Source organism: Desertivirga brevis (assembly GCF_017355835.1).
On record NZ_JAFEWF010000004.1, the window covers coordinates 115,343 to 173,013 of the forward strand.

37 protein-coding genes (2 of these 37 running past the window's edge) are annotated in these 57,671 nt (G+C 41.6%); 36 read left to right on the forward strand and 1 reads right to left on the reverse strand.

Annotated elements, in window-relative coordinates; translation table 11 throughout:
* The 15 genes from J4N25_RS12495 to J4N25_RS12560 all read left to right on the forward strand — a co-directional run.
* A protein-coding gene (locus J4N25_RS12495) for an SLC5 family protein (RefSeq protein WP_207422546.1) crosses the window boundary here: on the forward strand, window positions 1-1,550 show its 3' portion. Its footprint begins 34 nt before the window's first position; only the last 1,550 of its 1,584 coding nucleotides appear in the window; its start codon lies beyond the left edge, outside the window; the stop codon is at window positions 1,548-1,550.
* A gap of 112 nt (window positions 1,551-1,662) precedes the next feature.
* The gene (locus J4N25_RS12500; protein WP_207422547.1) at window positions 1,663-2,427 is read left to right on the forward strand and encodes a DeoR/GlpR family DNA-binding transcription regulator; all 765 of its coding nucleotides are present in this window, start codon (window positions 1,663-1,665) and stop codon (window positions 2,425-2,427) included.
* 7 nt (window positions 2,428-2,434) lie between these two features.
* Window positions 2,435-3,847 carry an L-fucose/L-arabinose isomerase family protein gene (locus J4N25_RS12505; protein WP_207422548.1) on the forward strand — a complete coding sequence of 471 codons (1,413 nt, stop codon included), beginning with the start codon at window positions 2,435-2,437 and terminating at the stop codon, window positions 3,845-3,847.
* A 14-nt stretch (window positions 3,848-3,861) separates the two neighbouring features.
* Window positions 3,862-4,686, forward strand: coding sequence for a transketolase (locus tag J4N25_RS12510; RefSeq protein WP_207422549.1), 825 nt, complete (start codon window positions 3,862-3,864; stop codon window positions 4,684-4,686).
* Between the two features lie 10 nt (window positions 4,687-4,696).
* The gene (locus J4N25_RS26925; protein WP_255537107.1) at window positions 4,697-4,825 is read left to right on the forward strand and encodes a hypothetical protein; all 129 of its coding nucleotides are present in this window, start codon (window positions 4,697-4,699) and stop codon (window positions 4,823-4,825) included.
* A 46-nt stretch (window positions 4,826-4,871) separates the two neighbouring features.
* Window positions 4,872-5,837, forward strand: coding sequence for a transketolase family protein (locus tag J4N25_RS12515; RefSeq protein ID WP_207422550.1), 966 nt, complete (start codon window positions 4,872-4,874; stop codon window positions 5,835-5,837).
* A gap of 44 nt (window positions 5,838-5,881) precedes the next feature.
* Window positions 5,882-6,820, forward strand: a complete 939-nt coding sequence (locus J4N25_RS12520; RefSeq protein WP_207422551.1) for a D-ribose ABC transporter substrate-binding protein — start codon at window positions 5,882-5,884, stop codon at window positions 6,818-6,820.
* 3 nt (window positions 6,821-6,823) lie between these two features.
* The gene (locus J4N25_RS12525) at window positions 6,824-7,462 is read left to right on the forward strand and encodes a DUF2291 domain-containing protein (protein WP_207422552.1); all 639 of its coding nucleotides are present in this window, start codon (window positions 6,824-6,826) and stop codon (window positions 7,460-7,462) included.
* A 9-nt stretch (window positions 7,463-7,471) separates the two neighbouring features.
* Window positions 7,472-8,980, forward strand: coding sequence for a sugar ABC transporter ATP-binding protein (locus tag J4N25_RS12530; RefSeq protein ID WP_207422553.1), 1,509 nt, complete (start codon window positions 7,472-7,474; stop codon window positions 8,978-8,980).
* Between the two features lie 7 nt (window positions 8,981-8,987).
* Window positions 8,988-9,962, forward strand: a complete 975-nt coding sequence (locus J4N25_RS12535) for an ABC transporter permease subunit (protein ID WP_207422554.1) — start codon at window positions 8,988-8,990, stop codon at window positions 9,960-9,962.
* Complete coding sequence (locus J4N25_RS12540) at window positions 9,962-11,437, forward strand: FGGY family carbohydrate kinase (RefSeq protein ID WP_242695892.1); 1,476 nt, start codon at window positions 9,962-9,964, stop codon at window positions 11,435-11,437. Before J4N25_RS12535 ends, J4N25_RS12540 begins: the two co-directional genes overlap by 1 nt.
* Before the next feature lie 99 nt (window positions 11,438-11,536).
* Complete coding sequence (locus J4N25_RS12545) at window positions 11,537-13,123, forward strand: glycoside hydrolase family 43 protein (RefSeq protein ID WP_207422555.1); 1,587 nt, start codon at window positions 11,537-11,539, stop codon at window positions 13,121-13,123.
* Window positions 13,124-13,364: 241 nt separating this feature from the next.
* Window positions 13,365-16,523 carry a SusC/RagA family TonB-linked outer membrane protein gene (locus J4N25_RS12550; protein ID WP_207422556.1) on the forward strand — a complete coding sequence of 1,053 codons (3,159 nt, stop codon included), beginning with the start codon at window positions 13,365-13,367 and terminating at the stop codon, window positions 16,521-16,523.
* Window positions 16,524-16,540: 17 nt separating this feature from the next.
* A complete protein-coding gene (locus tag J4N25_RS12555; RefSeq protein ID WP_242695893.1) occupies window positions 16,541-17,968 on the forward strand; it encodes a RagB/SusD family nutrient uptake outer membrane protein in 1,428 nt (475 codons plus the stop codon).
* Between the two features lie 246 nt (window positions 17,969-18,214).
* The gene (locus J4N25_RS12560) at window positions 18,215-20,401 is read left to right on the forward strand and encodes an alpha-L-rhamnosidase-related protein (protein ID WP_207422557.1); all 2,187 of its coding nucleotides are present in this window, start codon (window positions 18,215-18,217) and stop codon (window positions 20,399-20,401) included.
* A 53-nt stretch (window positions 20,402-20,454) separates the two neighbouring features.
* Here the strand turns inward: J4N25_RS12560 and J4N25_RS12565 are convergent, their stop codons facing one another.
* Entirely contained in the window at window positions 20,455-21,222 is a 768-nt protein-coding gene (locus J4N25_RS12565; RefSeq protein WP_207422558.1) for an IclR family transcriptional regulator, read from the reverse strand.
* 259 nt (window positions 21,223-21,481) lie between these two features.
* On the opposite strand from J4N25_RS12565, the gene J4N25_RS12570 reads away from it, so the two are divergent.
* The 21 genes from J4N25_RS12570 to J4N25_RS12670 form a co-directional block, all read left to right on the forward strand.
* Window positions 21,482-24,616: a SusC/RagA family TonB-linked outer membrane protein gene (locus tag J4N25_RS12570; protein ID WP_207422559.1), complete on the forward strand. Its 3,135-nt coding sequence runs from the start codon at window positions 21,482-21,484 to the stop codon at window positions 24,614-24,616.
* A gap of 11 nt (window positions 24,617-24,627) precedes the next feature.
* Complete coding sequence (locus J4N25_RS12575) at window positions 24,628-26,169, forward strand: RagB/SusD family nutrient uptake outer membrane protein (RefSeq protein WP_207422560.1); 1,542 nt, start codon at window positions 24,628-24,630, stop codon at window positions 26,167-26,169.
* 310 nt (window positions 26,170-26,479) lie between these two features.
* A complete protein-coding gene (locus J4N25_RS12580; protein ID WP_207422561.1) occupies window positions 26,480-29,773 on the forward strand; it encodes a glycoside hydrolase family 2 TIM barrel-domain containing protein in 3,294 nt (1,097 codons plus the stop codon).
* Window positions 29,774-29,827: 54 nt separating this feature from the next.
* Complete coding sequence (locus tag J4N25_RS12585; protein WP_207422562.1) at window positions 29,828-30,988, forward strand: ABC transporter substrate-binding protein; 1,161 nt, start codon at window positions 29,828-29,830, stop codon at window positions 30,986-30,988.
* A complete protein-coding gene (locus J4N25_RS12590) occupies window positions 30,985-32,130 on the forward strand; it encodes a CaiB/BaiF CoA transferase family protein (protein WP_207422563.1) in 1,146 nt (381 codons plus the stop codon). Before J4N25_RS12585 ends, J4N25_RS12590 begins: the two co-directional genes overlap by 4 nt.
* Window positions 32,131-32,133: 3 nt before the next feature.
* Window positions 32,134-33,303 (forward strand): CaiB/BaiF CoA transferase family protein, encoded by a 1,170-nt coding sequence (locus J4N25_RS12595; RefSeq protein WP_207422564.1) that lies wholly within the window; start codon window positions 32,134-32,136, stop codon window positions 33,301-33,303.
* Window positions 33,287-35,623 (forward strand): extracellular solute-binding protein, encoded by a 2,337-nt coding sequence (locus J4N25_RS12600; protein ID WP_207422565.1) that lies wholly within the window; start codon window positions 33,287-33,289, stop codon window positions 35,621-35,623. Before J4N25_RS12595 ends, J4N25_RS12600 begins: the two co-directional genes overlap by 17 nt.
* Before the next feature lie 59 nt (window positions 35,624-35,682).
* Window positions 35,683-36,132: a MaoC/PaaZ C-terminal domain-containing protein gene (locus tag J4N25_RS12605; protein WP_207422566.1), complete on the forward strand. Its 450-nt coding sequence runs from the start codon at window positions 35,683-35,685 to the stop codon at window positions 36,130-36,132.
* Window positions 36,133-36,142: 10 nt separating this feature from the next.
* Window positions 36,143-37,459, forward strand: a complete 1,317-nt coding sequence (gene fucP / locus J4N25_RS12610) for an L-fucose:H+ symporter permease (RefSeq protein WP_207422567.1) — start codon at window positions 36,143-36,145, stop codon at window positions 37,457-37,459.
* Window positions 37,459-40,815 (forward strand): glycosyl hydrolase, encoded by a 3,357-nt coding sequence (locus tag J4N25_RS12615; protein ID WP_207422568.1) that lies wholly within the window; start codon window positions 37,459-37,461, stop codon window positions 40,813-40,815. The genes fucP and J4N25_RS12615 overlap by 1 nt, the downstream gene beginning before the upstream one ends.
* Window positions 40,816-40,851: 36 nt before the next feature.
* Window positions 40,852-42,888: an aceric acid hydrolase gene (locus J4N25_RS12620; RefSeq protein WP_242695894.1), complete on the forward strand. Its 2,037-nt coding sequence runs from the start codon at window positions 40,852-40,854 to the stop codon at window positions 42,886-42,888.
* Between the two features lie 88 nt (window positions 42,889-42,976).
* On the forward strand, window positions 42,977-44,221 hold the full coding sequence (locus tag J4N25_RS12625) for a ribulose-bisphosphate carboxylase large subunit family protein (RefSeq protein ID WP_207422569.1): 1,245 nt from the start codon (window positions 42,977-42,979) through the stop codon (window positions 44,219-44,221).
* Between the two features lie 376 nt (window positions 44,222-44,597).
* Window positions 44,598-45,971 carry a four-carbon acid sugar kinase family protein gene (locus J4N25_RS12630; RefSeq protein ID WP_207422570.1) on the forward strand — a complete coding sequence of 458 codons (1,374 nt, stop codon included), beginning with the start codon at window positions 44,598-44,600 and terminating at the stop codon, window positions 45,969-45,971.
* 78 nt (window positions 45,972-46,049) lie between these two features.
* Window positions 46,050-46,718 (forward strand): aspartate/glutamate racemase family protein, encoded by a 669-nt coding sequence (locus J4N25_RS12635; protein WP_207422571.1) that lies wholly within the window; start codon window positions 46,050-46,052, stop codon window positions 46,716-46,718.
* 4 nt (window positions 46,719-46,722) lie between these two features.
* Window positions 46,723-48,084, forward strand: coding sequence for a bile acid:sodium symporter family protein (locus J4N25_RS12640; protein WP_207422572.1), 1,362 nt, complete (start codon window positions 46,723-46,725; stop codon window positions 48,082-48,084).
* A gap of 3 nt (window positions 48,085-48,087) precedes the next feature.
* The gene (locus tag J4N25_RS12645; RefSeq protein WP_207422573.1) at window positions 48,088-49,518 is read left to right on the forward strand and encodes a sialate O-acetylesterase; all 1,431 of its coding nucleotides are present in this window, start codon (window positions 48,088-48,090) and stop codon (window positions 49,516-49,518) included.
* A gap of 84 nt (window positions 49,519-49,602) precedes the next feature.
* Window positions 49,603-51,930 carry a DUF5703 domain-containing protein gene (locus tag J4N25_RS12650; RefSeq protein WP_207422574.1) on the forward strand — a complete coding sequence of 776 codons (2,328 nt, stop codon included), beginning with the start codon at window positions 49,603-49,605 and terminating at the stop codon, window positions 51,928-51,930.
* 103 nt (window positions 51,931-52,033) lie between these two features.
* On the forward strand, window positions 52,034-53,089 hold the full coding sequence (locus tag J4N25_RS12655) for a nucleoid-associated protein (RefSeq protein WP_207422575.1): 1,056 nt from the start codon (window positions 52,034-52,036) through the stop codon (window positions 53,087-53,089).
* 466 nt (window positions 53,090-53,555) lie between these two features.
* Window positions 53,556-54,140 carry an LOG family protein gene (locus tag J4N25_RS12660; protein WP_207422576.1) on the forward strand — a complete coding sequence of 195 codons (585 nt, stop codon included), beginning with the start codon at window positions 53,556-53,558 and terminating at the stop codon, window positions 54,138-54,140.
* A 414-nt stretch (window positions 54,141-54,554) separates the two neighbouring features.
* Window positions 54,555-57,389: a TIM-barrel domain-containing protein gene (locus J4N25_RS12665; RefSeq protein ID WP_207422577.1), complete on the forward strand. Its 2,835-nt coding sequence runs from the start codon at window positions 54,555-54,557 to the stop codon at window positions 57,387-57,389.
* Between the two features lie 34 nt (window positions 57,390-57,423).
* Window positions 57,424-57,671, forward strand: partial view of a SusC/RagA family TonB-linked outer membrane protein gene (locus J4N25_RS12670; RefSeq protein ID WP_207422578.1) — the 5' portion only. It continues 2,881 nt past the right edge of the window; only the first 248 of its 3,129 coding nucleotides appear in the window; its start codon is at window positions 57,424-57,426; its stop codon lies off the right edge, out of view.

Sequence of the window (57,671 nt, forward strand, 5' to 3'; positions counted from 1 at the left end):
ACTATGCAATTGTTGTCGCTTATCTGGTGATATTAATTGTAATAGGTTACAGAGCGAGTTTCGTCGACAAGAAGAAAGACGATGAAACGCTCTTTTTAGCGAATAAATCTTTGGGGTGGCCGAGTATCGGCTTCAACATGTGGGGTACAAATGTAGGTCCATCCATGCTATTGGCCTTTGCAAGTATTGGCTACAGTACGGGTATTGTTGCTGTAAACTTCGACTGGTATGCATTTGTATTCCTTATGCTACTGGCTTTGGTTTTTGCTCCCAAATATCTGGCTGCCAAGGTATCAACAATGCCTGAATTTATGGGTAAACGTTACGGCGATTCAACTCAAAATATTCTTGCCTGGTATGCACTAATTAAGATTTTGATCTCCTGGCTATCACTGGGGCTTTTTGCTGGCGGCTTTTTGGTACGTCAGATCCTGGGAATACCAATGTGGCAATCTGTTATTGTATTGGTACTATTTGCCGGTCTGTTTGCTTTTGCAGGTGGATTAAAAGCAATAGCGAAGGTGAACGTGTTTCAAATGATCCTGCTTATCTGCGTTTCATTAACTCTTACCATTCTTGGTATAAGCAAAGTAGGGGGACTGGAAAAAGTGTACTCCAGTGTTCCTGCCGACTATTGGAATCTAATCCACCCAGCTTCTGATCCTAAGTATCCATGGCCAGCCATCTTACTCGGTTACCCGGTGGCCGCTGTAGCTTTTTTCTGTACGGACCAGGCGATGGTTCAGTCGGTATTGGGCGCTAAAAACCTTGAACAGGGTCAATTGGGGGTGAACTTTATAGGCTGGCTTAAGATCCTTTCATTGCCTTTGTTTATCCTTACAGGAGTGCTATGTTATATCCTGTTTCCAAATCTTAAAGATCCGGCAGAAGCGTACATGACCATGGTGACGAATCTTTTTCCTCCCGGCTTAAATGGTCTGGTGATCGTTGTATTGATTGCGGTGCTTGTAGGAACGATTGGTTCTTCTCTGAATTCGCTTAGCACAGTCTTTACAATGGACATTTATGTGAAGAAGATTAAGCCAACGGCATCAAATCAAGAAATTATTCGCACAGGCCGTATTACAATCCTTGCAGGATGTGTATTTGCTGTATTAATGGTTCTCGCTATCGATAACATCAAGGGACTGAACCTTTTCGATGTGTTTCAATCTGTGTTAGGCTTTATTGCTCCACCATTATCAGTAGTGTTCCTTTTAACTGTATTCTGGAAAAGGACAACTCGAAAGGCAGTAAACTTTACTTTATCTGCAGGGTCTATTTTTAGTCTGACAGTAGGAATAGTTTACCTGTGGATATTAACACCTGATAAATTCCCATTCTGGCCGCATTACTTGTTGTTATCATTCTACATCTTCCTGTTCTTATTACTGTTAGCAATGCTGATTTCCTTAACCGACAAAACTCCTCAGGTCTATATAGCAGACGAAACTGTTGTTATAGCAAAGCCTACTAGAAGAGTTAAAATAGCTTGGGCTGCCTTAGTCGTTGTTATGGTATTACTCTATCTGATTTTTACGGGGCATTAATGCCTTTTTTTATTATTTCCTTCGAATAATTTCGTTTATTAATTATTTCTTTTATTTTTGATATGTAATCATTATAACCGAAAATTGCTTTTCAACCAATTAGGAAAAGCTTATGCTTGCAAATCAAAGAAGAGATAAGATACTCGACCTGCTTAAAGAAGATGGGTCTGCAAAAGTTGCTGACCTTGCCCGGCTGTTCAAAGTAACAGAGGTGACCATTAGGCAGGATCTTGAGAAATTAGAAAAAGACGGACTAGTGCTTAGGGAGCATGGCGGTGCTTTCCTTAAAAATGTGGAGGATCAGGTGCGCACATTCTCGCTTTCACATCAGGATAATATGGACAAGAAAGAGCTGATTGCTATTAAATGTCTTGAATTTATTGAAAGTGGAGACACAATAATCCTGGATTCCGGTAGCACAACCACAGAAATTGCAAAAAAGCTGAAGGGTATAAAAAACCTTACAGTAATAACCAATGCACTAAATATAGCCTTGATGCTTGGTGCAGAGCCAGGCATTGAGGTAATAATGACGGGAGGTGAGTTTAAACCACCAACACTTTCTCTTACTGGTCAGAAGGCTGCGGATTTTTTTAGCGGCTTGAATGTCCAGAAGCTGTTTCTGGCAACAGCTGGAATATCCTTAAAAGCTGGGCTTACCTATCCCAGCATCAGTGATCTGGTAGTGAAAAAAGCAATGATCAATGCGGCCGATACTACATATTTGGTGGCAGATTCAACAAAGATCGGTAAATCATCATTAGCGAGCCTCGGTGCTTTATCTCTGATCAATTACATCATTACCGATGGGGGTATTGAAGATAAATACAAGAATTTATTCAGTGAAAACGAAATAGAGCTAATCATAGCAAGTTAAACCAAAAATGAAAGAACAAATTAGTTTAGGTGTTATTATAGGCAACAGGGATTTCTTTCCCGACAGACTGGTAGCCGATGCAAGAACGGAAATAATCGAAGAATTAGGAAAGCAAAATATAAAACCAATACTTCTGGAAGATTGGGAATCGAAACTCGGAGGTGTCGAAACCTTTCGGGATGCTCAAAGGTGTGCAGATCTGTTTAAAAAGCACAAAGAGGAGATCGTAGGAGTACTTGTTGTATTGCCAAACTTTGGAGACGAAAGAGGAGTGGCTGAGACGCTCAAACTAGCAGGATTAAATGTTCCAGTACTAATTCAGGCATATCCGGATGATTTAGACAAACTTGATGTTGCGCGCAGACGCGATTCATGGTGCGGAAAGATTTCGGTGTGTAACAACCTTTACCAATATGGTATAAAGTATACTCTGACTACAAAACATGTTGTCAGACCTTCTGATCCTTCTTTTCAGGAAGATCTTAAAAATTTTATCGGCGTTTGCCGTGTCGTTAAAGGTCTAAGAACGGTTCGTATTGGCGCAGTTGGTGCAAGACCTGGAGGTTTCAATACTGTTAGATATAGTGAGAAAATCCTTCAAAGACACGGTATCTCTGTAGTTACTGTTGATCTTTCTGAAATTCTTGGTTCAGCAAACAAACTGACGAAAGAAGATATCGTGGTACAGGAGCGCTTGCAGAAGATTACAAATTATGCCAATCCCGGACAAACTCCTTCGGATGCCTTAATCCAAATTGCAAAACTGGACGTAGTGCTACATGATTTTATGCAAGACAATTCTTTAGATGCAACAGCAATACAGTGCTGGACCTCGCTACAAAAGAATTACGGCTGTAACGTATGTACCAGCATGAGTATGATGAGTGAAAATATGTTGCCGAGTGCATGTGAGGTTGACGTTACCGGAACCCTTACCATGTATGCTATGCAATTGGCATCAGGTTCTCCCAGTGCGTTAGTAGATTGGAACAATAATTACGCCTCGGACGAAGAGAAGTGTGTTTTATTTCATTGCGGCAATTGGGCAAAGTCTTTCCTTCCCGACATTGAGATTAGTAATGCACCGATACTTGGTACAACCGTAGGTGTTGAAAATACTTATGGTGCCCTGGCTGGTCGTACGCCTGCAATGCCTTTAACCTATGGCAGGATCAGCACAGATGATACCCGGGGTGTTATTAAAGCATATTTTGGTGAAGGCGAATTGACAGACGATGCCCTGAACACTTTCGGCAACCGTGCAGTCGCCAAGATCAATGACCTTCAGGGACTGATGCACTATGTATGCAGGAACGGATTTGAACATCACGTGGTAATGAATGCATCCAGAACTGCTGCGGTGCTCAAGGAAGCTTTTGGTAATTATTTAGGCTGGGAGATCTACCAACACAACAACTAAAACTACATAGAGACATGACAGAGAGGGAACTTAAAGCTAAATCGGTAGAATATCGTAAAAACATACTTAAATACATTTATAAAGCTAAGGCCGGGCATACCGGGGGAAGTTTATCCTGTATCGATATCCTCAATGTACTTTATAATCAGGTTTTAAATGTAGGCCCTGATAATTTCAAGTCGCCCGACAGAGACCGGTATATTCAAAGCAAGGGCCATTGTGTTGAAGCGCTGTTTGTAGTGTTGGCAGATAAAGGCTTTTTTCCCGAATCAGATCTGGAAACGCTTTGCCAGTATAAATCACATTATATCGGTCACCCTACTCGAAAAGTAAATGGGGTAGAGCAGAATACCGGGGCATTAGGTCACGGCCTGCCTTTAAGTGTTGGCGCAGCTATTGCCGCTCGTCTGGATGAAAAAGACTACAAAGTCTTTACTTTGTTAGGTGACGGAGAATTACCGGAAGGTTCAAATTGGGAAGCTGCTTTAACAGCTTCTCATTACAAGCTGGACAATCTTTGTGCGATTATCGATCACAACAAGCTTCAGATAACGGGAAAGACCTCTGAGGTTTGTAATACCGATCCTATAGATGGGAAGTTCGAGAGCTTTGGTTGGGCTGTAAGACATGTAGATGGTAATGATATCCAGCAATTGATTGAAACTTTTGCAGCCATCCCTTTTGAGAAAGGCAAACCGAGTCTTGTACTAGCTCATACGGTTAAAGGAAAAGGGATTAGCTATATGGAGGACGTTTTGAAATGGCATCATGGAGTTCCCACTGCAGAGGAGTTTGAAAAGGCCCAGCACGAACTCGATGAAGCATTGACTTTAATTTAGAAAAACCTTCATGAGCAAGAGCTTACAATCGGAGGATGAAAGTACCCTGAAGGTTCTTTCTGTCCTTAAAGAACAAATTAAACTTTCAGAAAAAACCATCATGAGCAGAAGCTCACAAACGGAGGATGAAAGTTTTTGATAGTTCTTTCTGGCCTCTTAGAAACAATTATACTTTCATAAAAAACATGGAAATACTGACAGATAAAAAAGCAGGCGTAGGAATGGCCAATCTGGAAAAATTTTCAGAAACGCTTCAATCGCTAGCCGAAACAGATAAAGACATTATTGTAGTAACAAGTGACTCCCGAGGCTCAGGAAAGCTCGTGCCCTTTGGAAACAGGTTTCCAAAGCAACATATTGAGATCGGTATTGCTGAGCAGAACCTGGTGGGCGTTGCAGCTGGAATAGCCTCTGCAGGTAAGAAAGTGTTTGCTGTTTCTCCGGCTTGTTTCCTTACAGCAAGGTCGTTTGAACAAATTAAAAATGACGTAGCTTATTCAGATAATCCTGTAAAGTTAATCGGCATAAGTGCCGGAGTAAGTTATGGAGCACTGGGTTCTACCCATCATAGCTTGCACGATTTTGCGGCACTACGGGCAGTGAATAATATTATTGTAGCTGCTCCTGCAGATAATTACGAAACTGAGCAAGCTATTATCCAGGCCTCGGCCTTACAGCAACCAGTTTATCTCCGTTTCGGTAAGAAGAATGTACCAGACCTTCCTGGTCAGATAGAAGCTCCGTTTCTGTTCGGAAAGGGAAGGGTGATACGCAGGGGGGAAGATATTGTGCTGATCGGGACAGGTGAAACCGTTCAACCTGCACTTGAAGCAGCAGAGCAGCTGGCTGTAGATAATAATATTGATGCTACGGTAGTAAGCATGCATACCATAAAGCCTTTAGATTACGAGCTTTTAAGACAGTTGGCTGAATTGGGAAAACCAATTATCACTGTCGAAGAACACAGTGTATACGGTGGTTTAGGTGAAGCTTGTGCTTCATATCTTATGGAGAACAACTACAGAAACAAGTTTAAGATAATGGGAATTCCTGATGAGTATACTGTTACAGGCTCTCAGAACGACATTTTCAGACACTATGGGCTTTCTTGTGAAGGCATTGCAGCGGCAGCACTTAAGCTCTTGCAATAAATAAACACCAGAATTATAACCTTTTACTAACCAATCTATCCTCAATGAAGAGAATTATTAATATACTCTTTCTACTCGTGCTTATTGTGATTACGGGAGGATGTAAGAATCAATCTACCGAAAACACACCAAAGAAAGTGGCAGTTATCGTATCTACTCTCAATAATCCCTGGTTTGTAGTGCTTGCAGAAACTGCAGCAGCTAAGGCCAGAGCTTTGGGGTACGAAACGAAAATATTTGATTCTCAAAATAATACAGCTTTAGAGGCTGACCATTTTGAGAATGCTATTACATCTGGATACAACGCCATCCTGTTCAACTCTACCGATGCCGATGGTTCTATTGTCAATGTAATGAAAGCAAAAGAGGCTGGAGTTCCTGTCTTCTGTATGGATAGGGAAGTGAATTCTACAAAAGCTGCTACATCTCAGATCCTTTCTGATAGCTACTCTGGTTGCATTGCCATTGGGAAGTACTTTGTGCAGAGCCTGAAAAAGAAAGGCAATTACGTTGAGCTTCTAGGTCTGGTGGGTGACAATAATACCTGGGCCCGTTCGAAAGGATTCCACAGCGTCGTAGATAATTACCCTGGGTTGAAGATGGTAGCACAGCAGAGTGCAGACTTCGATAGAAACAAGGCGATGGAAGTGCTGGAGTCTATTCTTCAGGCTCATCCCGATATTGATGCTGTCTTTTGTGGCAATGATGCAATGGCAATGGGAGCCTACCAGGCTCTTGCGGCAGCTGGTAAGGCCAATAAGGTAAAGGTTTTTGGCTTCGATGGTGCTGACGATGCATTGCAGGCTATAAAGGAGGGTAAGGTAATGGCTACTGGAATGCAGTACCCTAAGATTATGGCAGAGACAGCAGCCCTATACGCTCAGGAATATTTTAATGGGAAACGGGATTTCCCCCAAAAAGTACCAGTTGCAGTTGAGATGGTAACCGGAGAAAATGTTCGTAACTATATTACTAAGGACTAAGCTATGAATAGAAGAAATATAAAATTACTTGTAGCTTTTGTTCTTGTTGCGGTAGTTGGATATAACTCTGTATATATCCGGAAGTTAAGCGAGGTTAAAGCTCAGGGAGTAGGAACAAAGTTCAATACCACCAAATACAGCAGAGAGTTCTGGGATAGCAAGCTTATTCCTAGCCTAGGAAACGCCATTGAGGTTAACCAGTTGATGCAGGAGATGCATGCGGATAAAGATAGAACTTTTAATACTTATGCTCACGCCTTAGGGATAGGAAACCTTCAATACTTTATGATTAAAGGAGAAGGCGAAGTGCTGGCGGTAAATGAAAATACGGTTACTGTAAAAACACAAGCAGGTGCAGAAACGCAGAACCTGCAAATAGAAACCGAATATGTTTACGGGAACGCAGTGAGAGACGCTTCGGGGCTATTGAATATGAATGCCTTTGATAATACTACTGAATTTAATGAAGTATCTGCCGGAATCAATAAGATCATTAGAGAAGAAGTTATTCCATCATTCAAGAAAACAGTTGCCGCCGGATCCAAGATAAGCTTTGTTGGAGCAATTGAATTAAACAAGAAGTTTCTGGATACCAGTAAAATTACACTTACACCTGTTCAAGTCAAGTTTTTAACTAAATAAAAAGCCTATATGCTTGTTGTAGAGAATGTAACCAAACGTTTTTCAGGCGTAACAGCTTTGGAAAATATAACACTCGAAATTCATGGAGGTGAAGTAACGGCAATAATTGGAGAGAACGGAGCAGGCAAGTCTACCTTAATGAAAATCTTGTCGGGAGTTTATCCTGAATATGAGGGCCGAATTATTTTCAAAGGAAATACAGTTCGCTTCTCAAATCCTAAAGAAGCTCAGGAATGTGGTATAGCTATCATCCATCAGGAGCTAAACCTTATCCCTTATTTAAGTATCACCGAAAATATATTCCTGGGAAGGGAAATAGAAACATCTCTTGGTGCTTTAGATAAAAAAGCAATGCGAAATAAAACTCGTGAATTGCTGGAAAAGCTAAAGCTAAAGGTAGAGCCTGATACCTTAATCGTCGACCTTAAGGTTGGACAGCAGCAAATTGTTGAAATAGCGAAGGCGCTTTTAACAGAATCAGAAGTGATTATAATGGACGAGCCAACCTCGGCCATTACTGAAAGTGAAGTGAAGGTGCTGTTTGAGATAATTAATAATCTCAGAAGTGAAAACAAAGCCATAGTTTACATTTCGCATAAGCTGGATGAGCTATTCAAGATAGCCGACCGGTATATTGTTCTTAGGGATGGGAAGATGATCGAATCAGGAAGGATGGATGGAATGAAGACAGATGACATCATTCAGAAAATGGTGGGAAGAGAAATCAACCTGATACGTCGTAAAGACCTTCAGTGTACATCCGAGGACGTGCTTTGTGTTAAAAATCTTTCCCTTAAAAATCCTAATAGAAAAACCGAAGACTTTCTTAAAGACATTTCTTTTTCATTGAAGAAAGGGGAGGTGCTGGGAATCTTTGGCTTAATGGGTGCGGGACGAACAGAACTTCTGGAAACCATCTTCGGACTGCATCCCAAGCTTGCCAAAGGGGAAATTACAATGGATGGAAAGATAGTGCCCATAACTTCCTCTTCCAGTGCTATCAAAGCAGGTCTTGCTTTGGTGCCCGAGGATAGGAAAAAAGATGGACTCGTACTTGGATTGGATGTTCAGAAAAACATTGGTATCACAACACTTAAGGAGAATCAAACACTTGGTGTACTTCTCAATGACGGAAAAGAATCGAAATTATGTGAGAAGTACCGCGAAGACTTGAAGATTAAAACATCCTCGGTAAAGCAAACAGCAGTTAGTTTAAGTGGAGGCAATCAGCAAAAGATCGTTATCGCTAAATGGCTAGCTACTAATCCTAAAGTATTACTGCTGGATGAACCGACACGGGGTATTGACATCAATGCTAAGAATGAAATTTATAAGCTTATTCTAAGCCTTGCTGATAAAGGAATGGGTATTATTATGGTTTCTTCTGAGCTTCCTGAAATCCTTGCAGTATCAGACCGGGTACTTGTTATGAGCGAAGGGGTGGTGACAGCCGAAATACCTATTGCAGAGGCGAGCGAAGAAATTATTCTAAAAGCTGCTATTCCAAATTCAATTTAAACTTCTAATGGAACTGAAATTATATAAGCCATACCTGGTTAAATTCCAATCACTAATTGCACTTCTGATACTGTGTTTATTAATAAGCATCCTGTCAGATAAGTTTCTTACGATGTCTAACGGATGGAACGTGATGAGGCAGATATCTGTAAATATCACCATTTCCGTAGGAATGACCTTGATTGTTCTGACAGCAGGAATTGATCTTTCTGTTGGTTCTGTACTTGCACTGTGTGGTGCTATCACTGCAGGTCTTCTTAAAAATGGAATACCTTTACCCTCGGCTGATTTGTTCGTTGGTTTTACATTACTAGGAGCTATTGTTATTGGTTTGTTGCTGGGATTCTCTTTAGGGGGCTTTAATGGTTGGGTAATTACGAAATTCAAAGTCCCTCCCTTTGTAGCCACTTTGGCGATGCTTACTATTGCCCGTGGCCTTACATTTCTGTATACCGAGGGTTTTCCGATCTCTGGTATGGGAGAAAAGTTTGCCTATCTTGGTACGGGCTGGCTTTTTGGTATTCCTGTCCCCGTATGGATATCTGCTATAGTGGTTGCAATTGCCTGGGTAATTACCAATAAAACTCGTTTGGGCAGGTATATCTATGCTATTGGTGGTAATGAAAGCGCATCAAGACTTTCAGGGATCAATGTGAATAAAGTAAAAATAGTAGTTTATTCGATAGCTGGAGGCCTAGCTGCAACAGGTGGTATTTTGGTGACATCCCGGTTAGATTCCGCTCAGCCTAATGCTGGGGTGAGTTACGAGCTCGATTCTATTGCTGCGGTGGTTATTGGTGGAACTTCCCTGGCTGGTGGAAAAGGAAGTGTTTTAGGAACGGTTCTGGGAGCCATCATTATTGGAGTTTTGAATAATGGACTCGTGCTGCTAAATGTATCGCCTTTCTGGCAGCAAGTGGTAAAAGGTGCTGTAATTCTCCTTGCTGTAATTATTGATAAATCTAATTCAAAAAACGACTGATGAACTCATTTATAATCTCTGTTGATCAGGGAACCAGCAGTACAAAAACGCTTGTATTTGATGAAAAAGGACAGGTTTTTTCGAGGGGATTGGCGCCTCTCAAAACAGAGTATTTCGGGGATGGATTTGTCGAGCAAGATCCGGAAGCAATCTACCAGAACGTGCTGGCTTCTGTAAGAGACTGCATAAAAGAATTCAAGGACAAGGGTGGACAGGTCACTGAAATAAAAGCTTGTGGAATCTCTAACCAAAGAGAAACATTTGTGATTTGGGACGAGGCGGGAAGACCTTTAAATAATGCGATTGTTTGGCAATGCAAAAGATCGATTGAAATATGTGAGAGGTTAAAGGATCAGGGAATGAATGAGTTGGTACAGTCTAAAACCGGCTTGATCATAGATCCTTATTTTTCAGGTACTAAGCTATTGTGGCTTTACGAAAATAACCCAGCTGTAAAAACAGCAGTAGATGAAGGACGCGCCTATTTCGGTACGGTAGATTCCTGGTTGTTGTTCCGCTTAACTAATGGACAGAAATATTTTACAGACTATACGAACGCATCCAGAACATTATTTTTCAACCTGGCGGAATTAAGGTGGGACGCTGAACTATTATATTCTTTTGGTTTGTCCCGGCTCAATTTGCCTGAACCCAGGCCTTCCTCTAGTTATTTTGGAGAGTCCGACTTCGATGGGATTTTTGAGTCAAAGATTCCAATCTCGTCGATGATAGGAGATTCTCATGCTGCGGCATTTGGGGAGGGTTGTTTTTCTCCTGGCACAGCAAAAGCAACATTAGGAACAGGTTGTTCCATCCTGATGAATGTTGGTGATTTACCTCCTGCCTCGGGAAGCGGTATGATCAGAACTGTATGCTGGAGTTCAAAAGATAGGGTTGATTATGCATTGGAGGGGGTAATTGTTTCCTGTGGCGCCACTATCGAGTGGATTAAAAACGAATTGGGGCTCATAAAAGATAGTATGGAAACAGAAGCTATAGCTCTTTCTGTAGATAGTAATAATGGGGTTTATATTATTCCTGCTTTCAGTGGCCTGGGTGCTCCTTACTGGCAGATGAATAGAAAGGCTTCTATTATTGGTCTTACCTTTGGTGCTAATAAAAACCACATCATCCGCGCAGCACTCGAATCAATTCCATATCAAATTAAGGATGTTATTTCAGCTATGGAATCAGACACAGGAATTCCGCTTAAGGAGTTAATGGTTAACGGAGGCATCACAAAGAATAAATTCGTGCTTGAATTTCTGGCAAATCTTCTGGAGAAAAATGTTGTTAATATGGGGATGCCTGATGTATCCGCCTTAGGTGCAGCATACCTGGCTGGTTTAGGAATCGGTCTTTTCGAAAGTATAGATCAGTTAAAGATGTTAAATAGTAAAAAGGAAGTGAATACGCCGGAAGCCGATCCGATGGTTCACAGGTCTTATAAAGGTTGGCTCAAAGCTATTGCATAATGATTAGTAAAATGAGATGTTTAACAAGAGGACGGTAAGCTGAGCCAGCAGTGTGACTGCCGGAAAAGAAGGATATCCCAAAAGTTATTTAGTTAGATTATGTTTAAATTCTGTCTTGGTTTCTTCATCTGCTTTTTAGGTTTACCTTCTTTTGTTTATTCCCAGTGGAAATCCGATCAGGGCGACGGCACCTATAAAAACCCTATACTCTATGCTGATTATTCAGATCCCGATGTTATTAGGGTTGGGGACGATTATTATATGGTTGCATCAAGTTTTACTTGTCAACCTGGTATCCCTTTGTTGCATTCAAGAGATCTGGTCAACTGGACGATTATTAATTATATTTACTCAAATCTACCATTAGAACGATATAAGAAACCTCAGCATGGGCAAGGGTCCTGGGCTCCTGCAATCCGCTATCACAACAAGCAGTTTTACGTTTATTTCTGTACACCTGAAGACGGTCTCTTCCTTGCAACAGCAAAAAATCCCCGCGATAAATGGAAATTACAATTGGTACAGGATGTTGGTAACTGGGAAGATCCCTGTCCTTTCTGGGATAGCGATGGAAAGGCTTATCTTTTAAGGGGCAGGGTAGGAGCCGGGCCTGCAATTTTACATAGAATGTCTGATGACGGAACAAGATTGCTGGATAATGGAAAATTGATCTATAGGGATGACAATAAACAACCGATTCTGGAAGGCTTTAAGTTTATGGAAAAGCGAGACGGCTATTACTATTTCGCGGCTCCTGCAGGGGGAGTTAGCACAGGCTGGCAATCTGTTTTTCGTTCAAAAAACATCTATGGCCCTTATGAAGATAAAATTGTTTTGAATCAGGGCAACACAGCAATCAATGGCCCTCATCAAGGTGCATTTGTAGAGACCCCAACCGGACAAACCTGGTTTATTCATTTTCAGGACAAAGGCTTCTATGGACGAATTGTTCACATGCAGCCTGTGGCTTGGAAAGAAGGATGGCCTATTCCCGGAATAGATAATAATAACGACGGTATAGGAGAACCTGTTGACTCTTACAGAAAACCTGATGTGAGTAGCAAACACCCTATTCAGACCCCTCAAACTTCTGATGACTTTTCTTCAGCGCATCTTGGGTTGCAGTGGCAATGGCAGTCGGCTCCGGAGAAAGATTGGTATAGCCTGATGCCTGAGAAAAAGGTACTGCGACTTAATGCTGTTTCTTCTCCAACTGATGATGGAAGTTTGTTTTACGCAGGGAACTTGTTGCTTCAGAAAATTTCATCACCAAGCCAGACTTTTACCACAAAACTGACCCTTAGCGCAAAGTCGGATCTTGTCAACGCTGGTCTCGCTGTAGTCGGGAACTACTACACTGCAATAGCTGTTCGAAAATCATTCTCCGGCTTCGACCTGGTAGTGAGTGAAGGGAAAAGAGTAGAAAGGAAATTCCAATATCCACAAGAACTCGTTAAAATTCCTCTTAATAATCCCGCTGTCTGGCTCCGCACTATTATTCGTGAAGACGCTACTTGCAGTTATTTATACAGTCTCGATGGAAAGAATTTTACTAGCATCGGTAAAACCTATCCAGTAGAGAAAGGAATGTGGATCGGGGCTAAAGTAGGTATATACTGTATTAATGGAGGTCTGACCCCTGCGAAGGGACATGCAGACTTTAGTTTTTTTCAGGTTACCAATTAACCCCTACAAAGTACAGATTCCTTCATTCTTAATTTCATTTCCCTTTTTTATAATTTTATAAGTGTAAATAAAAGAAATTCTATATTTTCTTTTATTTACGAAAAATTGTTTTTAATTTGCTTTTGCTAGCTAATTAAAACATAAGGCCCTGTGCCGTATCTACTATCCAACGAGAAATAAAAAGGAAATTTTAACCAATTATTAACCAGTTCATGTAAAGCATGCACTAAACTTTTTACGTATGAAGCGAATCCTATTGCTTTTTCATTTGCTATTGCTATCGGTAGCGGTGTACTCACAGACAAGACTTGTAAAAGGTCGTGTTTTGGACTCAAAAGATGGTGAAGCCCTGATTGGGGCAAGTATTAAAATTAAGGGGGAAGGAAAAGGGGCAACGACTGATGTCAATGGACGATTTAGTATAAACATTAATGATGCGAATTCGGTGTTGGAAGTATCTTACACCGGGTATAAGTCGAAGCAGATATCTGTAGGAAATCAATCTCAACTGGAAATAAGACTAGAAGCCGATACAAGAAGTCTGAACGAAGTAGTTGTAGTAGGTTATGGAACCCAAAGTAGAAGGGCGGTTACGGGTTCTGTTGCTTCAGTTAACTATGAGAAATTTAAGGATCGTTCCGTAACCAATGTTACTCAGGCATTAGCCGGACAACTACCGGGCGTTAATATCACCCAGTCTCAGGGAGCTCCCGGTCAATCTCCAAATATTCGTATAAGGGGCACAAGTTCTATCACAGCCGGTACAAATCCCCTGTATGTAGTGGATGGCTTGCCTATTGAGAATTTCAACCTTAACTACATAAATCCCCAGGACATCGAATCTGTTGAGGTGTTAAAGGACGCTTCATCGGCAGCTATTTACGGGTCTCGAGGATCCAATGGTGTAGTAATTGTAACAACAAAGCTTGGAAAACCAGGGCAGGTTAATATCAGCGCCGACTATGAGCATGGAATCCAGGACGTAACTCGTAAGATAGATCTAATGGATGCTCAGCAATTCATTCAGTATTATATTGATGCTCACAACAATGCCTATGCAGCGGCAGGAGGTAATATTAACGATCCTAATAGTGCGAGGCCTGTACTTTACAGGATACCAGAAGATTTTACCAACCCAACTTTAAGAGCCCAACTGGGGACAGGGACCGACTGGCAGGATGTGATGTTCCGATCTGCTCCATCAGACAGGGCACAGGTTTCTGTATCGGGTGGAACAGAAAAGACACAGTATTTATTTTCGGGTTCTTACCTGGATCAGGATGCGGTATTGGATAACAACTACTTTAAGCGCCTTTCAATTCGGTCCAATATCCGGCAAAAGGTGTCAGAGAAGTTCAGTATCGGCTTGAATCTTGGTTTAACCGGATTATACGACCGCACGGATGGAACTGAAGGGAAAAGTGATGTGGTAAGTCTTGCTCTGCAAAGTGATCCAATTTTTCCCGTATACAACGAAAATGGGAATCTGGGGTTCAAAGACCCTAATTCGTCATGGTATCGTTTTGCTACATATACCGACTTGCAGCTTTGGCATCCGTATTCCTTAACCAGGGAAGTTAAAAAGCAAAATAAGTCTTTCAATAGTTTGGGAACAGCCTTTGCCGAGTATAACATCGTGAAAGGTCTGAAGTTCAGGACCAGTATCAATGGAAACCTGTTTAATACCCGCTACGACTTCTTTTGGAACAAAGATCAGAAGTTTGGTTATTCTTCATCGCTGCCCGCCCAGGGATCTGCTAATTCCAGGTTTATGCTAAACTGGCTTTCTGAAAATACCCTGAACTATCAGAAGCAATTGGGGGCTCATAACTTTAACGCATTGGCAGGATATACCTTCCAGAAACAAAGGGACGAATATATGGGAGTAGGAGCAGGAAATTTTCCTAATGATCTGGTAACTACTTTAAATGCAGGTACTGTTAACTCCGGAACATCTCTTGCATACGAATGGGCCTTAATCTCCTATCTGGGTAGGTTGAATTATAACTTTAAAAACAAGTATTTCTTGTCAGGGGTAGTTAGAAGAGATGGCAGTTCTCGTTTTGGAAAGAATAACAGATTCGGTTATTTTCCTTCAGTATCCGCCGGTTGGCTAATTTCTGATGAGGACTTCATGAAAGGTTTACCCGCAATAAGTAATCTTAAATTTAAAGCTAGTTATGGAGTTTCCGGTAACAATCAGATACCGAACTATGGTCCGGTGGGTCTTCTTGGTTCTTCAAACTACGTTTATGGAGCAAATCTTGCCAATGGCTTAAACATCACGAATATTCAAAATCCGGATCTTAAATGGGAGAAAACAAATATGTTTAACACCGGAATTGAGCTCGGTTTATTTAAGAATCGTGTGAATTTAAATGCGGAGTTCTACAATTCTATTACCAATGACCTATTGCTTAACGTTCCGGTTCCAGACATTACCGGTTTTTCCACACAGTTAACCAATATCGGAAAACTAAGGAACAGAGGGGTTGAGCTCAGCTTGAGTACCAAGAACGTAGTGGGTAAATTTAACTGGAGTACAGACTTTAACATTTCTGGAAACAGGAATAAAGTACTACAACTTGGACCAGGTAATGCCCCTTTAATTTATCAGGACTTTGTGGTAGCGGTGAAGACAGAAGTCGGTCAGCCGATCTCAAATTTTTATGGTTATATCTTTGATGGTGTTTATAAGAACCAAGCAGAAATAGATGCGGGTCCAGCAAAAGGAGATGGAGTAACCACTCCTGGGGATCCAAGGGTTAGGGATGTGGATGGAGACGGTAAGATCACAGAGGCGGACCGGACTACTTTAGGTAATAATCAGCCTAATTTTATTGCTGGTTTAACTAACTCATTCTCTTTTAAAGGCATTGAACTCTCTTTTATGCTTCAAGGATCATTTGGCGGAGAGATCACTAACCAGTTGGTTCGCTATAACGGAATATGGAACGGAGGTCGTAACGCGTATGCTGGAGTTGCGAACTATTGGAAGTCAGAAAGCGACCCTGGCGATGGCAAGCATTTCAAACCTACTATTTCGCCAAGGGGATATCAGGAGAAATTTTCCTCCTATTGGGTTGAAGATGCAACTTTTGTGAGGCTAAGAAACATTCGGGTCTCTTATGTACTTCCAACAAAACTATTTGCAAAAACACCAGTCAAAAAAGCAAGGGTGTTCCTGAATGCGGAGAATGTTCACTTATGGAGCAAGTATTTAAACTATGATCCTGAAAATACTACTTACAATTCTACTTCATTCTCGAATATCTATTCAAATGCAACACCTACCGCTACATCTGCTGTAACGGTACCGACAGGAGCATTTATAGGCGTAGATTATGGATCGTATCCTAATCCTCGCGTAATCACCTTTGGTGCTAAACTTGATTTTTAAACCTCAATTGAAAGAAGATGAAACTCAACATAAAGAAGCTAATCGTTTTATTCTTTGCCGGAAGCATTCTAGCAGGCTGTGAAGGAAAACTTGATCTCGCTCCAATATCAAACTCGAACGCTGAGAATTTCTATAAAACAACTCAGGATTTTGATCTCGCTGCAAATGCAGCATTCGCTACTCTTTATACTTTCTACAGTCCAACCAGTAGTGTATCTTATTTTGCAGAGCAAATGTCTGACAATGCAACTATGTACAACGTGGCTGGTATCCAGGCCGACAGAAAAGCATTTAAAGATTTTGATCTGAAGCCGTCCAATACGGAAGTATACCGTTTCTGGCAGGAGAATTACAAGGCGCTTTATAACGTGAATATAGTATTGGAAAAAATTGAAACAGCTAATTTAAGTGACCAATACAAAGAGTCGGTAAAGGCTCAGATGATGTTTCTGAGAGGCTTGTATTATTTCAATATGGTGCAGATGTGGGGCGATATTCCACTAGTAACAACTCCCTTAACTGCTGCCCAAAGTTATAATGTGCTGAGATCCCCCGCTTCGGACGTCTACAATCTTGTAATATCAGATCTTAAATATGCTGTAGATCATCTTCCTTTACCTGCAGCTGTTGCATCCACACCAGGAAAACCTACAAAGTATGCTGCTGAAACTCTTCTCGGTAAAGTGTACCTGACTTTAGGAAGAAAGCCTGAAGCTGCTCAGGTTTTGATGGATGTATATGGAAAGTATAGTCTTGTTCCAAATTACGCTAACTTATGGGGAGCCACTATAAAAAATACCCCTGAGTCTATCTTCGAGATTCAATACAAAGGAGGAGCTGGAAATCCATATAGTAATTACTGGACTGAATTCGCTCCTACAGAAAACTTTGTTCTTACACTTTTTGGTGGAGGAATGAACCAGGTTACAGATGATCTGTACAATGAGTTTGAGGCTAGCGATGTGAGACGCGATGTTACTATTGCGCCTGGCTATACAAATAAGACAGGAACATTCATCCCTATCAAATTCCCTAACAAATGGGTAGACAAGACTGCACCGGCGCCAAATGGACGGGAGTTAAGTAATAACAACTTTATGGTGCTGCGTTATGCCGATGTTCTATTGATGCTCTCGGAAGCAACGGGCGATCCCAAATACCTGAACGAAGTACGTGCAAGGGTAGGCCTTCCATTATATGGAACAGCTCAATATCCTGCTAATCTATATCCTAGTCTTGATAGAGCAATTGAACATGAGAGACGAGTGGAATTAGCTTTAGAGTTTCACCGGTTTTTTGACCTGAAAAGAACAGGCAGGGCAGTGGAAGTGGTAAAGAAAACAAAGCCGATAAAAAATGAAGGTCAACTTGTACTACCAATTCCATTAAATGTTATACAACAAAATCCTTCAATAAGTCAAAATTCTGCTTATTTGAACATGTAGCTGCTGTTTTAATATATAATTTTTATTAATGTAGAATCCCGTACCACAATGCGACGGGATTCTTTAAGTTTCATGATAACATCTTCTAATAATAAGTTAAGATGCTTGAATAACCATTGTTAGTAAGCTTGTAATTTTACCTGTGCTATGCTTTGTTCAGGGTGTTTGTTTTACCAGCTTTTGATGAATTGTAACTAGCTTAGCCTGATTGCCATTGTAACAACCTTAGATTACATTAAATATTTTATGATTTTTAAACCTTTTAAACGACTGTTAGCAGCGGGTTTTTTATTCTCTTCATTAGCCATGTCGGAGATTGCTTCTGCGCAGAGTAAGGCAACCTGGATCTGGTATCCTGGCGATTTTGAGATCTGGCTAGGAAACAACATGCAGAACCGCCGTACTGAAAGAGCTTCTTTCTTTCCTCCTTTCTGGAAGTTGGATAGCCATTACCCTTTAATTGATTTTCACAAAGACTTTGACCTTCCGGCAGCTGAAGAAGTTGATTTGTTTGTTGAGGGACAATACAACGTAAAAATAGACGGGAAGGCGATATCTGGTTTTCCTAAACATATTCGTATCCCAGCTGGAAAGCACAAATTAAGTTTAAAAGTTTTTAACCAGGCTTCTGTCCCAGCGATTTATGTTAAGGGGAACAAGGTGGTAAGTGATGATTCGTGGTTAGTGACCTTTGAAGATAAAGAGTGGATAGATGAAACTGGTAAAGTTTCTGATAAATCAGGAACAACATGGCTAAACGCTGGTTCCTGGAATTTCAATACTCCTCAAAGCACTCCTTCTAGGTTCAAACTGGCTACTAAACCTCAGTCAGCAGTAAGTGTTCAACGCAATGGAAAATCATTACTGCTTGATTTTGGTAAAGAAACATTTGGTTATATAAAGCTTCACGGTTTAACTGGTAAGGGAAATGCGAACATTTACTATGGAGAATCCAAAGAGGAAGCCTTAGCTACTGAAACTTGCGAGACTCTTGATCATTTAGAATTGAATCAGGGAGCGAAGAAAGATTCGGTGATGGATCTTACTAAAGCTTTTAGATATGTGAATGTTCAATATGACGGAACTGTCTCCCTCGATTCGGTTTCAATGCTTTATGAGTATCTTCCAGTTGCTGATCGCGGCGGCTTCCGCTGCTCTGATGATGAAATCAATAAGATCTATGATGTGGCGAAATATACTTTTCACCTTAACACACGGGAGTTTTTTATTGATGGTATAAAACGTGACCGTTGGATCTGGTCGGGCGATGCATACCAAAGTTATTTGATGAACTATTATTTGTTGTTCGATTCTCCGACAGTAACAAGAACCCTTCTTGCTAATAGAGGAAAGGATCCTGTAACTAGTCACATCAATACCATTATGGACTATACGTTCTATTGGTTTATAGGTATAAACGATTACTACCAGTATACCGGCGACAAATCCTTCATTAAACAGTTCTATCCAAGGATGCAAAGTCTGATGGAGTATTGTTTGTCCAGAAGGAATAAGAACGGGATGATGGAAGGTTTAGCGGGCGACTGGGTGTTTATTGATTGGGCAGAGGGGTTGAGTAAGAAAGGTGAGGTAAGTTTTGAGCAGATCCTTTTAGCCCGAAGCTTAGAAACCATGGCAACTAGTGCAGAAATAGCCGGAGATACAGAAGGTAAAGCTAAATACGGCCAACTAGCAGTTGAACTCAAGTCAAAGATATTCAAGAACTATTGGAACGACCAGAAGAAAGCGTTGGTACACAGTATGGTTGATGGAAAGCAAACAGAAAATGTGACACGCTATGCTAATATGTTCAGTATTTTCTTCAATTACTTCAACGAGGATCAAAAACAAGCCGTAAAGCAAAGTGTACTGCTGAATGATAAAATTCAGAAGATCACTACCCCGTATATGCGTTTTTACGAGCTAGAAGCTCTTTGTGCTTTAGGAGAGCAAGCCTATGTTACCAAAGAGATGAAAGATTACTGGGGAGGGATGCTTAAGCTGGGCGCAACTTCCTTCTGGGAAGAATATAACCCTGACAAAAAAGGAGCAGAGCATTACGCAATGTATGGCCGTCCGTTCGGGAAGAGCCTTTGTCACGCCTGGGGTGCTAGTCCCTTATACCTGTTAGGAAAGTACTATTTAGGAGTACAACCTACTTCGCCGGGCTATAATACTTATGTAGTAGAGCCAAACTTAGGTGGTTTAAAATGGATAGAAGGTAAGGTTCCTACGCCGAAAGGAGAGATCAGTGTTTATGCAAGTACATCTCAAATAAAGGTAAAAGGAGATGAAGGTACAGGAACACTGCGCTTCAAAAGTAAAAGCAAACCATCTGTAAAAGGTGGAAGGATTTCGGCGAAGGGTAATGGTACGTATGAACTTACTGTAGAAAAAGGTAAGGATTATACGGTCTCTTATTCTTCTATTTAAAAACAAAAAGAGCAGGAGACAACTCCTGCTCTTTTTTTAATAATTTCTTTCCTTCACAAACCTATTCTCTTCCTAATTTTTTCAGCGCACAGCGAAGCCTCTTCTAAAATTTCCTCGTTTTTTCTACCCTTATTAATATTTAACGTTGTTAATCTTGACACCGTTAGACATGCAACAACATTGCTTTCCTTTCCCACGGGAACTGAGATGTCTACTACTCCTTCGGCAAGATCACTCGTTTTTATGTAAGCCCCCTCATTTTTAATTTGCTCTAATGAATCCAAGAAGTTTCTTTTTTCAGTCGCACTAAATTTCTTATAGTGTTCATTTTCTAAAAGAAGCTTATTTTTTTCTGTTTCTGGCATATAAGCAAGCAACACTTTTCCGGAAGCTGTTAGAGGCAGAGGAAAAAGATTACCCTCTTCCACGGAAAGGGCTATCGGTTCAGGACTTTTAACATGCAGTACTACCATCAACTGGTCGAGGTATAAAATGCTTAAATGGCAGGATTGTCTAACAGATGCGGCAAGTTCTTCTATTGGGAATTGAGCTGCTTTACATAGCTCATCTACAGGAGAGTGCCGGTGAGAAAGATGATAAAGCTTAAGTGACAGCCTGTATTTCCCCGAAACTTCATCCCGCAAAACATATCCCCGGGTTTCCAGGCTTACAAGCATCCGATAAATTTCATTTGAACTTCTGTTGATTCCAATTGCAATCTCCGTTTGTGAGAGGGGTACCGATTGGGATGATAAATATTCTAATATATCCAAGCCCTTATCTAAAGCTGGAGCTTGGTATTTGGATTCGTTTAGAGGCATTTATAACAGGTATTTGATTACAAACATAGCAATAGATTGGTCTTTACACACAGGAATTAAAATCGCAGGAAATATTCAAATATGAAAAACAGTTTCATATTTGAAATGTTCTATAATTGCTGCAGGTCTTCAGACCGGTGACAAACTAACCAAATTAATAACCAATTAATCTATGGAATTATCAGGCTGAGAATCCCCGGCTTCGTTCAAGCCATTTTATTTACCATCCATTTATTTCTACTAACCAATCAAAATTTCTATGGAAACTTTAAGACATGCCTCCTGTGTTGGCTGGAGGAATTCCTTGCCTTCCTGGCTATTTTTTCTGCTTTTTTCCCTGTTTTTTTCAACTCCTGTATTTTCCCAGGATATCGTGATTTCAGGGAAAGTCACTGCTGGAGATGGAGAGACTCTTCCTGGAGTATCAGTTAAGGTGAAAAATGGCACAGCTAGTACAACCACTGATGTTAATGGAAACTTTCGAATTTCTGCACCAGGTGCGGCAACGCTAGTTTTTTCTTTTATAGGCTTTGCTGCGCAAGAAGTCGCTGTGAATGGACAAACATCATTGAACGTTCGATTGGCTGCCGATACCAAGTCACTTGAAGAGGTTGTAGTTGTTGGGTATTCTACTCAAAAGCGGGTTAATCTAACTGGTTCATTATCGACAGTATCGGGGGAGACTTTAACCCAAAGACCTGCGCCTAATGCTTCTAATTTGTTACAAGGACGAGTTACAGGTTTACAGGTTACTCAACCTTCGTCAGAACCTGGAAGGGATAATGCCCAATTCTTGATTCGTGGTCGTGGGACATTCGGAGCAGCTACTGGTCCCTTGGTGTTAATCGATGGTGTGACTGGTAATTTAAACAACCTTTCACCTAATGATATCGAAAATATTACGGTATTAAAGGATGCTGCGTCTGCTTCAATTTATGGTTCAAGGGCAGCTAATGGAGTGATCCTGGTAACAACAAAAAGAGGAAAGAAAGGGACACCTGAGATAAATTACAGTTTCAATGTTGGACAACATACAGCTATAGGCCTTCCTGATCTAATCACTAATTCTGCTGAATACATGGAGATGTATAATATTGCAGCGGCAAGAAGTGGATTGAGTCCCACTACCTTTTATCCGCAAGCAGAAATTGACAAGTACCGCAATGCTACTGACCTAAATCAATATCCAAATTTTGATGCAATAGACCATTATTTTAAACCGGCAACAGTTACTAATCATAACCTGTCACTATCGGGTGCAAATGATCAGACTACCTATAATTTATCTCTTAGTTATTTAGACCAGAAAGCTTTCTTTAAGCAATACGACTTCAAACGGTACAATGCCTTGTTAAACTATTCTAACAAGGTGAATAAGAATGTTACCGTGGGAACAAATATGAATCTTACGTATAGGAATAGGGAGGAACCACCTGTAAGAAGCGATTTTATGGCATTGACGGTGTATGCAACCGGACCGCTTTACGGGCCTTACCTGCCAGACGGCAGTGGTCGGGTAGTGGCGCGGGCCTATAACTTTGAGGGCAGGAATCGCAATGTTTCAGAATACTATCTAATGGGAGATCAGACTACAAAAGAGTATAATTTGAATGGTCAGGCCTTCGTTGACGTTAAGTTCTTGAAGGATTTTACCTGGTCATCAAAAGTTGCTGTTAATTATGAAGATGAGTTTTTCAAAATGCATCAGGTTCCTTACAATGTGTATTTATTGCAGGAAAGGGATACTCAGACAGGGGATTATCGAAAAATAGATGGTTTTGGTCCTGATATCTTAGGAGTTACCGATCAATACTCGAAAAGGATTACGAATACCTTTTATTCGACCTTGAATTACTCAAAAACGATAGCGAAAGATCACAGTGTTAGCGGTCTGGCGGGCTACGAGCAGATTTCAACACGTTTAAGAAATCTCCGCGCAAGAAGGCAAAATACAATTGCCCCAGCTATAGATGAGATCTCTGGCTATACTTCAACGAACGAGTTTGTCAACTTTAATCCAACACACCCTCGTTTACCTTCTCTTGCTGATCCTTCCGAATGGGCACTTCAATCATTCTTTGGCAGGGTTAATTATGCTTATAAAGGAAAATATCTATTTGAAGGAAACCTACGTTATGATGGAACATCCAAAGTTTCTCCTGATTACCGCTGGGGTTTGTTTCCATCTGCTTCCATTGGTTGGAACATTTCACAAGAAGATTTTGTTCGAAACAGGTTTAGTTGGATCAATAACATGAAGTTGCGTGCATCTTATGGTACTCTCGGGAACCAGGATGTGGGCGTTTACTTATATCAAAATACGATTAGCTCTGGAAGCAGCTATCCTTTCGGTAATACTACGCCGCAGGCTGCTGCTGTAGTAAATTCATTCCGGGATCAGAGCTTGCAATGGGAGTCGACAACGGTAGCTGATATAGGATTGGATTTCACAGCCTGGAGAGGCTTGTTAGGAGTAACGTTCGATTGGTTCAACAAAAAGAGCTATGATATTTTAGCAGAACAACCAGTTCCAATGAGCCTTGGTTTAGATGCTCCAACTTTTAACCTTGGTAAGGTTCGCAATAAGGGATTTGAACTCGAATTGAGTCACCAGAATAAAGTTGGTCAATTTTCTTATGGTTTGAATGCTCAGCTTTCAAGAGTTCGAAATAAAGTATTAGAACTTAGAGTTCCAAGCAGGGGATCTACCATCCGGGATGTTGGTTATGAGTTGGATGCTCATTACTTATACCAATGGGATGGAATATTTCAAGAGGCTGATATTGCAAGCGGAAATTACCCTAGACATGCTGCAAATGCTAACCCCAGAGCTGGTGACCTGAAAATGAAGGACCTTGACGGGAACGGAGTGGTAGACGCTAATGACCGCACTGTAGTTAAGGGAGCGTATCCTAACTATTTCTATTCCTTTGGTTTGAATGCTGCTTATAAAAATTTCGGATTCAGTGCGTTCTTCCAGGGCGTTGAAGGTATTAAAAGCCGCCAAACAGGATGGGGTGTTGATCCCTTTACCCAGGGAACTGCACCTACGGAAAAATGGAGGAATGCATGGACGCCAACTAATCCGACAAATGAACTACCTGCATTATATGCTGGCAGTGCGGTAGGGGTAACCAGCTATCAGTCGTCTACCTTCTATTTGTCTGATGCCTCATATCTACGTTTGAAGAATGTTGTATTGTCTTATAACCTGCCTGCCAAGCTAACTTCAAAATTTAAGTCGAAGGCTGCTCAGGTTTATGTTTCTGCAGATAACCTATTCACCATTACAGATTTCGAGTTTGGCGATCCGGAAAGAGCTGGTATATCTACCGGAACTCCTCCTTATCCGCAAGCCCGGATTTTTAGTGCTGGCGTTAATGTTAAATTTTAATTGAACAGATCATGCGTATAAAAAATATAATCTTGTTATCTCTGGTTGCTGCCACTATTGGAACAAGTTCTTGTAATAAAGATTTTCTGGATAAGGATCCTTTAAGAGATCCTTCCAGTGGAACTTTCTGGACTTCAGATGCTGACGTTCAGGCCGGATTAGCTGGAGTTTATGCTCGCCTGCAAGCAAATTTTATGGGGTACCAGCGGGTCTATCTGGATGCTTTTAGTGATAATGCTTATGGTGATCCTCAAAATTCTTTCCTCCCGAATATTGCTCAACTTACTACCGGAGGCATAAATCCAAGTCTTGGAAATGGGTCGCCGATAGGGGTAATGTACAGTACGCCTTATCGGATTATTACTTCCTGCAATTATTTTCTTGACAACGTTGATAAAGCACCTATCGCGGAACCAGCAAAAAATGTTTATAAAGGAGAAGTCAGGTTCATTAGAGCATTGGCCTATTTTGATCTGGTTAGAAATTTTGGTGGAGTTATTATTTATGATAAATTTCCTACGGTTCTTGAATCCGCAAAGATTGCCAAAAGTTCCCGCGAACAGGTGTATGCGTTTATAGAACAGGACCTCGACTTCGCAATCACCAATTTGCCTGTTGCAAAATATAATGGTCATGCTGTAAAAGGATCAGCACAAGCATTAAAAGCCAAAGTTTTCATGACCCAGCGAAAATGGGCAGAGGCGATCCCCTTGCTACAGGCAGTAATCGATTCGAAGATCTTTGGCTTAGCTAGTGACTACGCCGGAATATTTAAAACTGCTGGTCAGGCCAACCCCAACGTTAACAAGGAGATAATTTTTTCAACGCAGTACCTGGCCCCCAATAACATTCAGCGTGCACTTAATGGTATGGATTTAGAACTTGGTAATTATGCTCTGCTTCAACCATATAAAGACTTGGTTGATGAGTATGAGATGATTGACGGGAAACTTCCTGCTGAATCGCCATTATACGATCCTGCCAATCCTTATGCTAACCGTGACCCTCGATTGGATTTAACGGTGAAGCTTCCAAACGAAACCTGGAAAACTCCTACGGGAGCAACATTTAATCCTGCAAATATTTCCAGCACTGGATTTATGATGGAGAAGTACGTTGATCTTTCAAGAGCTCCTTTTCAGCCGGCTACTACTGCGAATCAGACCGATCAGGACTATGTGCATCTGAGATACGCAGACGTGTTGTTAATGTATGCGGAAGCAAAAAATGAAGTTAGTGGCCCTGATGGAACTGTATATGGTGCTCTTGATGAAATAAGGGCACGAGTAGGAATGCCAGCCGTAGACAGAATCAAGTACAATTCTCAAGCTTTACTTCGCGATTTTATCCGGCATGAACGACGGGTAGAGTTAGCATTGGAGGGTGAGCGTTATAATGATCTTAAGCGCTGGAACATTGCTCATATTAAGCTTCCGACAGTTAAGACACCTGCCGGTACTCCTTTGGTATTTGAACAAAGGCATTACACTTTACCATTCCTTCAATTCGAGTTGGATAACAATCCTCAACTTATACAGAATGATAATTATTAGTTATGATGCGAAGGCAGACAGTACCTTATATTCTCGTCTGCCTTCTTGCTTCACTAACGGAGCATACCCTCCTGATGCTGAGAATATAGAAGCAAGTTCAAGCGTTATTAGGCTACAGTGATATATAACCCGTACCACTTGTGAAGGTAAAATCGTATAAAAGTAGGGGAACATGATATAAAAAACCAATTAAGGGGTAAATTACATTTGCTAAACTGACCTGTTCTATAAACCTGGAATAACGCGTGACTTAGGTTTATATGCAGCCTGCTTTTTTATAACATACACTTTTTTAATCCGGTTTCTTTAGATGAAACGATACTTATTGATTGTTCCGATTCTTGCACTAGCTGTGAATTCCTATGCTCAGCTGGTAGACAAAACGCCTGCTGCTGTCCCTGTAGTACCTACTATCTATAATAGAGAACCATGGGAAGATCCATTAGTAAGCGGCATTAATCGTGAACCTTCCCGTGCTACAGCTTATTCTTTTCCAGATGTTAATTCTGCACTAACTGGCAACCGGGAAAAAAGCACGAGGATGATCTCCTTGAATGGGAACTGGGATTTCTCTTTTGCTTTTAAACCCGCTGATGCTCCTAAAGATTTTTATAAAAGCAGGGTTTCGGGTTGGAAGAAAATAGAGGTTCCATCAAGCTGGGAGATGAAGGGTTACGATAAGCCTATCTATAAAAGTGCTGTTTATCCTTTCCGTCCTGTTAATCCCCCTTACGTGCCACAGGATTATAACGGTGTTGGAAGTTACCAAAGAACATTCACTCTTCCTGATAACTGGAAGGATATGAATATTACGCTCCATTTTGGAGGAGTCAGCTCTGCGTACAAGGTTTGGTTAAATGGGAAGTTCCTTGGGTATGCTGAGGATAGCTTCCTGGCATCTGAGTTCAATATCACTCCATATTTGCAAAAGGGAGAAAATATAGTTTCTGTACAAGTGATCCGTTGGAGTGACGGAAGTTTTCTGGAAGATCAGGATCACTGGAGAATGAGCGGAATTCACCGCGAAGTGATGCTTCTTGCTGAGCCTAAACTACGTATCGCTGATTTTCACTGGCAGGCGAAGCTTGATAAAGACTACAAGGACGCTATATTTAGCATTCGACCCAGGATCGAAAACCTTACTGGAAAAGTGGTTCAGGGATACAATGTAAAAGCACAGCTTTACGATAAGCAGGGTAAACCTGTATTTGAGAAAGCACTGAAAAGATCAGCGGAAAGCATTATTAACGAAATTTATCCTCGGCTAGATAACGCGAAATTTGGATTGCTTGAAACAAAGGTGAAAAATCCAGCAAAGTGGAGTGATGAAGCGCCAAATCTTTATACGCTTGTCATCTCTCTTCAAGATAGTACGGGCCGTGTATTAGAAGCTAAAAGCTGTAAGGTAGGTTTTAGAAGCATTGAGTTTTCTAAAACGGATAGTAAGCTTTTAATTAACGGTAAGACAACGTATCTGTATGGTATTAACCGTCCCGATCATCATCCAACAAAAGGGAAGGCCTTGAGCCGCGAAGATATTTTACAAGATGTACAAACAATTAAACGTTTTAACTTCAATTGCATCCGTACCAGCCATTACCCCATGGATCCTTATTTATACGATCTTTGTGATGAGTATGGTATACTGGTAATTGATGAGGCAAACCTTGAAACACATGGACTAGGAGGGAAGCTTAGTAATGATCAGCAATGGACTGGTGCGTACCTGGAAAGGAGCAATCGCATGGCTATGCGTGATAAGAATCATCCTAGTATCATCATCTGGAGCTTAGGAAACGAGGCTGGCCGCGGACCAAACCACGCAGCAATGGCTGAATGGCTTCACGATTTTGATATTACGCGTCCTGTTCATTATGAACCGGCAATGGGTAATCCTCGTCTGGAAGGTTATATTGATCCTTCTGATCCACGGTACCTTAAATCAAACGATCATTCCCATCGTATTCAAAACCCTCAGGATTCATATTACATTGATATTGTAAGTCGTATGTACCCGGGCATTTATACCCCTGAGCTTTTGGCCTACCAGCAGAATGGAGATAAGCGTCCGATTTTCTTTGTTGAGTACGCGCATGCAATGGGCAACTCAGTTGGAAATATGAAAGATTTCTGGGATAAGTTCAGAAGTACTCCAAGAGTAATTGGTGGAGCTATCTGGGAATTTAAAGATCAGGGACTATTGGTAAAAGACAGTGCCGGCGTAGAATATTACGCTTATGGGGGCGATTTCGGAGAAAAGTACTTCGATAATTTTACTATCAAAGGAGTTGTTGCCTCTGATGGGCGTCCGAAAGCAGCAATGTGGGAATGTAAACGCGTTTATCAGGGAGCTCAGACCGAACTTGCAGATGCTGCGAATGGCTTGCTTAAAGTAACTAACCGCCACGCTGTTAAATCTCTGAGTGATTACTTTGTTAATCTTATAGTAAGGGAAGATGGTAAGGTTGTTACCAATAAAGTACTGCCAAGAATCGACCTTGCAGCTGGAAGAGACACATTGATAAGTATTGCCAAATATCTTCCAAAGATGAAAGCAGGTTCTGAATACCTGGCGGATATTCATTTCAGTTTAGCAACCGACCAGGTATGGGCACCAAAAGGATTTGAAGTTGCCTCTAACCAATTTGCCTTAACCTCCCCGGTGAAGTCTGCAACAAATAAAGTTGCAACAGGAAATGTTACAGTTAACGCTACTAATAATAGGATTACAGTTAGTGGAAATGGTTTCGACATAGGTTTTGATGAGCAGAATGGGGCACTGACTTCATACAAATTGAACGGAATTGAGCAGATCTTTGCTCCATTATTACCTCACTTTACTCGTCCGCAAACTGATAATGATAAACGCGGATGGAAAACGCATAAAAAGCTTAAGCAATGGTTCGAACCCGCAATGAAACTGGTTGAAACTCGTTCTGAGACTTTAAGTGGCGGCCAGGGGGTGACTGTTTCTTCCAGATATACACTGATCAATGATAGTGCTTCTGTTCTAGTAAACTATAATGTTTCTCCCGCAGGAGCGGTTAAGGTGAGCTATGCTTTAAACGTAAAACCGGGACTGCCTAATATTCCTAAAGTAGGGATGCAAGGTGGAATTGCAAGGGAATACGATCAGATTACCTGGTATGGTAAAGGACCTTTGGAGAATTATATAGATCGTAATTACGGTTCTGATGTAGCTATTTATTCTCAGAATGTTATTGATTTTATGGAACCTTATGCTGTTCCGCAAGAGAACGGTAACCGTACAGACGTACGTTGGATGTACCTGTCGGACAAGAAGAAGAACGAGGGAATTTTGGTAGTTGCAGATAGCCTTTTAAGTATGAGTGCATGGCCTTATACTGAAGAGAACATTAGCACTGCTAAGCATACTAATAAGTTAAAAGATGCCGGTTTCCTAACTCTTAATATTGATCTGATTCAAATGGGAGTTGGAGGAAATGATAGCTGGAGCGATGTAGCTGCTCCTTTGGATATCTATCAAATACCGGCTAAATCTTATCAATACAGTTTCTATCTGATGCCAGTTAAAGCGGCAGCCGACAAGATTCAGGAAAAGGTAAGGCAGATAAAGAACTAACAAAAAAGATAACCTATACCGCCGGATTCTGGTCCGGCGGTTTGTAATAAACCAATGACGAACAGGAAAGTATTAAAAGGAATTACCTGGAACCATAGCCGAGGCTTTGTTCCAATGGTAGCAACAGCCCAGCGATTTTCAGAGTTAAATCCAGATGTAGAAATCGTATGGGAGAAAAGAAGCTTACAACAGTTTGCTGATTTTTCAATTGAAGAACTGGCAAAGCGTTTTGATCTGTTAGTGATCGACCACCCATGGGCGGGATTTGCAGCAAAAACCAAGTCTATTCTACCCCTTGATCAATATTTATCTGCCGAGTATATCAAAGACCAACAGGTTAACACTGTCGGTCATTCTTGTACAAGTTATTCTTACGATGGGCATCAATGGGCTTTAGCTATTGATGCTGCTACGCCGGTTGCCTCTAGCAGGCCGGATCTTTTCGAACAGCATAAGCTTGCGCTTCCTAAGACATTCGAAGATCTACTTGAACTGGCAGATCGTGGATTGGTAGCTTTTGCTGGTATTCCTATTGATGTTTTAATGAGCTTCTACATGTTCTGCTGTTCTTTAGGAGAGGATCCATGTCAGGCAGAAGATAAAGTGATCTCAGAAGAAACAGGAATAAAAGCACTGCAACTTTTCCGGCAGCTTGCTACTAAAATAGATCCAGAAAACTTTGAAAGAAATCCGATAAAAGTATATGAGGCAATGACGCAAACGGATGAAGTTGCGTATTGCCCCTTTGCTTATGGCTATTCAAATTACTCACGCAGGGGATATGCCCGAAGACTGCTCCACTTCCATGATATGATAACATTGGATGGAAAGACAAATTTAAAAAGTACGCTGGGAGGAACGGGCCTTGCTATTTCATCCTCTTCAGAACACGTTGATATTGCGGTTGAATACGCTAAATATGTTGGCTCTGCAGAGTGTCAGCAAACAGTGTTCTTTGAAAACGGCGGTCAGCCAGGGCATTTGAGTGCCTGGACAGACAACGAAGTAAACAGGCAGACAGCAAACTATTTTGCGAATACCCTTCCGGCACTTCAACGAGCCTTTTTACGACCACGTTATCACGGCCATATGTATTTTCAGGACCATGCTGGCGACATGGTACGTGATTATCTGATGCAGGGAGGTAATGAAGGTTTGATTTTAAACGGCTTGAATGAGTTATATCTTAAATCCAGAAATTTAGAGATGGCATGAACAGACCGTTAGAGGGATTACTAGTGTTGGAGTTTTGTCAGTTTCTGGCTGGTCCATCGGCAGGATTGAAACTTGCTGATATGGGCGCTCGCGTGATCAAAATAGAACGTCCTGTAAAGGGCGATGCTTGTCGTCAGCTTGCTATCAAAAATCTTTTTGTTGAAGGTGATAGTCTGTTGTTTCACACGATCAACAGAAACAAGGAATCTTATGCAGCTGATCTAAAGAATGCTGAAGATCTGGAGAAGGTAAAACAACTGATAGCCAAAGCTGATGTGATGACACACAACTTCCGTCCCGGAGTGATGGAAAAGGTAGGATTGGATTTTGAATCTGTCCGGGCAATAAATCCAAAAGTTATTTATGGAGTAGTTACCGGCTACGGAACAGAAGGGCCTTGGGCTAGTAAGCCTGGGCAGGACTTATTAGTTCAGTCGGTTTCAGGTCTAACCTGGCTTTCGGGATGTGATGAAAACGGTCCTGTTCCTTTTGGGCTTTCGGTGGCAGACATCATGTGCGGAAATCACTTGGCACAAGGAATCCTTGCAGCTCTGATAAAAAGAGCAAGAACAGGTAAGGGAGTGCTTGTTGAGGTTAGCCTTCTGGAATCTGTATTGGATATTCAATTTGAAGTTCTGACAACGTACCTGAATGATGATGGGAAGCTACCTAAAAGAAGTACTGTTAAAGGGAGTGGACATGCTTATTTAAGTGCTCCTTATGGAATATACGGTACTGCTGATGGCTTTATTGCTTTGGCTATGGGTAACCTTACTCAGATCAGTTCAGTTATCGGATGTGACATTTCAGATTTGTACATAGATACCGACTCTTCCTTCCGCAACAGGGATGAACTATTGACCTTATTTGGCCGAACCCTAAAAAACAGGACAACTTCTGAATGGCTGTCGGTTTTAGAGGCAGAGGGAATCTGGTGTGCTGATGTCCTTAAATACGAGGATGCAGTTAAACATCCAGCATTTGCATCTGCTGGAATTACTCAGACTGTACATGCAGGTTCTCTGGACTTACTAACGACCCGAAATCCAGTACGGTTGGATGGTGAGAAGTTGTATTCCGATAAAGCAGCCCCACGTGTAGGGGTGTCTAATGACTTAATTAATCAGGAATTTAATCTCTAAGTTATGCTGCCACTTGAAGGATATTTAGTTATAGACTTTAGTCAATTCCTCTCAGGACCATCAGCTAGCTTACGACTAGCCGATCTAGGCGCGAGAGTGATCAAAATAGAACGTCCTGGTACTGGCGATATATGCCGTACATTATATACATCAAACCTGGTGATGAATGGAGTCTCGTCCGTTTTTCATGCAATTAACAGGAACAAGGAAAGCTTTGCCGCGGATTTAAAGAAAGCGGAAGATGCCGAACTTATCCGTGAGTTGTTGAAAAAGGCCGATGTTGTGATGCACAACTTCCGGCCGGGGGTAATGGAGCGCCTAGGGTTTGATCATAAATCCATCAAGGTAATTAATCCGAACATAATCTATGCTGAGATTTCAGGCTACGGTAGCGAAGGTTTATTTAAAGGGAAACCGGGACAGGATCTGTTACTGCAATCATTAACAGGATTAACGTGGTTAACCGGAAATGCTGATGATGGTCCAGTGCCAATGGGACTATCGATAATTGATATGCTTGCTGGTGCCCATTTGGCTCAAGGTATTCTTGCTTGTCTGTATCGCAAAGCAATTAAAGGAGAGGGCAGTTTGGTCCAGGTGAGCATGCTTGAATCTGCGTACGACTTTCAGTTTGAAACTATCACCACCTTTCTTAATGATGGCGGCGTGAACCCTGAACGGACAGCAAGAAGCAATGCGAATGCTTATCTGGGTGCACCTTATGGCATTTACTCCACTCAAAATGGCTACCTGGCTCTGGCGATGGGTTCTATTCCTTTTCTGGCAAAACTTTTAGAATGTGAGGCTTTGTCGATATATAAAGATGGAGCTGAGGCGTTTGAGAAAAGAGACGAGATAAAAGGAGTTCTGGCTGATCATCTGAAAACAAAGCCGACAACAGAATGGCTGAAGGTTTTAGAAGCAGCCGATATTTGGTGTGCTGATGTGATGGACTGGAACCAGCTTTTTGAGCATGACGGATTTAAGGTGCTGGGAATGGTACAAAAGGTAACGATGAACGATGGCTACAGCTATGATACTCTGCGTTGCCCGATACGTATCGATGGAGAAAGAATGTATTCATCAAAAGGTTCCCCTAAATTAGGACAGGATAATGAAGCCATTATCAAAGAATTTATAGGCAGGGAGGATGTGTATGAGCTCGGAAAATAAGTTCAGGATAGCTGTAAGGAAATTCGGCCCATTTGAGTCGGCGATGGAAAAGTTATGGAAAAAGTTTTGTGATACTTCGGGATGCACACTTGAAGCTGAACTGGTGCCGATGGACCTGCATCCTCTTTATGAGGCTACTATCGCTCGTGGTGGATTGAAATCAGGTGATTGGGACGTTGCTCATATCAATACAGATTGGATCTTTGAAGCCTGGACGAACGGAGACATAGAGAACCTGAAAGATTATATTAAGGACAATCCTCCGTTGGAATATCCGCAAGGCTGGAGTGATTCGCTTTTGCAGTTGCAACAGTTCGGTGAGGATGTTGCTGGTCTTCCATTTCATGATGGACCAGAGTGTTTTATTTACCGGAAAGATCTTTTCGAGGATCCAAAGGAACAACAAGCTTATCTTGGAAAATACGGTAGTCCTCTTAGTGTTCCACAGACCTGGCAGGAATTTCATCAGGTAGCACAATTCTTTACCCGTCCTGAACAGAATCTTTACGGAACTCTTTTCGCCTGTCTTCCTGATGGCCATAATACCATTTTTGATTTTTGCCTTCAGCTTTGGACAAGAGGAGGCAGGGTGATACGCCCTGATGCTTCTGTTCATTTAGACACCCCTCAGGCTATTGCCGGATTAGACTTTTACCGTAAGATAGTTAAAGATCAGTCAGCTATACATCCTAAAGCCTTCGATTACGAGTCGGTACAAGCAGGCATGGCCTTCGCTCGTGGAGAAGTTGCTATGATGGTAAACTGGTTTGGCTTCGCATCAATGTGCGAGGTTTATGAAGGGTCGGCCGTTAAAGGTAAGGTTGACATTACCAGACTACCTCACGACGAAACCAGTGAATCGGCTTCTCTTAATGTTTATTGGCTTTATACAATTGGTTCGGGCAGTCGAAATAAAAAGATAGCTTACGATTTTATTCGTTTTGCCACTAATCAGGAGAACGATAAGTTGCTGACCCTGGAAGGGGGAATTGGCTGCAGATTATCAACCTGGAATGATCCGGAGATCAATAAGGTGATCCCTTATTATCATAAATTAGAGATGCTTCATAAAGAAGCAAGGTCACTACCACAGAAAAGCAATTGGGCTCAGATTGCCGAAGTTATTGATGAAGCAGTGCTGAAAGCATTGAACACCGATATTCCATCAGCTGAAATATTAAGAAGAGCCCAGGAACAAATTACAGAAACTAACCATCAAAACATGCAAATACCCTATAAACCACTATTGCCAACAACGGAGCAGCCCATTATTATAATAGGGGCAGGGGGAATTGTTAAAGATGCCCACCTACCTGCGTACAAACAAGCAGGATTTAAGGTTTTAGGAATAACAAATCGTACTAAACAGCGTGCTGAGAACTTAGCTGCGGAATTTGGGATACCGAACGTATATGATTCTGTTGAGGATGCAGTGGCGAACGCACCTGCCAACGCGGTTTACGATATTACCATAATGCCAGAGAAGTATGTAGAAACATTAGAAGCTTTGCCTGATGGTGCAGCTGTTTTGATACAGAAACCAATGGGTGATTACTTCTGGCAAGCCAAAGAAATACTTGCGGTTTGTAGGAGGAAGAAACTAGTAGCCGCTATCAATTTCCAACTTCGTTACGCACCCTTCGTAAGTGCTGCAAGATATATGATAGACCAGGGGATGATAGGGGAGCTTTATGATATGGAAGTGAGAGTGACCCTTGTAACCCCCTGGGAATTATTCCCCCATGTAATGGTCCATCCTCGCTTAGAGATACAGTATCACAGCATTCATTATGTTGACATGATGCGTTCTTTTTTGGGTGATCCTTACAGTGTCTATGCAAAAACCCTCAAGCATCCGGCTAAAAGCCTTTCCTCATCAAGGTCGACCATTATAATGGATTACGGAGATACTATGCACGCGGTGATCAATACAAATCACGATCATGAGTTCGGAGCCCATAACCAGGAAAGCTTTATCAAGTGGGAAGGAACCAAGGGTGCTATCAAGGCAAAAATGGGCTTATTGATGAACTACCCTGACGGAGTGCCCGACAAGTTTGAATATTGTTTGATCGAGGAAGGAAAGCAGCCAGAGTGGAATACACTCGAATTAGAAGGATCGTGGTTCCCGGAAGCATTTATAGGTACGATGTCTAATCTAATGAGATTTAAAGAAGGATCAGATGAGGTTCTGTATACTAGCGTAGAAGATGTTATAAAAACAATGGCTGTTGTAGAAAGCGCCTATATCTCGAGCGATAAGGGAGGAGTTGTAGTAGCGGATCAATTGAAAGAAGAAGATCTTGGTGTAATCAATTAAGTACTCTATCATTCAAATATTCATTCATTCACTCACTCATTCATTTTACTTAGTACCACATGTTTTTCAGATCTATATTTTTCGAAGATTACCAGTTAAACGATAAAAGAGTTACTCTTGGCCGCACCATTACTGAAACAGATTTCGTTGTTCATGCGGGACATACAGGGGATTTCTTCCCTCACCATATGGACGCGGAATGGTGTAAAACACAACCCTTCAATCAAAGGATAGCGCACGGGACTATGATATTCAGTATAGGAATTGGGCTTACTGCTTCAGAAATTAACCCAGAGGCAATGTCAAAGGGTTATGACAGACTGCGCTTTGTGAAGCCAGTTTACATTGGCGATACTATACATTCTGAAATCACCATATCAGAAAAAGCCGATGCGAAGAAGCCAGAGTATGGAACAGTTACCGAGCATGTAGAGATCATTAATCAACATGGAGAGGTGGTCCTTGTTTGTGATCACTTGTTAATGGTTAAACGGAAAAATAACCTTTAAAACTTAAATTATGGCATTTGCACCTCAAGAAACATCCCTTGTTTCAGAGCAAAACATACATTCCAACCGGGGTGGGGGAAAACAATACATCTTGCCCTTTATCCTGGTTACCTGCCTTTTCTTCCTTTGGGGAATGGCGCACAACCTCGATTCTATCCTGATTCCACACTTAAAGAAGGCTTGCCAGTTAAATAACCGTCAGTCAACACTGGTAGATACCGCGGTATTTCTTGCTTACTTTCTCATGGCCATTCCGGCAGGAGCTATCTTAAAAAAATGGGGATACAAGAGTAGTATTATTCTAGGACTGCTGGTTTTTGCCAGCGGGGCATTTTTATTTGTACCTGCAGCTAACACCAGGGCTTACGAGATTTTTCTTGTTGCCTTATTTATCATAGGTTGCGGTTTAACCATTCTTGAAACGGCGGCTAATCCTTATGCAGCTGTTTTAGGTGATCCAGCGGGTGCATCAACCCGATTAAATTTGGCAGCTTCCTTTAATGGGCTGGCCGCTATGGTTGCTCCAATCATAGGTACAACCTTTATCCTTTCCGGAAAAGAATACAGTAAAGCCGATCTTGATGCGATGCCAGATGCAGAACGGTTGAACTACTTCATGACCGAAGCAGCATCAGTTAAAATGCCATATATTGTACTGGGTTCTGTGCTTGTAGTAATAGCGCTGTTGTTTTATTTCATGCATTTGCCCGAAGTTAAAGCTGTAGCAGATACAAAAACTGAAAGTAGAGCTGGCTTTTTTGAAGTATTAAAACATAAGCATTTATCATGGGCAGTAGCTGCTCAGTTCTTTTATGTAGGAGCACAAGTTTGTGTAACCAGTTTTTTTATCCGCATGGCTCAACAGGGAGCAAATGTAGATGAAAAAACAGCAGGTTACTACCTTACTGTATATGGTGCTCTTTTTATGGGAGGACGATTTGTTGGTACTGCCTTACTTAAATTTATCAAGTCACATAATCTGCTCTCAATTTATTGTATCCTTTCAATTCTTCTTTGTGTGGTATCAATGCTAGGGGAAGGTATTCATGTTATTTATGCGCTGGGAGGAATAGGCTTCTTTATGTCTATCATGTTCCCAACAATATTTGCACTTGGTATAAGCAATTTAGGCGAGGGTACAAAGGCTGGCTCTTCCTGGATTATTATGTCCATAGTCGGTGGGGCTATTTTACCTTATGCAATGGGTACCATTATCGACATGAATGGAGATAACATTCAAATTGGTTATATCGTGCCTCTTATTTGTTTTGTAATTATTCTATACTTCGGAATGAAGGGCTATAAGCCCTCTGAAATTTCTAAATAATGGGTTTTAAAGGAAAACTATTTCTTGTTCTTACAGCAGTTTTTATACTGCTTTTTCAGCCTAGGTCTTACTCACAAAACTCCGAGTCGGCGAAGACCTGGGTAGCCTGGTACTGGGTTCAGTCTGCGGTATCTAAAGAAGGCATAACTGCCGATTTAGAGGCTATGAAGGAAGCAGGGATAGCTGGAGCATTTTTGATGCCTGTGAAAGGCGCCGCAACACCTCCCGTTTACAGTCCGGCGGCAGATCAGCTAAGTCCTCTATGGTGGGAGATGGTTATTCATTCTCTCAAGGAGGCAGACCGATTGGGATTGAAGATCGGTATGCATATTGGAGATGGTTTTTCGCTTGCTGGTGGACCATGGATAACGCCAGAATTATCTATGCAGAAGGTAGTTGCAAGCAAGACATTCATTACCGGCGGGAAATCTCTGAAGATTAATCTTCCTCAGCCCGAAACAAAGGTTAATTATTACAAGGATATCGCTGTTTATGCGTTCCCTTCTGTTGACGGATCAGGGGTATCTAGCCAGACTGTTATTCCCAAAGTAACAACAAGTTCAGGAGCAGATGCGTCGTTTCTTGTGAAAAAAGAGAATAAACAGGCTTTTCGTTCTGCGGAACCGGTTTCAATTCAATACGCATTTGAAAAGCCTTTCACTGCTCGTTCTGTTTTTATCCATACCGACGGTAATAACGTTCAGGCTCATCGTCTTAAAATAGAAGTAAGTGATGATGGAAAGACTTTCCGGTCGGTAACACGCCTCGAGCCTCCAAGGCATGGCTGGCAGGATGCCGAACAGGATATTACTCATTCTATCAGCCCAACCACAGCAAGATACTTCAAATTCAGCTATAGTCCGGAAGGCACTGAGCCCGGGTCAGAGGATATGGAGAATGCTAAATGGAAACCATCATTGAAATTGGTGGGACTTACATTATCTGCCGAACCTGTCATCCACCAATATGAAGGGAAATCAGGAGCTATCTGGAGAGTAAGTAAACGTTCAACAGCAGCGGAAATAAGTAAAGATCTCTGCATTCCTTTGAATAAAATTATAAATCTTACAAACAAGCTCAATTCAGATGGGACCTTAAATTGGTCTGCCCCTAAGGGTAATTGGACAATTGTACGTATTGGACATACTTCAACCGGTCAAACTAATGCCACTGGTGGGGCAGCGAGAGGTCTGGAATGTGATAAATTTAATCCTGAGGCCATCAAGCTTCATTTTGATAACTGGTTTGGAGAAGCTGTGCGGAGAGCCGGACCAAATCTTACTCCCCGTGTATTAAATACTTTCTTTATGGACAGCTGGGAGTGTGGAAGTCAGAATTGGTCGCCGGTATTCAGAGACGAGTTCAAAAAAAGAAGGGGTTATGATCTGTTGCCTTATTTACCTGTAATGGTAGGGCTCCCTGTTGAAGATATTGAAACATCAGAAAAAGTACTTTATGATGTAAGAAAAACTATCGCCGAATTAGTTGTCGACAAGTTTTATGGTACTATAGCTCCATTGGTAAAAGAAAAAGGACTTAATTTCATTACAGAGAATGTTGCTCCGATTATGGTAAGTGATGGCCTTGCTCATTATAAGATGGTTGATATGCCTATGGGCGAGTTCTGGCTAAATAGTCCGACTCACGATAAGCCTAACGACATGCTTGATGCCATTAACGGCGGACATATTTATGGCAAAAATATCATAGGGGCAGAGTCTTTTACAACAGTAAGAATGGCCTGGAATGAACATCCGGGAATGCTAAAAACACTTCAGGACCTTAACTACGCCCTGGGTTTAAATAAAGTTTCCTACCATGTTTTTGTTCAAAATCCATGGCTGGACAGAAAGCCGGGAATGACTCTAGACGGGGTTGGACTTTACTTCCAACGCGACCAAACCTGGTGGAAACCAGGTAAAGCCTGGGTTGAATATGCAGAACGTTGTCAGCAGCTGTTGCAAATGGGCAAGCCTGTTGCGGATATCGCTGCTTTTATAGGAGAAGAATTGCCCCGCCGGTCTATACTTCCAGACAGGTTAGTCCCTGTTCTTCCTGGCTTATTTGGAAAAGATGTAGTTGAAGCTGAAGTAAAACGGCTGGCAAATGTAGGTCAGCCGATGCGGCAACTACCTGCTGGTGTAAACAATTCGGCTAATAGGGCAGACCCTGAAAATTGGGCTAATCCGCTTCGTGGTTATGCTTACGATTCTTTCAATCCGGATGTGTTAACTACCGCTGTTGTTAAAAATGGTAGCGTAGTATTTGAAAGCGGAGCAACCTATAAATTATTGGTGGTACCAGGCCGGATGGCGATGAATCCCAACTCTTCTTTCATGAGTATTGAAGTTGCAAGTAAACTACTTGAACTTTTAAAAGATGGAGCAACAATACTGATGATTGAAAAGCCTCTTGAACAACCCGGATTACAACAGGCGGATAAAGCTGCATTTCAAAAAGTTGTTGACGAGATTTGGAATGGTAATTACAAAGGGAAATTGCTGAAGGGGCCGTACCAGCAGGAGACGCTGTCCTTGATCGGATTAGAAAGAGATTTCATTGTAACAGAAGGAAGCGGAAATTATGCCAGCAAAATAGCATACACGCACAGACAAAACGGAGCCGAGGAAATCTATTTTATTTCTAACCAGGAAGACAGAGAAAGAACATTAAATCTATCTCTTAGAGGGTCAAAAGCCATGGTAGAGATCTATGATGCGGTTAGCAATAAAAGATGGCTAGCTGAGAACTTCAGTACTGAGGCTGGACGTACGTCTCTTGATATAAGGCTTGAGCGAAATGCCTCCTTATTTATCATTCTTAAAGAGGGAAATAAAGCAGCTTCAAATAAAAATAGTCGCAACTGGAAAGAATATTCTGAATTGAAAGCAGTTACGGGAGCGTGGAAAGTGCAGTTTGATCCTAATTTTTACGGACCAGAAAAAGCAGTTGAGTTTAGGACTTTGACAGACTGGTCAGTTTCGGCAGACACGCTCATTAAGTATTACTCGGGTACGGCAATATATAAAACTAATTTCAAGGCAGACAAGGTTACAAGGCCAGTATTTCTTGATCTTGGCGAAGTTGCCAACCTTGCCGAAGTAAAAGTGAACGGAATTTCATGTGGGGTAGTTTGGACAGCTCCTTATCGGGTGGATATATCTTCTGCATTGAAAAAGGGAAATAACGAATTAACAATAGAAGTAACCAATACCTGGGCAAACAGGCTAATGGGAGACCGTAGGTTGCCTGAAGCTAAACGGTTAACCAAAACAACGGCTCCCTACCGTTTAGAAGGGGCTCCACTGCAAAAAGCAGGATTGTTAGGGCCGGTTAAATTGCTGGAAGAAAAATAAAGAGTTTTTTAAGATCGAATTATAATAAGATTACCAATGATGATTAATCGAACAATTGCTAAAGGAACAGTTGCACTTTTTGCTGCTGCATTAGCTTTAAATTCTAATGCCCAGGAGAAAAGCCTGGTAAATACTTCAAAAAGTCCTTATGCAAAATTGCAGAGCGTAAACATGGGAGACGTGAGCTGGACGAATGGTTTCTGGGCAGATCGCTTTAGAGTTGCTAAAGAGGCGATGGTTCCAAACCTGTGGAGGATTTACAATGATGCTAACATTAGTCATGCATTCAAAAACTTTGAGATTGCCGCTGGTCTAGACACCGGCTCTCATAAAGGACCATCTTTCCACGATGGTGACTACTATAAAGCGCTTGAAGCAATGGCCAGTTTGTATGCAGCAACAAAAGATAAGAAACTGGATGAAATGATGGATAAAGCTATTGCTGTGATTGCGAAATCACAACGGCAGGACGGGTATATCTACACCAAGGCCATGATCGAGCAGCGTAAAACCGGCAGCAATAATCAGTTTCAGGACAGGTTAAGTTTTGAAGCCTATAATATTGGTCACTTAATGACTGCTGGATGTGTCCATTTCAGGGCTACCGGAAAAACTAACTTGTTAAATGTTGCAAAGAAGGCTACAGACTATCTGTATAACTTTTATAAGCAGGCATCCCCAACTTTAGCCAGAAATGCGATCTGCCCATCTCATTACATGGGAACTATCGAAATGTATCGCACTACTAAAGATCCAAGATATCTGGAGCTCGCAAAGCATCTTATTGATATAAAAGGAAAGATAGATGACGGAACAGATGATAACCAGGACAGGATTCCCTTTCGTGAGCAGAAAAAGGCGATGGGACATGCAGTGCGCGCTAACTACCTTTATGCCGGGGTAGCGGATGTTTACGCAGAAACTGGTGATAAAACATTATTAAATACACTTGACCTGATGTGGGATGATGTAACTTCTCATAAAATGTATGTTACAGGTGGCTGTGGTTCTTTATATGATGGTACTTCTCCTGATGGAACATCTTACGATCCGAAAGATGTACAGAAGATCCATCAGGCATTCGGTCGCGACTTTCAGCTTCCAAATCTAACAGCCCATAACGAAACCTGTGCTAACATCGGAAACGTGCTTTGGAACTACAGAATGCTTCAGTTGACAGGAGATGCCAAGTATGCTGATATAATGGAGCTAGCTTTATACAATAGTGTACTTTCAGGAATTAGCCTGGACGGTAAGAAATTTCTTTATACCAATCCTCTAGAATTCTCTGATGACCTGCCTTTCAAACAGCGCTGGTCTAAAGACCGTGTAGAGTATATCTCTCTCTCAAATTGTTGCCCGCCAAACGTAGTTCGAACAATCGCCGAGGTTAACAATTATGCTTATAGTGTTTCAGACAAAGGAATTTGGTTGAACCTTTATGGTGGAAATAATATCAGTACGAAATTAAAGGATGGTTCTAAAGTTAGTTTATCTCAGGTAACTAATTATCCTTGGAATGGCGATGTAAATCTCACCATCAATGAAAGTTCTTCTAAGCCCTATTCTATTTTCTTAAGGATTCCGGGTTGGGCTAATAATGCTCAGGTTTTAGTTAACGGTAAGCCAGCTGGTATCACAACTACGTCTGCCAGCTATGCAGAGTTAAACAGAAAATGGAAATCGGGAGACAAAATTCAGTTAGTCCTTCCGATGGACGCTAAACTGGTTGAAGCAAATCCACTGGTAGAAGAAAGCAGAAATAGGGTTGCTGTAAAACGTGGTCCTGTGGTATATTGTGTCGAATCCCCTGATTTAAATGGTCAGAAGCTTTATAACCTAGTAGTTCCTGCTAATATCTCTTTTCAGCCTCAGCCATTAAAAATTGATAATGCAGAGGTGATGAGTTTGGTAGGTAACGCTAAAGTAATTGAGCCAAGAGAATGGAAGAATACACTTTACCGGGAAGTATCTGCAGCTAATCAAACCGCTCCGATCCGTTTAATCCCTTATTTCGCTTGGGGTAATCGTGGACATGCAGAAATGCAAGTTTGGATGCCGGTTTCAAGATAAACAGCTAGTAAGCAAGTGGTTAGGATTAATTCCCCTACCATCTCAATTGCTCAGGGACCTTTAAACTTTTACCTTTTACTCAATAAGCATGGAAAGAATTAGAGCTAAATATTATATCGAAACGCCCTATGAGCTGGAGAAAGCAGCTCAGGTACTTGCAGGCGAGCAATCCTCAGGAACATTCGTGGAGGTGCCTGGAGAAACTGAAGAGTTAAAGAGTCGCTTTGCAGCCAGGGTTGAATCCATTACACCATTGGAAACAGTAACAGAGCCTGCAATTCCTGGAGCAAAGTCTCCGACTGGTAAGTACCAGCGGGCGATGCTTGAAGTTTCCTGGTCGATTGAGAATTTTGGATATAATCTTCCTGTTTTGATCTCTACCCTACAAGGAAACTTGTATGAGATTACTCAATTTACAGGGCTTAAACTGATGGACATAGACTTTCCTGATTCTTATGCAGAGGTTTTCAAAGGTCCTCAGTTCGGAATAGAAGGGTGTCGGGGTTTAACCCAGGTGTATAAGAGGCCTCTGATTGGAACTATTATAAAACCCAGTATAGGCCTTTCACCCGAGCAAACTGCAGAGTTGGTAAAAACTCTTGCTGAGGCTGGTATTGATTTTATTAAGGATGACGAATTGCTTTCCTCATCTGCTAACTCTCCTTTTGCCAAGAGGGTGAATGCCGTAATGAAAGTCATTAATGATTATGCTGATAAAACAGGAAAGAAGGTAATGTATGCCTTTAATATCAGCAATGAAATCGATGAGATGCAACGCAACTACGAGAAGATTGTCCAGTCGGGAGGAACCTGTGCAATGATCAGCTTGAATAGTGTAGGGATCTCAGCGGCCAAGAAGATCTGTGATAATGGAGCTTTGGCTATTCACGGTCACAGAAATGGTTGGGGGATGATGAACAGACATCCATTACTGGGAATCGAGTTTCCTGCTTATCAAAAGCTTTGGCGACTTGCAGGGGTAGATCAGATTCACGTAAACGGGATCGAAAATAAGTTCTGGGAATCTGACGACTCGGTAGTGCGATCAATTGAAGCTTGTTTGAAGCCTATGTTCGGAGGTTTCTCTGTACTTCCAGTTGTATCGTCAGGACAATGGGGGGGACAGGCGCCTGAGACTTTCCGCCGTACCAAAACCGTCGATTTGCTTTATATGGCAGGCGGGGGAATAATGGGGCATCCTTTTGGACCAACAGGAGGGGTAAAAGCTCTGCACCAGGCTTGGGAAGGTGCCGTGGAAGGACTGAGTGTTGAACAAGCTGCAGAGAAATATCCTGAATTTAGAAAGTCGGTGGAGAAGTTCGGAAAGAAGTGAAGGAGCACGAATAGAAGAAGCACGAATTAGCACGATTGAATAGACACGAATTAGCACAGATTAAGGGAATTAACACGAATTGAATTAACACGAATTGAAGAAATACGAATTGAGAAACACCAATTACACGAATTGCACGAATTCAAACGTATAAGATCGCGAAATGAGTTAGGGTTAAGTAGCAGCTTTGCTTTGTGTAATTTGTGTAATTCGAAAAATTAGTGTTCCTAGTCAGCTTTGCTTTGTGTAATTCGTGTAATTCGAAAAATTAGTGTTCATAGTCAACCATGATTTGTGAGATTTCATGTAATTCGAAAAATTAGTGTCTTTTATTTTGTGTCCTTATATAACTCCTGCTACTCTAGATAAATAATTTATGACAGAGCGTCTTTTACTTGCATACTACGGAGATGATTTTACAGGCTCAACTGATGCCTTGGAGTTCTTATGTCGCGCAGGGGCTAAAACTATGCTCTTTATTGAGCCTCCATCTAAAGAGACACTCGAACGATTTGAAGGTTTACAGGCTATAGGTGTTGCGGGTATGACCAGGGCAATGGCTCCTGAAGCGATGGAAAGGACTTTAAAACCTGCTTTTGAGGCTCTGAAAACCTTGAACCCTATTCATGTGCATTATAAGGTTTGCTCCACTTTTGACTCGGCTCCACATATCGGTAGTATAGGTAAGGCAATAGATACAGGCGCTGAAATATTTAAGGGCAAATATGTTCCTCTGGTAGTTGCTGCTCCGGCTCTTGGGCGACACTGTGTGTTTGGTAACCTATTTGCCAAAATGGGAATAGGAAGTGAGGGGGCAATTCACCGTTTGGACAGACATCCATCCATGAGTAAGCATCCTATAACGCCAGCAACGGAAAGCGATCTGCGACTTCATCTCAGTAAACAAACAAGTAAAAAATCAGCATTGGTAGATATCCTTCAAATCGAAGAAAGGTTTGAAGAAAACCGGGCCAGAATTGAAAGTTTGGTAGAGGAAGGTAATGATGTAATTCTGTTTGATGGATTGTATCAACACCAGATGGCTGCAATTGGGCAACTTATTCATGATTCTTCTTCTGATGATTCTTCGCTTTTTTCGGTTGGTTCATCTGGTATCGAGATGGCACTGGGAGCTTACTGGAAGGAAGTCGGCACACTTGTTCCTAAGACTCAACTAGGTGAGATCTCTGATCGTGGTCCGATCCTGGTGGTCTCTGGTAGCTGTTCACCTGTTTCTTCCCGCCAAATTTCCGTCGCTTTAGAAAACGGATTCAAGGAAATTGCATTGGACACGGAGCTTCTGGTGAAGCAGGGATTGCAGGCCGAGTTGTTTAAGCAGTATGTAAACGATGCTGTACAACATCTTGCGGGTGGCTTCGACGTCATCATTCATACTTCTCTAGGAAATGAGGATCCAAGGGTATTAAGAACAGGGGAGATCTTGAAAACTGAGGAGTTTAAGAAGATAGATACAGCTCTGGTATATGGTACAGCGCTAGGTAGACTGGCAAGATCTATTGGTGAGAGGACTCGACTGGAGCGGATTATAGTTGCAGGAGGTGATACTTCCAGCTATGCTGCAAGAGCTATGGGAATAGAGGCTGTAGAAATGGTGTCGCCACTTGCGCCTGGTGCGCCAATGTGTAGAGCATATGCCCCTGGTTCTTCGATAGACGGAAAAGAAGTAAATTTTAAAGGAGGACAGGTAGGGAAGGAAGACTATTATCTGAGGGCGCGGGGCAGGAAATGAACATTTTTACGAGTTTAATATACGTCGGTAAACCATAATTACTTATAAACACTAACAAACAAACCATCAATTATAACCATGAAAATAAAAACATTAGGATTAGTTCACACCTCTGCAACGCTTGTACCTGTATTTCAAAAGCTTTGTGCTGATTACCTTCCGGGAGTGAATGTATTTAACATTGTAGATGACAGTCTTATTAAAGATGTTATTGCTAAAAATGAATTGACTAGCCTTACGTCTCGTCGTGTAGTAAACTATGTTGGGTCGGCTGAACTTGCAGGTGCTGATTTTATTATGGTAACATGTTCTTCCATTGGTGCTGCCGTTGAGGCCTCTGCTGCTTTAACTGGGGTGCCCGTATTAAGGGTAGACCAACCAATGGCCGATCTTGCCGTGAAAACAGGGCAAAAGATTGGCGTTATCGCAACATTACCTACAACATTGGGTCCAACAAGCGACCTGGTTAAAAGACGAGCAGAAGTAGCGGGTAAGGAAATTGAATTGACATCAAGACTTTGCGAGGGTGCTTTCGAAGCTTTAATGGGTGGTAATCCAGAGAAACATGATGAGATGGTTGCTAAGGCCCTTACTGAATTGTCAGAGCAAGTTGATGTAATTGTCCTGGCTCAGGCTTCTATGGCAAGGGTAGTAGATACGTTACCTGAGGAGGTTAAAGGAAACGTAAGCATTTTATCCAGTCCCGCATTAGCTGTTCAACATATCGCAGAACAATGTAAAGAGTAGGAATATGAAAGGTCTGCGAAAAATTTGCCTTGGGATAAGTGCCTTATCCCTCGTAATTCTGCTATTTGGCTTATTTAATGCTAATACTCAAATATGGCAGCCTGCCGCAGTTGCTTTGGCAGTAAGTGCAGCAATAGGAATTGGAGCCATCCCTTTTCTCGCTCCATATCAATATACTGCGTGGATCATCACCGCAGTGGTAGCTGGTATGATTTATCCTGCCGCTTTTACAAAGTGGGGCGACCTCGATCTTCGTAATAAGTGGCTCATCCTGGTTGTTGTTCAGCTGGTAATGTTCGGTATGGGGATTCAAATGAGTCTACGCGATTTTACGGGACTAGCTAGTACTGGTAAGGGGGTAATTATAGGATTGGTGTGCCATTTCTCTATAATGCCTTTAATGGGACTTCTTCTGACAAAGGTATTTGACTTCGACACTGAAATTGCTGCTGGAATTATCCTTATTGGATCTTGCTCAAGTGGTTTAGCCTCCAATGTAATGGTCTATATAGCCAGAGCTAATCTTGTACTTTCAGTTACCGTTACGGCCATGGCTACAATGGTTGCGCCATTCATGACGCCTCTATTAATGAAATTGCTTGCAGGCACCTTGATCAAGATAGAATTTGTATCTATGATGATGGAGATCGTTAAGATCGTTATTGTTCCTATTGGCGCTGCTTTAATTCACGACTTCTTGAAAACAGCAACGACTAAAGATTGGCAACGGATAAAACAAATTACGGGTCTTTCTGCAATCTGGCTAATTATGCTGGCTCTGGGGCTATGGTCTTGGTTAGCAGATAATGCTTCTGTTGAGCTAATGCATTCTGTTGAGATTTTTAGTTTCTTCTGCGGTGCCTTTATAACAGGTGTTCTTTATCACCTTGTCACAAAAAGGGCCCATAAGCTGGATAGCATTATGCCTTATATTTCTATGTTCGGAATAGTGTACTTTACTACCGTTACAACTGCTGCGGGAAGAGATAATCTTCTTAAAGTTGGGTTTATCTTGTTTATTTCTTCAGTGATCCATAATGCCGCTGGTTATTTCTTCGGCTACTATTTAAGTCGCGCGTTCGGTATGGATAAACCCTCTGCTCGTACGGTTGCCTTTGAAGTTGGTTTGCAAAATGGAGGTATGGCATCCGGACTTGCCGGCTCAATGGGTAAACTGGGTACGGTTGGTCTCGCAGCTGCAGTTTTCAGTCCCTGGATGAATATCTCAGGTTCTATCCTGGCCAATTACTGGCGGAGAAAGGCATTGAAGGAAGAGAAAGAGGCCGAATACAATAAAAAAAAGAGCATACAGGACTCCGAAATGAACACTTTAGCTGTAAGTCCTACTCAAATAGATACACCTTAAATAATGTTTAATATAAAAGTTACCGTTTATTTTTTAGTCGCTTTTTTGAGCTTGTCCAGTGCGAGGGCAGAAGTTAAACTCGCATCCTTGTTTACGGATAATATGGTTCTCCAGCAAAAATCTGTTGTCCCTGTTTGGGGCTGGACAGATGCTGGTAAGAAAGTAAAAGTAAGTACATCCTGGAATGGTAGAAATTATTCAGCTTCAGCTGATGCATCGGGCAAATGGATTGTAAAGGTTGAAACACCTGCAGCCGGGGGACCTTTCGATATTACCATTAGCGATGGTAAAGCTATAAAGCTAAGTAATGTACTAATTGGCGAGGTTTGGATTTGTGGAGGTCAATCGAACATGGAAATGCCTATGAAAGGTTTCAAAGGGCAGCCTATATTGAATTCAAATGATGCAATTCTTCATTCAAAAAACAATAAGATCCGCCTTTACACAGTTCCTCGTTCCTCCACCACGGAGAGGCAGCAAAATAGCAAGCCGTCTGCATGGAAAATAGCAGAACCAGAAAGTGTTTCAAACTTTAGTGCCACCGGATATTATTTTGGCAAATTACTGAATGAAATGCTGGACGTGCCAATTGGCCTTATAAATGTTAGCTTCAGTGGATCCTACGTTGAAGCATGGATGTCTCCTGACAATTTAAAGCAATTTCCGGAGGTGAAGATCCCTGCCAAAGGAGATACAATTAAAGCGGTTAGTCGCACACCTACTACCTTATACAATGGTATGTTATATCCAATAACAGGTTACGGTATAAAGGGAGGAATTTATTACCAGGGCGAATCGAATTATGAACGCCCTGACAGGTATGAGGAGATGTTTCCTGCAATGGTTAAGGAATGGCGTCAATTATGGGGACAAGGGGAGTTTCCCTTTTACTACGTACAAATAGCTCCATACAATTACGAACAGCTTCCTCCTTATAATAAAGGCGGGAAGTTTAACTCAGCTTATCTTCGTGATGCCCAACGGAAATCCCTTACAAGGATTCCTAATTCAGCTATGGCTGTAGTGCTAGATATAGGCGAAGAAAACAATATACACCCCGCAAATAAGGAAGCCGGAGGTAAGCGTCTGGCTCTACTTGCATTAGCTAATACTTACGGACTTAAAGGCTTTGGGTCGGCTAGTCCTTTATATAAGTCAATGACAGTTAAAGGAAATGAGGTAACGCTGAGTTTCGATAATGTTCCTAATGGCTTAACTTCATTCGGGAAAGATATTACTTCATTTGAAGTAGCTGGGGCTAATAAGGTTTTTCATCCTGCTAAAGCGAAGATTAACGGAAGTTCCGTTACTGTTTCTTCTGTAAATGTAAAGGAACCAGTTGCTGTTCGCTATGCCTTCAAGGATTTCGTAATAGGCGATTTGTTTAATACAGAAGGCCTGCCAGCAAGTTCTTTCAGAACAGATGACTGGTAATAATTTTTGTTGCAAGTACAAAAGTTATGTTAAGCAGGCGAGACTAACCCGTCTGTTGTTTTAAATACCCTTTCCTTAAATAACATGAATATTAGATTGCTAAAGTTTAAAGCTGTATTACTTGTATTGTTTACTCTTTTAACATTGCAGCGAAGCTCTGCCCAGATAAGCAGTTATAATCCAGTGTGGACCAGCCAAAGTAGAAATTCGCTTGAATCTATGCCTTTGGGTGGGGGGGATATTGGTCTTAACGTTTGGTGTGAAAATGATCAGATATATTTTTATATAGCGAGATCGGGGACGTTCGACGAAAATAATAGCTTACTTAAACTTGGTCGTGTTAAATTAAGTTTATCGCCTAATCCATTTTCAAATGGTACTAGTTTTAAGCAGGAGTTGCACCTTAATGAAGGCTATATGTCCATTAGCACAGTTAGCAATGGAATGACCACTGAGGTGAAATTATGGGTGGATGTTTTTAATCCCGCAGTGCATGTTGAAGTGAAAAGCCAACAAGAGCTTTCTGCGCAGGCATCCTATGAAAGCTGGAGATACACCGACAGGGTTCCAAAGGGTAAAGAGAACAACCAGAACTCGTATAAATGGGCTCCACAAGGAGAGGTGAAGACCTGGAAAGATCAGGTAGCCTTCGAGAAAAATGGAGTGGAATTTTATCACCAGAACCAGCCGAACACCGTCTTTGATGTGACTGTAAAGCAGCAAAGGCTGGATAGTGTAAAAAACAAGCTCTTCAACCCTCTGAAAAACCTAGTTTTTGGAGGACGCTTATTGGGCGATAACTTTATAGCAGCTGATACATCTGCAGGTACTTATATCAATACGCCTTTCAAAAGTTGGGTTTTGAAAAGTAAGGCTGCATCAAAGAAACATCAGCTTCACCTGGTACTTCAAACCCAACATACTGCATCAATATCTGATTGGAAAAGAAACCTCGATCTCACAGCTTTTAACGCCTTAAAACAACAGAAGGAATCAGAGAAAAGAACCATTCAATGGTGGAACGACTACTGGAAACGTAGTTTCATCAATATAAATAGTACCAAAGCCGATCCCAACTCGTTAGCCTGGCAGGTGGGAAGGAATTATCAATTGATGCGTTATATGTTGGGCTGTAATGTTAGTGGATCTTACCCAACAAAATTTAATGGAGGCCTCTTTACTGCCGACCCTTCTCTAACAGATACAACCTTAAAGTTTACTCCGGATTTCCGTAATTGGGGTGGGGGAACTCATACAGCCCAAAACCAACGTTTGGTTTACTGGCCTATGTTGAAGAGTGGGGATTTCGATCTGATGAAGCCACAGTTCAACTTCTATCTCAGCTTGCTTAAAAATGCTGAAATTAGATCGCAGGTTTATTGGAAACATAATGGAGCTTCCTTTACCGAGCAGTTGGAGAATTTCGGATTACCTAATCCTGCTGAATACAACTGGAAGCGGCCCGCAAGTTTTGATCCCGGATTAGAGTATAATGCCTGGCTCGAATACGAGTGGGATACTGTGTTGGAGTTCTGTCTGATGATGTTGGAAACGCAACGCTACAATGGTACTGATATAAAAACCTATATTCCTTTTATTGAAAGCTGTCTGACATTCTTCAACGAGCACTACCAGTACCGTTCAAGAAATAGAGGAAATAAAGCATTGGATGGAGAGGGGCATCTGGTGATCTACCCAGGGTCGGGAGCAGAAACCTATAAAATGGCTTACAATCCCAGTTCCACTATCAGCGGTCTCCGCATAGTATTAACCCGGCTACTTCAATTGCCTGAGTCTTATTTAACTGAGGAAAGAAGAAAGGAATGGGAATTAATGCTGAAGAAGATTCCGGCGATAAGCTTTAGGGAGTTTGACGGGCATCCTACTATTTCGCCAGCAAAGGTGTGGGAGCGTGTTAACAATACCGAAAGTCCCCAGCTATACCCAGTATTTCCGTGGGGGATCTATGGATTAGGTAAACCCGGATTGGATACGGCCATAAATACTTTTAAATATGATAAAGATGTTTTGAAGTTCAGAAGTCATATTGGCTGGAAACAAGACAACATTTTTGCTGCCCGCCTGGGTCTGACGGAGGATGCCTGGAATCTCACGTCCCAGAAACTGAAGGATTCGGGCCGTCGTTTTCCTGCCTTCTGGGGCCCGGGCTTCGATTGGGTCCCAGATCACAATTGGGGCGGATCGGGGATGATAGGTTTACAGGAAATGTTACTGCAGGTAGATGGAGAGAAGATCTATTTGCTTCCTGCATGGCCGAAAGAGAATAATGTTCATTTTAAACTCAGCGCGCCTTATAAAACAACAGTAGAAGCGAGCTGGAAAGATGGAAAACTAGAATTTCTTAAGGTATTACCTGCAGAGCGTAAAAAGGACGTTATTCTACCAAAGTAAGATGAGTGGGGTGTTGAATGATCAACAGTTGTTGCTTCCTCATTTTTGTTTTCGCACCTTTGGCCTCTCAATTTGAGTTTGAGTTTAATTTAAGATATTTATAATGATCTTCTCTTTTGAAGCTGCCCTGGCGCATCTCTCTATTCACAAAGTGGGTAATAAGTTACAGGATGAATTTTATGCCTTGTCTGACAACCCCGTGCAGATTCAGGACGAGCTATTGCCCAAGCTTCTGATGCAATATTTTCTCATTCCATTTGAAAAAGTGAATGAAGTTTATCGTTTCTTTCATGCAAATGACGATCTAAACCTACACGAGGTGCACCATTTTGCTTCTTTGATATTCGAAGACAATCAAAGCTTTCATGAAAATAGTCAGCAATTAGCGAAGCATCTATATGAGGTAACGAACCACCCTAAGATTAAATCGGGTGAAGTGTATATTGCCTATTTCAATAATGTTCAGATAGAAGGAGAGGTAATGGATGCTATCGGGATCTTTAAATCAGAAACCAAGGAAACTTATTTGAAGGTTTACAATGGTCAGAATGGCTTTGATGTAGGTTACGAAGAAGATGCAATTAATATTCAGAAACTCGACAAAGGCTGTTTGATCTTTAATTCGGAGAAGGAGGAAGGTTACAAGGTTGCAGTTATTGATCAAACAAACCGTAATTCAGAGGCGGTTTATTGGAAGGATGAGTTTTTAAAGTTAAAGATCCGTAACGATAATTATAATCAAACTCAGAACACTCTAAGCATTTATAAGAATTTTGTAACCGAGAAACTTGATGAAGAGTTTCAGATGGATAAAGCTGATAAGATTGACCTTCTGAACCGTTCAGTGAAGTACTTTAAGGAAAAGGAGACGTTTGATATCGAAGAATTTTCAAACGAGGTTATCGGTAATGAACAGGGAAAAGAATCTTTTAAGAACTTCGTGAAGACCTACGAAGAAGAGTTTGATACAGTGATTCCTGAATCCTTCGAGATTTCGGAGGCTGCAGTTAAAAAGCAGGTAAGAACGTTTAAGAGCGTATTGAAGCTGGACAAGAACTTTCATGTTTATATTCACGGCGACAAGGAATTGATCGAAAAAGGCTATGACGATGGACGGGCGATGAATTACTACAAAATTTACTACAAAGAAGAGCAATAGCTTTCTATTTTCCTTAGAAGGCTGAAACGCAAAAACCTTGTTTTTCAGCCTCTCTGTTTTACCCACACCGTGACCTACTACAACGCTGCGCCTGGGGGCCAACCTTAAGGGGCTTTATTATTCGGCTATTACCATAGCATGGTAGCTGAATTAGAACGCAGTGGGAATTAAAACCTTTTGTACAATCTTATCATAACACTTTTTGCCGGAAATTCCGGTTATGTTACCTCTGTGGCAAAATGTGGTCAAAAGTATTCTTCATCGCTAAACCGTCGGTTCCCCGTCGGTCATCCGTCAGAAGTCCGTTCCAAGATATTTTAAGATAAGATCTGCAATTAGAATCAGAAATGACCGGGTTTTGTAATATTTGACTATCAGATTGGTTTGTTAACATTAAAAAAACAACACGTGCTTTCAATCAGGCAGGAATTTTTATTCCTTTGAACAAAGTATTATAAACATGGAAATGAAAAGCATTTGTGTTTACTGCGGTGCTAACTTTAATGGTGACCCTAATCTTAAATCCATTATAGAAGAGCTGGCTTCGGTATTTGTAAACAAAGGTATTGAACTTGTATATGGCGGGGGTAGTGTAGGAGTGATGGGCTTAATAGCAGATTCAGTACTTGAGAGAGGAGGGAAGGTTACTGGAGTAATTCCTCAATTCCTTCTGGATAAGGAAGTTGAACATAAAGGCGTAACGAAACTTTTCGTTACCGAGAATATGCATCAGCGCAAGCAGAAGATGGCTGATCTGGCGGATGGGTTTATCATTCTTCCTGGCGGTTTCGGCACACTTGAGGAGTTTTTTGAGGTACTTACATGGCTTCAGTTAGGTCTGCATGGTAAAGCAATCGGCGTATTAAATGTGGATGGCTTTTATGATCATCTCTTTGCACAGATGGATCTGATGGTGGATAGAAAGTTCCTGAAACAAGCAAACCGGGATATGGTCCTGAGTGATTCACAGCCTTTACCACTGGTTGAAAAGATGATTTCATTTAAGGCAGTTCCTGAAGAGGTTTGGTTCCGGGATAGAGATCTTACTTAAACCGCTTAACTCTAAACCTTATCACTAACGACCTCTACTGTTGGCAATTCCACAACCTATTATTTTCGTTACTTGTGCTCCTCTAAATTAGCCCATTCATTTGACTCTGCCACTAACATCTTTTTATTCTCGTCCTGGATCATAACAAACCCGAAGTTATCCTGAAGTTATCGAAGAATTATGAATTAGAATAGTATCAAATCCTTTAAAAAAAAAATCCTACCCGCCCATTTATAACACTGAAAAACCTGCTATACAGTTGCAAAAGGGCTAATTTGTTAACATTTTGATACCTAATTGGAAACATTTTGATACCATGACTTTCTCTTCACTCCCTTACTTTAGCAGTGTTCGAAGGCCAATTAATTAACCAATAAAAAAGCCGAAACCTCCGGACTTTCTAATTAACCGATTATGTATAAACAACTACTGTATAGTTTTTCTGTATGCCTGGTGTTTCTTACTGGCAGCGTATCCGCTCAATCAAAAAGCTTTATTAATGCCAATGATGGGATAACAATAAACCCTAAAAATACATCAGGAAGTGTCAGGCTTCAGGTGATATCTGATAAGATTGTAAGGGTGACTGTAAGTCCTGAAAAGCAAATTAACAAGCAATCGAGTCTTATCATTGTTGATACTCTAAAAAGAACAGGTAGCTGGAATGCAATTGAGCAAAAAGGTGAAGTGGTTCTAAAGACTGCTGCTATTAGTGCCTATGTAAACCTTCTTACAGGTAGGGTTCGTTTTGCTGATAAATTAGGGAAGCCCATACTAGCTGAGAAAGAGAACGGCCGCCATTTCATACCCGACTCTTACGATGGCGATGCTTTTTATAAATTAAGTCAGGTTTTTATATCACCGGATACTGAAGCTTTCTATGGTCTAGGACAGCATCAGGAGGGGATAATGAATTATAAGGGCCGACAGGTTCTATTAGCGCAGAATAATACTGAAGTTGCCGTACCTTTCGTGCTGAGCAGCAACAATTACGGCATACTTTGGGATAACTATTCGATTACCAAGGTAGGAGATACCCGCGAAATGCAACCGATCTCGGGGTTGCGACTATACTCCAAAGACGGAGAAAGAGGATGGCTTACTGCTACTTATTCTGATCGTGAAGATTCAACTAAGATCGTTGTTCAACGTGCGGAAAGTAAGATAGACTACCCCTACCTGAATAATCAAAACCGCTTTCCAGCTAATATAAAACTGGATAAGAGCAGGGTTGTTTGGGAGGGGGCACTAGAACCAGCAACCTCTGGATTGCACCAGTTTAGCTTGAAATACGCCGGCTATATCAAAATTTGGATCGATGGAAAACTGGTTGCTGATAGATGGCGTCAGGGATGGAACCCTGGAACAGTGACCATTGATCAAACCCTTACAGCTGGAAAAAGAAGTAAGCTTAGAATTGAGTGGATCCCGGATGGCGCCGAATGTTATATCTCCCTAAACTACCTCAGTCCCGTTCCCCCAAGTAGCAAAAACGACTTCTCTTTTCAGTCAGAGGCAGGAAATGAGATAGACTATTATTTCGTATATGGCAGCTCTGCGGATGATGTCATCAGCGGATATCGTAAGCTTACAGGCAAAGCAAGCATGATGCCTAGCTGGGCTATGGGATTTTGGCAAAGCCGCGAGCGGTACAAAACCCAGGATGAGATATTAGAAACGGTTAAAACATTCCGCGAAAAAAAGATCCCGTTAGATAATATCGTTCTTGACTGGTCTTATTGGAAAGAAGCAGAGTGGGGCAGCCAGCAGTTTGACGAAAGTCGCTTCCCTGACCCTCAGGGAATGTTAAAGTCGCTCCACGAGAAGTATAATACTCATTTTATGATCTCTGTTTGGGCTAAGTTCTACGAAGGGATAGAGAACTACAATTATTTGAATAAGAATGGATGGTTATATAGAAGGAACATAGCGAACCAGCAACGCGACTGGATTGGTAAGGGATACGTCTCGACCTTCTACGATGCTTATAATCCAGGGGCGAGGAATGCTTTCTGGGGTTTGATCAATAAAAACTTGTATAACAAAGGAATCGATGCCTGGTGGATGGATGCTTCCGAACCGGATATTCACTCTAACCTCGACATTGAGTCCCGGAAAGAATTAAGTACCCCAACTTATCTTGGTTCTTCTACCAGATATTATAACGGATTTGCACTTGCAAACGCGAAAGGGATTTACGAAGGACAACGTTCTGTTAATCCAAATTCCCGTGTGTTCATTTTAACACGTTCTGCATTCGCCGGTCTTCAACGTTTTGCCTCGGCCACCTGGAGCGGTGATATATCAGCTCGCTGGCATGATATGAAAGATCAAATTGCTGCAGGTGTAAACTTCTCCATGTCTGGTTTACCTTTCTGGACAATGGATATAGGCGGTTTCGCGGTAGAAAAGCGTTACGAGAAGCCTAATGCCAGTGATCTGGAGGAATGGAGAGAGCAAAATACCCGGTGGTACCAGTTCGGAGCCTTCACTCCATTATTCCGGGTGCATGGACAATTTCCCTTCAGGGAGGTTTATAATATAGCTCCTGAAGATCATCCAGCTTATAAGAGCATGCTCTATTACAATAAGCTTCGCTACAAACTTATGCCCTATATCTATTCCCTGAACGGAATGGCTTTTCACAAGGATTATACTTTGATGAGAGGTCTGCCAATGGACTTTCCAGCAGATGCAGTGGCGAGGAACATTAATGACCAGTTTATGTTTGGCCCATCCCTACTCATAAGTCCAGTTACAGAGTATCGCAGTACCAGACGCGAGTTATACCTGCCTCAAGGTAGTTCCTGGTATAATTTCTATACAGGTGAGTACTTAAAGGGCGGACAAACTATTAAAGCTGCGGCACCTTACGAGGAGATCCCATTATTTGTAAAAGAAGGATCCATTATTCCCACCGGTCCCGAAATTCAATACACCAACGAAAAACCTGCAGAACCTATATCTATCTATGTCTTTAGCGGGAAAAACGGAGCTTTCAATCTTTATGAAGATGAAGGAGTGAACTATAACTATGAAAAAGGGATGTTCTCTGAAATCCCATTCAGCTATAACGAATCGCATGGAGCCCTCACAATCGGAGATCGTAAAGGTGCTTTCCCTGGGATGCTGAAAGAAAGAACCTTCAACATCGTATGGATCACTCCTCAAAACCGAGGATCACTCACTAAAAATACAATCAGTAAAACAGTAAAATATGACGGAAAAAAACTAATCGTGACTAAGTAAACCAATTCACTTACAAAATAACCAATTGATCAAAATGAATATTTCTACAAATTATCGAAAGCTGAGCGCCTTCTTCCTGGTGCTCACCCTAATGCTCCTGTTCGATCAGGAAGTCTTTGCCCAGGAGACAAGGATTAGCGGAAAGATCACATCATCGGACGATAAACTTCCGCTACCAGGAGTAAGTATTAATGTGAAAGGGACTAACAGGGGAGTATCTTCTGATGTAAATGGAGCTTATTCCATTTCAGCTAAGCCAGGTGATGTCCTTGTTTTTAAGTC

What these genes read in the sequence shown, in the direction of transcription:
- J4N25_RS12500 (WP_207422547.1), top strand. Translation starts at nt 1,663, where the DNA reads ATGCTTGCAAATCAAAGAAGAGATAAGATACTCGACCTGCTTAAAGAA.
- J4N25_RS12505 (WP_207422548.1), top strand. Translation starts at nt 2,435, where the DNA reads ATGAAAGAACAAATTAGTTTAGGTGTTATTATAGGCAACAGGGATTTC.
- J4N25_RS12510 (WP_207422549.1), top strand. Translation starts at nt 3,862, where the DNA reads ATGACAGAGAGGGAACTTAAAGCTAAATCGGTAGAATATCGTAAAAAC.
- J4N25_RS26925 (WP_255537107.1), top strand. Translation starts at nt 4,697, where the DNA reads ATGAGCAAGAGCTTACAATCGGAGGATGAAAGTACCCTGAAGGTTCTT.
- J4N25_RS12515 (WP_207422550.1), top strand. Translation starts at nt 4,872, where the DNA reads ATGGAAATACTGACAGATAAAAAAGCAGGCGTAGGAATGGCCAATCTG.
- J4N25_RS12520 (WP_207422551.1), top strand. Translation starts at nt 5,882, where the DNA reads ATGAAGAGAATTATTAATATACTCTTTCTACTCGTGCTTATTGTGATT.
- J4N25_RS12525 (WP_207422552.1), top strand. Translation starts at nt 6,824, where the DNA reads ATGAATAGAAGAAATATAAAATTACTTGTAGCTTTTGTTCTTGTTGCG.
- J4N25_RS12530 (WP_207422553.1), top strand. Translation starts at nt 7,472, where the DNA reads ATGCTTGTTGTAGAGAATGTAACCAAACGTTTTTCAGGCGTAACAGCT.
- J4N25_RS12535 (WP_207422554.1), top strand. Translation starts at nt 8,988, where the DNA reads ATGGAACTGAAATTATATAAGCCATACCTGGTTAAATTCCAATCACTA.
- J4N25_RS12540 (WP_242695892.1), top strand. Translation starts at nt 9,962, where the DNA reads ATGAACTCATTTATAATCTCTGTTGATCAGGGAACCAGCAGTACAAAA.
- J4N25_RS12545 (WP_207422555.1), top strand. Translation starts at nt 11,537, where the DNA reads ATGTTTAAATTCTGTCTTGGTTTCTTCATCTGCTTTTTAGGTTTACCT.
- J4N25_RS12550 (WP_207422556.1), top strand. Translation starts at nt 13,365, where the DNA reads ATGAAGCGAATCCTATTGCTTTTTCATTTGCTATTGCTATCGGTAGCG.
- J4N25_RS12555 (WP_242695893.1), top strand. Translation starts at nt 16,541, where the DNA reads ATGAAACTCAACATAAAGAAGCTAATCGTTTTATTCTTTGCCGGAAGC.
- J4N25_RS12560 (WP_207422557.1), top strand. Translation starts at nt 18,215, where the DNA reads ATGATTTTTAAACCTTTTAAACGACTGTTAGCAGCGGGTTTTTTATTC.
- J4N25_RS12565 (WP_207422558.1), bottom strand. Translation starts at nt 21,222, where the DNA reads ATGCCTCTAAACGAATCCAAATACCAAGCTCCAGCTTTAGATAAGGGC.
- J4N25_RS12570 (WP_207422559.1), top strand. Translation starts at nt 21,482, where the DNA reads ATGGAAACTTTAAGACATGCCTCCTGTGTTGGCTGGAGGAATTCCTTG.
- J4N25_RS12575 (WP_207422560.1), top strand. Translation starts at nt 24,628, where the DNA reads ATGCGTATAAAAAATATAATCTTGTTATCTCTGGTTGCTGCCACTATT.
- J4N25_RS12580 (WP_207422561.1), top strand. Translation starts at nt 26,480, where the DNA reads ATGAAACGATACTTATTGATTGTTCCGATTCTTGCACTAGCTGTGAAT.
- J4N25_RS12585 (WP_207422562.1), top strand. Translation starts at nt 29,828, where the DNA reads ATGACGAACAGGAAAGTATTAAAAGGAATTACCTGGAACCATAGCCGA.
- J4N25_RS12590 (WP_207422563.1), top strand. Translation starts at nt 30,985, where the DNA reads ATGAACAGACCGTTAGAGGGATTACTAGTGTTGGAGTTTTGTCAGTTT.
- J4N25_RS12595 (WP_207422564.1), top strand. Translation starts at nt 32,134, where the DNA reads ATGCTGCCACTTGAAGGATATTTAGTTATAGACTTTAGTCAATTCCTC.
- J4N25_RS12600 (WP_207422565.1), top strand. Translation starts at nt 33,287, where the DNA reads ATGAGCTCGGAAAATAAGTTCAGGATAGCTGTAAGGAAATTCGGCCCA.
- J4N25_RS12605 (WP_207422566.1), top strand. Translation starts at nt 35,683, where the DNA reads ATGTTTTTCAGATCTATATTTTTCGAAGATTACCAGTTAAACGATAAA.
- fucP (WP_207422567.1), top strand. Translation starts at nt 36,143, where the DNA reads ATGGCATTTGCACCTCAAGAAACATCCCTTGTTTCAGAGCAAAACATA.
- J4N25_RS12615 (WP_207422568.1), top strand. Translation starts at nt 37,459, where the DNA reads ATGGGTTTTAAAGGAAAACTATTTCTTGTTCTTACAGCAGTTTTTATA.
- J4N25_RS12620 (WP_242695894.1), top strand. Translation starts at nt 40,852, where the DNA reads ATGATGATTAATCGAACAATTGCTAAAGGAACAGTTGCACTTTTTGCT.
- J4N25_RS12625 (WP_207422569.1), top strand. Translation starts at nt 42,977, where the DNA reads ATGGAAAGAATTAGAGCTAAATATTATATCGAAACGCCCTATGAGCTG.
- J4N25_RS12630 (WP_207422570.1), top strand. Translation starts at nt 44,598, where the DNA reads ATGACAGAGCGTCTTTTACTTGCATACTACGGAGATGATTTTACAGGC.
- J4N25_RS12635 (WP_207422571.1), top strand. Translation starts at nt 46,050, where the DNA reads ATGAAAATAAAAACATTAGGATTAGTTCACACCTCTGCAACGCTTGTA.
- J4N25_RS12640 (WP_207422572.1), top strand. Translation starts at nt 46,723, where the DNA reads ATGAAAGGTCTGCGAAAAATTTGCCTTGGGATAAGTGCCTTATCCCTC.
- J4N25_RS12645 (WP_207422573.1), top strand. Translation starts at nt 48,088, where the DNA reads ATGTTTAATATAAAAGTTACCGTTTATTTTTTAGTCGCTTTTTTGAGC.
- J4N25_RS12650 (WP_207422574.1), top strand. Translation starts at nt 49,603, where the DNA reads ATGAATATTAGATTGCTAAAGTTTAAAGCTGTATTACTTGTATTGTTT.
- J4N25_RS12655 (WP_207422575.1), top strand. Translation starts at nt 52,034, where the DNA reads ATGATCTTCTCTTTTGAAGCTGCCCTGGCGCATCTCTCTATTCACAAA.
- J4N25_RS12660 (WP_207422576.1), top strand. Translation starts at nt 53,556, where the DNA reads ATGAAAAGCATTTGTGTTTACTGCGGTGCTAACTTTAATGGTGACCCT.
- J4N25_RS12665 (WP_207422577.1), top strand. Translation starts at nt 54,555, where the DNA reads ATGTATAAACAACTACTGTATAGTTTTTCTGTATGCCTGGTGTTTCTT.